Below are 56,612 nucleotides of genomic sequence, written 5' to 3'. Positions count from 1 at the left end.
CAAGGCTTCGTCAATGCACGAGAACGGGCAAGTCGACTGGTTGAAAGTCCGAGAGGTCAGCGAAAGCTTGCTGCGTAGCCAATCCAAAGACCTGCGTGTAGCCGTCTGGCTGACATGGGCGTTGTATCAACGCGAGTCTTTTCAGGGGCTGCTTGCGGGTCTTGGCCTGCTGCGCCACCTGTGTGAACACCATTGGGCCGACGTTCATCCTCTTAAAATGCGCACCCGTGCCGCTGCAGTCAATTGGTTGGTGTCGCGTCTTGAGCGGGTGTTGACTGAAAACATCGCCATCAAAGACCAGCTGCCGATGTTCCGTTGCCTCGTGGAGCAGCTGGAAAGCCTTGATTCTATTTGCTCCATGCACTTGGGTCACGATGCGCCGTTGTTGCTGCCGATCTGTCGCCGCCTGAAAAACCGGGTTCAACGCGTGGCCGATAATCAGTCGGAGCCTGGTGTGCTGGGAGGCGCTGTCGCTCAGGTCAAACAGGTTGCTACGCAATTGTTCACTCCTGGTGCGCCAATCGACAGTGAGAAAGATGCCCAGAAGGCTATGCGCACGCAGCAGGAAAGCGCACGTCCGTTGTGTGCGTGGTGGCGTAAACAGAACGCCACCGATCTGCGCGCGCTGCGCTTGAACCGTACGCTGCTGTGGCTACCCGTCGACATGCTTCCTGAGCGCAACGCCGAACGGATTACCCTCTTGCGCGGCTTGCCTGCGGACGAGCTCAAGAGCTATCAGGCGCGTTTCGACCAAGGCCAGTTTGCAGATCTGTTGGTGGAGTTGGAGGCGAATCTGGCAAGAGCGCCATTCTGGTTCGACGGTCAGCGAATGGTCTGGGAATGCCTCCAGGCACTGAACGCCGACTTGGCGATGCGGGAAGTGGAGATCCATCTCGCATTGTTGGTTCTACGTCATCCGGGGCTTGTCGAATTGCGCTTCCAGGATGGCACGCCGTTCGCCGATCCGCTCACCTGTGCCTGGATCAACGCCAATGTCATGCCCTATCTGCAGACCAGCAATGAGTCTCCCAAGGTCGATGATCAATACGCTAAGCCTGTTTGGGAGAAAGCTCTCGAGGACGCGCTGACAATTTTGCGCAAGGACGGGCTCAAGGCTGCCGTGCAAATGCTCAAACAGGGTCTGCAACAAGCTCGAGGCGGGCGTGCGCAATTCCTATGGCAGTTCACGATCGCGCGACTGTGCTTCATGGCCAGGAAATTCGAACTGGCCAAGACCCAGCTCGAAACCCTCGATCAGATATTGCAGGACTCAGGCCGGAATGCCTGGGAGCCTGACCTTGCTCTGCAGGTGCTGCACTTGCTGCACAGCTGCTGCGAATTGTTGCCGCAGAACCATGCGGTGCGTGAAAGCAAGGACGAGATTTATCGCAGGCTGTGCCACCTCGATCTTGAAGTGGTACTCGAATAGGCCCCAGGGCCGCAACCGCAAGGAGAAACGCCATGGCCAAAGAAGGCTCGGTCGCCCCCAAGGAACGCATCAACGTCACTTTCAAGCCGGCCATTGGTGGTGCCCAGGAAGAGATTGAACTGCCCCTGAAGCTGTTGGCTATCGGTGACTACACCCACCGCAAGGATGAGCGAAAAGTCGAGGACCGCAAGCCGATCAGTATCGACAAAATGACTTTCGATGAGGTGCTGGCCAAGCAGGAACTGCAGTTGGTGATCAGCGTACCGAACCGACTTCAGGAAGGTGATGACGCTGAGGAGCTGGCCGTGAAACTGAACCTCAATTCGATGAAGGACTTCAACCCTGCGAGCCTGGTGGAGCAAGTGCCAGAGTTGAAGAAACTGATGGAGCTGCGTGATGCCTTGGTAGCCCTCAAGGGCCCGCTGGGTAATGCCCCTGCGTTCCGTAAAGCCATCGAAGGTGTTCTCGCTGACGACTCCTCGCGCTCTCGTGTATTGAGCGAGCTGGGATTGAAAGCCGTCGAGCAAAGCGCCTGATTCTCCATCAGTCAAGGAAGCCAACATCATGAGCACGAATGCAGAGCAACAAAACAGTCACGAGAGCGGGCAGTACAGCATCCTCGAAAGCATCATCGCCGAAACCCGCCTGAAGCCGGATGACGAAGCATACGACATCGCGAAACGTGGCGTGTCGGCGTTCATAGAAGAGCTGCTAAAGCCGCAAAACAACGGTGAGCCGGTCAAGAAAGCCATGGTTGATCGGATGATTGCCCATATCAATGCGAAGCTCAGCTGTCAGATGGACGAGATACTTCACCATCCTGACTTCCAATCCCTGGAATCATCCTGGCGTGGCCTGCATCTCTTGGTCGACCGCACCAACTTCCGCGAAAACATCAAGATTGAAATTCTCAACGTCTCCAAGGACGACCTGCTGGAGGATTTCGAAGACTCCCCGGAAGTGATGCAGGCCGGCTTGTACAAGCATGTTTACACCGCAGAATACGGGCAGTTTGGTGGACAGCCGGTGGGGGCGATCATTGCCGACTACTTCATGTCCCCCAGTTCGCCGGACGTGAAGCTGATGCAGTACGTGTCCAGTGTCGCCTGCATGTCTCATGCGCCTTTCATAGCGGCAGCAGGTCCGAATTTCTTCGGTCTGGAAAGCTTCACCGGCCTGCCGGACCTGAAGGATCTGAAGGATCACTTCGACGGCCCTCAATTCGCCAAGTGGCAGAGTTTTCGAACGTCTGAAGATGCTCGTTATGTCGGCCTGACCGTGCCGCGTTTCCTGCTGCGCACGCCATACGACCCGCAAGAAAATCCGGTGAAATCGTTCGTATACAAAGAAAACGTCGCCAAATGCCACGAGCACTACCTATGGGGTAACACTGCCTACGCGTTCGCCACCAGGCTGACCGACAGCTTCGCCAAATTTCGTTGGTGCCCCAACATCATCGGTCCGCAAAGTGGTGGTGCCGTTGAGAATCTGCCGTTGCATCATTTCGAAAGCATGGGCGAAATCGAAACCAAGATCCCGACCGAGGTACTGGTGTCGGACCGTCGCGAGTACGAACTCGCGGAGGAGGGCTTCATCTCCCTGACCATGCGCAAAGGCTCCGACAACGCGGCGTTCTTCTCCGCCAGCTCAGTGCAGAAGGCCAAGTTCTTTGGCATCAGCGCAGAAGGCAAGACAGCTGAGCTCAACTACAAGCTCGGTACTCAGTTGCCTTACATGATGGTTGTCAATCGGCTGGCTCATTACCTGAAGGTATTGCAGCGCGAGCAGTTGGGTTCCTGGAAGGAGCGCACCGACCTTGAGCTGGAACTCAACAAGTGGATTCGCCAGTACGTCGCCGATCAGGAAAACCCGAGCGCCGAAGTTCGTGGCCGCCGCCCGCTGCGCGCAGCCCAGGTCATCGTCAGTGACGTGGAAGGCGAGCCAGGCTGGTACCGCGTCAGTCTCAACGTGCGCCCGCACTTCAAGTACATGGGGGCCGATTTCACCCTGTCACTGGTAGGCAAGCTGGACAAGGAGTAAGGGACGCGAGCCATGACTGGATACGGCAGCCTTTTCGAGCGCTTGTGTGGCGATACGGAAGAACGGGGCGGGTGGAACCATGAGGCCTGCGCCATGGCGTCGGTGGCTGCCCATCTCGCCAGGATGCTCAGCACCCGTGCAGGCAGCGTTCAGACGTTGGCTGATTATGGTCTGCCAGATCTCAATGACATGCGTCTGAGCCTGCACGACTCTTTGAATCAGGCTCGCCTGGCCATCGAACGCTTCATCGAGGCCTACGAACCGCGTTTGAGCAGCGTGAACGTCGTCGCTCTCCCGCATGAGCAGAATCAGCTTCGCCTGTCGTTCGCCATCGAAGGCCTGCTGAGAGTGGAAGACTGCAAGCGTCAGGTCAGTTTCATCGCGTGCCTGGATGGCAGCGGTCAGGTCAAGGTCAGCTAAGGAGCTTCATACGGTGTCCTTCAACCACTACTACCAAAGTGAACTCACAGCACTTCGCCAGCTGGGTCGTCGATTCGCCGAGCGCAGCCCGGCATTGGCACCTTTCCTGGGGCAGGCTGGGAGAGATCCGGACGTGGAGCGCTTGCTGGAGGGGTTTGCATTTTTGACCGGGCGCTTGCGCCAGAAGCTCGATGACGAACTGCCGGAGCTCAGTCATTCGCTGATGCAGCTATTGTGGCCCAACTACATGCGGCCACTGCCCGCATTCAGCATTTTGCAGTTCGAGCCCTTGCAGCGTACGGGTTCCGCGTTGCGGGTCGAGCGAGACACGCCAGTCGAGAGCCTACCTGTCGATGGGGTGAGCTGCTGTTTCCGCACGTGCTATCCGGTTGAACTACTGCCGCTGAATCTCGCCGGGTTGAATTACTCAGTAACGGGCGAGGGTTCGCTGTTGAGTATGCGTCTGGAAATGAGTGTTGAAGGCCACCTTGGCGAGATGGAACTGAAGCGCTTGCGCCTGCACTTTGCCGGTGAACGCTACATCAGCCAGATGTTGTACCTCAGTCTGCTACGCAATCTGGACGGTATCGAACTCGTCCCGCTGGACGCCGTCGGAGGGCCTGTTACAGGGGAAGACGGTACGCCAATGACGCTCAGGATACCGGGTAGCTGCGTGCAGCCGGTGGGGTTTGCCGAAGAGGAGGCGTTAATCCCGTATCCCCTGAATACGTTTCGTGGCTATCGCTATCTGCAGGAATACTTCGCTTTCCAGGACAAGTTTCTGTTCGTCGACATCAGTGGCCTGGATATTCTCGAGGCACTACCGGCCAGTATCCTTAAACAGGTTCGTGGTCTCGAATTACGTTTCGGTATCCGTAGCAGTGGGATCCAGCGCCTGCGTCCGACACTCGACAACGTAAGGCTCCACTGCACGCCGGTCGTCAATTTGTTCAAGCACGACGCCTTGCCAATCCGTTTCGACGGCAAGCAGGACGAGTACCTGTTGCTGCCCGTCAAATACGATCCGCAAAGCTGCGGTGTGTTTTCGGTGGAAAGTGTGACCGGATGGAATGTCGGGGGGCGCGGATATGAAGAGTATGTGCCGTTCGAATCCTTCGAGCACGATCCGAGTTTCGATGTGTCCACCAGTCGTCCCCATTACAGCGTGCGCCAACGGACTTCCTCGCTGCACGATGGGCTCGATACTTATCTGAGCTTTGGTGTTCGCGACACCGAAGTACAGGAAACCCTGTCGATCGAGCTGACATGTACCAATCAGAACCTGCCACGCAAGCTCAAGCTTGGTGACATCTGCATTGCCTGCGAAAAAACGCCCGAGTTTCTCAATTTCCGCAATATCACGCCCGTCACCAGTAGTTTTGCGCCACCAGTCAACCGGGATTTCCTCTGGAAACTGATCAGCAACATGTCGCTCAACTACCTGTCGCTGGCCGACGTCAATGCGTTGAAGGTGATTCTGGAAACCTATGATCTGCCGCGCTACTACGATCAGCACGCAGAAAAAGTCAGCAAGCGCCTGTTAGGCGGCCTCAAGTCGATCAGGCATCAGCACGTTGACCGACTTCATCAGGGGTTGCCGGTACGTGGCTTGCGTACCGAACTGACCATCGACCCCCAGGGGTACATCGGCGAGGGCGACTTGTTCGTTTTCGCCTCGGTGCTCAACGAGTTTTTCGCGCTCTACGCCAGCCTTAATTCATATCACGAGTTGCGGGTCAAAAGCACACAAGGAGAGGTGTACCAATGGACGCCACGTATGGGGCTGCAGCCGCTGCTTTGAGCGGGCTTACCCGTTGCATACGCGAGTACTCGATGTTTCAGGCTGTGCTTCTGGTGCTTGATCGGTTGCGCGATGCGCACCCGCAGCTGAGTGAAGACGACCTGTACGACCAGCTGGAATTCCAGGCCAACCCAAGTCTTGGTTTTCCCGGCAGCGACATTGATCGTGTGGAGTTCTTTCAAGAGCATGGGTTGATGCGCGCACGCCTGCGCTTGAACCTGATTGGCCTGGTCGGCTCTGGCTCTCCACTCCCGGCGTTTTACGGCGAACAAGCATTGGGCGACAGCGAAGATGGCAACACGATCTGTGGCTTCCTCGATCTTTTTCACCACCGCCTGCAACGATTGATGTTGCCGATCTGGAAGAAATACCGCTACCACGCCAGTTTCACGAGTGGTGCCCGCGACCCGTTCTCTGCGCAACTGTTTGCCCTTATCGGTCTCGGCGGTGAAGAGATCCGCCACGCCAGGGAACTGAACTGGAAGCGCCTGCTGCCGTATCTCGGTCTGCTGAGCCTGCGGGCGCATTCGGCGGCGCTGATCGAAGCGGTGCTGCGTTACTACTTCAAGCATGCCGAGCTGATCATTGAGCAGTGCATCGAGCGTCGCGTGGTCATTCTTGACGAGCAGCGCAATCTTTTGGGATGTGCCAACAGCCTGCTGAGCGCAAACCTGGTCCTGGGCGAGCGAGTGCGCGACCGCAGCGGAAAATTCCGTATTCACATCCGTGAACTCGACTGGCGGCGTTTTCACGAATTCCTGCCGATCGGTTTTGGCTACCAGCCGTTATGCGCGCTGGTGCGCTTCACCTTGCGAGATCCGCTCGATTACGACATTCGCCTGGTACTGCGAAGGGAGGAAGTCCGCGAACTGCGTATCGGAGAGCAGAACGCGTGTCGCTTGGGTTGGACCAGTTGGCTGGGCTGCGAAAAAGCGGACGGCGTGGTGACCCTGGGCAGCAAAATTCATTAAGGGAATGATGGACAATGATCAACGTAGATCTGCAACAACTGATTCAGACACTCGATGCCGAGACGCGTCTTGATCTGGAAAGTGCTGCCGAGCGATGCGTCGCCCGTGGTGGCAGCAAGATCCTTGTCGAAGATTTGCTGCTGGGATTGCTGGAGCGACCGCACGGTTTGCTGATACGCGCGTTGCGCGACGCAGAAGTAGATGCCGGCCGACTGAGTGCGGCCTTGCAATCGCGAGTTGAACACAATGCCTCGCGTAATCCGGTGTTTGCCCCGGAACTGGTGCAATGGTTGCAGGATGCGCTGCTGGTGGCGAATCTCGAATTGGGCCAGACAGTCGTCGAGCAGTCTGCGCTTGTCCTGGCATTACTGCGTAACCCTATGCGCTACGCCGGCAGTCGTTACCAGGCATTACTGGCCGGATTGAACATCGAGCGCTTGAAAGCATTCGTTCTGTCGGAGCGAAAGCAGGCGGCGACTGACGGTCCCGTCTCGTCGACAGAGTCATTGCTGGAGCGCTTTACCCACAACCTGACCCAGCAGGCTCGCGACGGCAAGATTGATCCGGTGTTGTGTCGTGATGGTGCGATTCGGCAGATGGTCGACATCCTGGCTCGTCGGCGCAAGAACAACCCGATCGTGGTCGGTGAGGCAGGTGTAGGTAAAACCGCCATTGTCGAGGGGCTCGCTTCGCGCATTGCCGCAGGAGAAGTACCCCCAGTGTTGAAAGGTGTCGAACTGTTGTCCCTGGACATTGGGCTGTTGCAGGCCGGGGCCAGCGTCAAAGGTGAGTTCGAGCGCCGCCTCAAGGGTGTGATCGACGAAGTCAACGCCTCATCGAAGCCCGTCATCCTGTTCATTGACGAAGCGCACACTCTGATTGGCGCGGGTGGCAATGCAGGGGGGAGCGACGCAGCCAATCTGCTCAAGCCGGCGCTGGCACGTGGTGAATTACGCACGATCGCCGCGACCACCTGGACCGAGTACAAGAAGTATTTTGAAAAGGACCCGGCGCTGGCCCGTCGATTTCAGCCGGTGCAATTGCATGAACCGACTGTCAGCGAGGCGGTGACCATCCTTCGCGGGTTGGCGCAGGTTTACGAGAAAAACCACGGTATCTATCTGCGTGACGATGCGGTGGTTGCTGCGGCGCAATTGTCCGCGCGCTACCTCGCAGGTCGTCAGTTGCCGGATAAGGCGGTCGACGTGCTCGACACCGCCTGTGCTCGAGTGCGCATCAGTCTTGCCGCTGCCCCCCAAGACCTCGAGCACCTGCGGGGTGAACTGATCGAGGGCCGTCGTCAGAGTCAGGCGTTACGCCGTGACGCCGAAGCCGGCCTGCTGATCAATCATGCGGTGCTGGAGGTGTTGGAGGTTCGTCTGGCCGCGATTGAAGACGAAAAAGTTGTGCTGGAAACCCTGTGGGACGAACAGAAGTCACTTGCCCAGGATCTACTTGATCTGCGTCGGCAACTTGCCGAGGCGCGTCAATCCGGTGCCGTGGAGTCTGTCACAAACCTGGAAGTTGCCTTGAACGATGCCCATCGCGCCCTGACCGAGGCTCAGGTTGAACAGCGTCTGGTGAGTTTTGAGGTATGCCCCCGGCTGGTGGCCGAAGTTATCAGCGCCTGGACCGGTGTACCAGTGGAGCAAGTAGCACGTGAGCATAACGCCAGGGTCGCGAGTTTTGGCGCAGACCTGCGCGCCCGTATCCGTGGTCAGGAGCAAGCCATTCAGGCGCTCGACCGTTCAATGCGTGCGGTTGCTGCCGGCTTGAACAACCCGGCAGCACCGGTGGGTGTGTTCCTTCTGGTTGGCCCGAGTGGCGTTGGTAAGACCGAAACTGCGCTAGCCCTTGCCGATCTGCTTTACGGCGGTGATCGTTTCATCACTACCCTCAACATGTCGGAGTTTCAGGAGAGGCACACGGTTTCGCGCCTGATTGGTGCTCCGCCCGGTTACGTCGGCTACGGCGAAGGCGGCATGCTCACCGAAGCGGTGCGCCAGAAGCCGTATTCGGTGGTGTTGCTCGATGAAGTTGAAAAAGCCGACCCGGATGTACTCAACCTGTTCTACCAGATCTTCGATAAAGGCGTGGCCAATGATGGCGAAGGGCGCGAGATAGATTTCCGAAACACGTTGATCCTGTTGACCTCGAATCTGGGCAGCGAGCAAATCGACGAGCTCTGCGCCAACAACGTGCGTCCTGCCGTTGAGGTGCTCGAAAAAACCATTCGCCCTGTGCTCAGCAAGCACTTCAAACCTGCTCTGCTGGCGCGCATGCGTGTAGTGCCTTACTACCCGGTCAGCGGGCCGGTGTTGCGCGAGCTCATCGAGATCAAACTCGGGCAATTGTGTGAACGTTTAAGGCGACGTCAGCTGGATTTCACTTACTCCCCAGGTCTGGTCGATCACCTTGTTGCACGTTGTACGCAAAGCGGCAGCGGTGCGCGGTTGATCGATCATCTGTTGGACCTGCACTTGATGCCTCGGATTGCTGACCGCCTCCTCGACGCGATGGCCGGCGGTGTAAGTCTCAAAAGCGTCTACGCGACGCTTGATGGACATGCCGCCGTGACTTGCGAGTTTGCTTGAGGTGGGTGTCATGTTTACGCATGTACCGCAGCCACTGGTGTATGCCGAGTCTCTTTTGGCGCACTTTTCCAGCTTGTCCCTCTCGCCGGACGGAGCGTCGTTGCTGGCGGATTTTGCGCGTGCAGGGGCAGAGTTAAGTGGCTGTGAGTTGACGCAGGTGTATCTGCTGGATGTGACACGTACTCATCTGGGCATGAGCGTCGAGTGCTTGAATGGCATTCTGCAGCCCCGTGATCCAGCCAATCTGCCAGCGAATTACAACGGCGAGCAGTTGCTGCAATTCGCCCTGTGTCAGAACCGCGTAGTCAGCCTCTGCGAGTTGAGCGGGAGTCTGCACGACACAACGTTCCTGCCGACGCAGCCCCGGCCTTGGCAGTCGTTGTTGTGCGTCCCTCTGGTCAATCGTAGCAAGGCTGTCGAAGGCTTGTTGCTGTGTGCCAGCCGTCAGCACATCGACTTGCAGGGTTTCGCCGACTCCCTGGGTCGACTGGGGTCGTTCGTGCTCGGCCAATTGCACTTGTTACAACGGCTACGCAAGCCCGTCGGGGAGACCCAGCTGGTGCGCAGCGTCCCGAACGTCAGCGGGTATGGGTTGATTGGCAAGAGCAAGGCCATGCGCGACACCTATTCGTTGATCAGTAAGGTGCTGCACAGTCCCTACACCGTGTTGTTGCGTGGCGAGACGGGCACTGGCAAAGAGGTGGTCGCCCGAGCAATTCACGATGGTGGTCCGCGCCGCGCCCAGGCGTTCATCGTGCAAAACTGTGCAGCGTTCCCTGAGAGCCTGCTGGAAAGTGAGCTGTTCGGCTACCGCAAGGGGGCTTTTACCGGGGCCGACCGTGATCGGAGCGGCCTGTTCGACGCGGCCAATGGCGGCACCCTTCTACTCGATGAAATCGGTGACATGCCGTTGCCCCTGCAAGCCAAGTTGTTGCGCGTGTTGCAGGAAGGCGAGATCCGTCCTTTGGGCTCAAATGTCACCCACAAGATCGATGTGCGGATCATTGCCGCCACGCACCGGGATTTGCAGTTGCTGGTCAGCGAAGGCAAGTTTCGCGAAGACCTGTACTACCGCCTTTCACAATTTCCGATCGAGCTACCTGCCCTGCGCCATCGCGCAGGAGACATTCTCGACCTCGCTCGATATTTCGCTGACCAGGCGTGCTCTTTTTTGCAGCGTGAAGAGCTGCTGTGGTCGGACGCTGCGTTGGACCATCTTTCCGCCTATGCCTTTCCCGGCAATGTGCGCGAACTCAAGGGCCTGGTCGAACGCGCGGTGCTGTTGTGCGAGGGGGGAGAGCTGCTGGTTGAGCATTTCTCTCTACGCCTTACCGCTGCACGTGACGACACCCGCCTCAACCTGCGCCAACAGTTGGACCAGGTTGAGCGTGGCCTGTTGCTCGATTGCCTGCGCAAGAACGACGGCAACCAGACCGTGGCTGCCCGCGAACTCGGCCTGCCACGCCGCACGCTGCTGTACCGACTCGGTAGGCTCAACATCAATCGGAGTAACCGCGATGTCTAGAACGCAGAGTGTCGTTTTCACTTCATCCATTTCCGGTAACGCCACCCGAGAGGGGTGTCCCGTGGGTTATCCACCTTTGGAGTTGTTCTGATGTCTGTTCGTCACTGCCCGGCCGTCGTGCTGACCCTTGTTGTTCTATTCGGTGTCGTCGGATGCGGCGGCAATTACAAATTCAATGACAGCGCCTATAGACCATTAGGCGATCCACAGGCGGCCAATCGCGGCAAGTGATCACAAGGAGTATCACCATGGAGTTGGTTCTCGAGCTGCAGAACAACAAACAGTTCGTTCCCGCGATGGCGTGGCGCAAGACTTTCAGGCAGGCCGGTGGCGTCATCGGTCGAGAAGAAAGTTGCGATTGGGTCATCCCGGACCGTAAGCGTCAGTTGTCCAAGCAGCACGCGACCATCAGTTACCGCGATGGCGTATTTTTCCTGACGGATACCAGCAGTAATGGAGTCCAGGAGCGCAAGAGTGGTGTGATCTTGCGCAAGGGCGTGGCGACGCCTATCGAGCAGGACAACCTCTATGTGCTGGGTGATTTCGAGATCCGGGCGCAACTGGTGCGCGATCCGGCAACTTTCGATAGGAGCATCGGATGCCTGCGAGCGACGAGCAGCACCATTCCGGACGATGCGTTTCTCAATCTTGAGCTCGACCCGTTGCTGGCGCTCGATGCGCAGGAGAGGACGTACTCGGAGTTTGACGAGCTCATTTCTCCTGGTCCCAGCTTCGCAACCAACTGTCAGCGTGCCGACTATGCGCGTATCGACACGGAGTGCCTGATTGTACCCGAGCTGGTAAGCGCGTCGGATGAGGCCAGGCCCGAAGCCGCACAGTCTCAGACCGAGAGCTTTTGGGAGCAGTTCGGTACTGCGTTGGGCATCAAGCTCGAAGGCCGCGACCAAGGTGCCCGTGAAGCCCTGGCGCTGAACGTTGCTCACTTGCTCAAGCAAAGTATTCGATGGCTTGCAGCAGAGTCTGCGCACTCGCAGCGAGCTGAAAAACGAGCTGCGCCTGGCCATGACCACGGCGCAAGTTGCAAACCGGGACCCTTTGAAACGCGCCGTCGATGCAGATGAGGTGCTGGGCCTTCTGTTACAGCCGAGCAAGCCGGGGCAGTTGACCGCGCAGCAGTCGATCCTCCGCGCGCACCGGGATTTGCAAGCGCATCAGGTGGCCTTGCTCACCGCCACCCGTGCAGCTGTTCGGGGTGTGCTCGAGCATTTTTCCCCAGAGCAACTGACCTTGAGATTGGAGCGAGACAACCCGCCGTTGTTCGCCACGTCCTCGAGCCGATGGAGAGCCTACGGCCGTTATCACCAGTCTTTACGCCAGGACGATGACTGGATCGAGCGTCTGCTGGCTCGCGATTTCGCTCAGGCCTACGAAGAGCAGGTCCGCCTGATTTCCACTCTTCATACCGATCATTAAGGATGATGTGCATGTCTTGTTCTTCGAGTGTTTTTCTCAAGCGTCTGATGGTGATTGCGATCACGGTGCTGCTCGCCGGTTGTTCGGCGCTGTCGCCATTTTCCCAAATGACCAAGGTCAACCTGACGCTCACTGGCAGTGACCGGCTGAATCCAGACCTTAATGGACGCCCATCGCCAATTGTCGTACGCCTGTATGAGCTCAGCCATCCGGTGGTTTTCGAGAATGCCGACTTCTTCAGTGTGTACGAACGCGCCAAGGAGTCATTGGCGCCGGACCTGGTGGCCAGCGAAGAGCTCGAATTGCGCCCAGGTGAAACCGTGGAGCTCATGCTCAGCGTGGAGAAGGGGAGTCGCTACGTCGCAATCCTGGCGGCTTATCGCGATCTTGCGCATACCCAATGGCGCTACACGGCGCCGGTGACTCCGAAAGCAGTCACTGATGTTGCTCTGATCCTCGATGAGATGGGCATTCGCAACAGCGCTCAAACGACTATCAAGGCGGATGACTGATCATGAATGCCGATAAAGTCATCTGGCAGGAAGGCATGCTGCTGAGGCCGCAACATTTCCAGCATCACGATCGCTACTACGCCCACCAGTTGAAGACTCGCACCCAATTGCTGGGCAGTTACACCTGGGGGTTTCTTGGCCTTGATGTTGATGTGCAGTTTCTCAACATGGGAAAACTGGTGATCAGGCAAGCCTCGGGAATTTTGCCGGACGGCAGCCTGTTCGAACTCGGTGGCAGCACTGAGCCGCTGGCTCTGGATGTACCGCCGAACACAGGTAGCACGCCGATCTACCTGGCGCTGCCGCTGGTTACGGGGAATCACATTGAGTCGCGTCGACAGGAACAATCTGACGTACTGGCGCGTTACACCGTTTACCCAACCGACGTGGCCGACTCCAATGCTGGCGAAGGGGGGATCAGCCAGGTCAGCTGTGGTCGGCCGGACTTCAGGCTGCTGCTCGGTGAACAGCAGAGTGATCAGGCCTATGTGAAGCTCAAAGTCTGCGTCGTGCTCGATACCACCCCCGACGGCGTGATCAGCCTCGATCCCGATTTTGTGCCGACCTATCTTCGGACACATTCTTCCAGCTACCTGATTTCGTGTCTGAAAGAAGTGATCAGCATGCTCGGCATTCGTGGTGACACCATCGCCGAACGCATCCGTTCCAACGGCAAGGTGGGCGGTGCGGAAGTCGGTGACTTCATGATGTTGCAACTGATCAACCGCACCGAGCTGACACTTCGCCATTGCCTCGGTCTGGATCAGGTTCATCCGGAGGAGTTGTACCGCACCTTGCTGACAATGCTCGGCGACCTGGCGACATTTTCCAGCGACAACAAACGCCCACGGCTGGACAGTCGATACCTGCACAGTGATCAGGGCACAAGTTTTCGCAAATTGATGGAAGTCATTCGTGAGGCTCTGTCGATGGTGCTCGAACAGCATGCCATCGAGCTGGCTCTGCAGGCCCGGCAGTACGGAATCCTCGTTTCTGCATTGCATGACCATACGCTGCTCGGTTCAGCCTCTTTCGTGCTGGCGGCCAGTGCCCACTGCGACTCGGAGGAGTTGCGCCATCGCTTGCCTGCGCACCTCAAGGTAGGTCCGGTGGAGAGCATTCGCCAACTGGTCAATCTGCATCTGCCGGGCATCAAGGTCAAACCGTTGGCTGTCGCTCCGCGGCAGATCGCATTTCACTCCAATAAAACCTATTTCATGCTCGAACTCAGTACCGAGGACCTGGCCCAGTTGGAGCGCTCAGGCGGCTTCGCGTTCCACGTATCCGGTGAGTTCAACGAGCTTGAACTGAAATTCTGGGCTATCAGGAACTGAGCGACATGACCAGGGACATGGAACACCATCAGGATGACAAAACTGTCTTGCTTGACCACTGGGGACAAACTCCCGAGCACAATCTGCTGACCGATTGCGCCGCACCCCCTCGCTTCGAACACCTCGACCAGAGAATGATTTACGCCGCGCAACGTAGCCCGAAGCAGATGTTCAACATCAGTCTCAATGTGCTGGTGGCCGCCAGCTCCAACCTTCTTTCGGAAGTGGTGCAACTCAAGCATCGCGATACTCCCGAAGATCTTGTCGCGCTCAAACAGCGGCTAGGTAATGAGCTGGGACTCTTTCAAGAGCGCGCATTGCGCGATGGTGCTGAAGAGAGCCTGGTGACAACCGCGCGTTACGTGCTGTGCACCGTGGTCGACGAAGCCATCGTGACCACGACCTGGGGCAGTGTGAGTGACTGGTCACAGATGAGCCTGCTCAGCACTTTCCACAACGAGACGTTCGGTGGTGAAAAGGTTTTCCTGCTACTGGAGCGCTTGTTGAAGAGCCCGGTCAGGCATTTGCCGATGCTGGAGCTGATCTACTTGTGCTTGTCCCTTGGATTTGAGGGCAAGTACCGTGTGCAGGTACGCGGCACGGTTGAACTCGAAGATTTGCGCGACGGGCTGTATCGGCAGATTCGCCAGCTGCGCGCAGATGTGCCCCGTGAATTGTCGCCGCATTGGGAAGGTTTGAGTGATCCGCGTCGCAACCTTGTACGCATCGTGCCGGCGTGGATGGTGGTGTTGTTCACCGTGGTCTGCCTGTTGGTGATGTTCTCGAGTTTCGCCTGGGTATTGGGCGAGCAACGTGACACCGCACTGAAACCCTATCAGCCGCTGGGTATGACCATGGTTCAGCCACGGTCGCAGGCGTAGGCAGGGGGCGTGATGAAGAATTCTCTCAGAAAAGTCGCCGCCTTCCTGGTCAAGCCTTGGGTCTGGACGCTGTTGTTGACGCTGCTTGCCGCGCTGTCCGTGTGGTTTTTCGGCCCTTATCTGGCAGTTAATGACTACAAGTTCTGGAGTGAACGGGGTTCCCGTCTGTTGACCATCAACGGACTGCTCCTCATCTGGGGCCTGACGATGGTCTACATCAGCTGGAGTGCTGGAGCGCGCAAGGCAGATATCGAGAAGACCGAGGACGGTCAGGACCGTATTCGCCGTGAGAAGTTGATCGACGCAGAGCTCAAGGAACTTCGCACGCGTTTCAAGGGGGCAATAGCAACCCTGAAGAGCTCAAGTCTCTACCGGGGTAGCGACAACAATTGGCGTAGCGATTTGCCCTGGTATTTGTTGATCGGACCCCAAGGCTGCGGCAAGACCAGCCTGTTGGACTTTTCCGGGCTCGAATTTCCGATCAACCGAGTTGACCACCATCAGAGCGGCGACACGCTGTGCACTTCCCATTGCGACTGGTATTTCGCTGAGCAGGGTGTGTTGATTGACACTGCCGGACGATACCTGAGTCAACCCGATGCCGACGTAGATGGTCGTGCCTGGAGCACTCTGCTAGACCTGCTGCGCAAGCGCCGCCGTAACCGACCATTGAATGGTGTACTGGTGGTCATCCCGGTGGAAAGATTGCTCGCTGACAGCCACGAGGTTCTCGAAGCGCTGGCTTGCCAGGTACGTGCACGCCTCAATGATGTGCATCAGAAGCTGCATGTCGATGCTCCGGTGTATCTGGTACTGAGCAAGGCTGACAAGCTGCTCGGGTTCGAAGAGTTCTTCGATCAATTGACGCGCGAGGAGCGTGATCAGGTGCTCGGTTCGAGTTTCGGTGAAGAGCAGTCACATGCCGACGTCAAGGTGGTGCGCAGCGAGTTCGAAGCGCTTCTGCGCCACCTTAACAGCCAGGTGATCATGCGCATGCATCAGGAGCGCAATACCGAGCGTCGAGGCCGCATTCTCGACTTTCCTCACCAGATGGCGCAGATCGGCGAGGGCTTGTGCCTGTTTGTCGAAATGGCTTTCTCGGGTAATCGGTACCAGAGTGCCTGCCTGTTACGCGGCTTTTATTTGACCAGCGCACTTTACCTGGCAGGCGTCAGCGAAGACGCAAACCGGGTCGATAAAGCCCACGCCCGCTCGCTTGTGCGCACGGGCCGTTCACGGTTCATTCATCACGTGCTCAGTCGAGTCATATTTCCCGAGGCTGATCTGTCCGGGCTGGACAAGCGTGAGCGCCACCTCATCCAATGGGGCCAACGTGCGTGGTACGTTGCCGCTTTGGCGACCCTGGGTCTGATCGGTCTGCTGTGGGCCGGCAGCTTTTCCACCAACCATGAGCGTTTGCAGAAGCTGCGAGGGCTGACCACTGAGTGGTCGCTGCAGCGCTCAGCTCTGAGCGCGAACGATGATTTCGCAGCGGTGCTCACGACCCTCGATACCAGCTATGCGACGACGCAAGTCTTTCCGGAGAAAGGCGAGGTTTCGTATTACGAGCGCAGCGGTCTGTATCTTGGGGGCGATATCAGCCCTAAGGTCAAGGCGGCATACAACCGAGAGCTTGCTGCCCAGCTGTTACCCAGGGTCGCTGCCGTGCTGGAAGGACAGATTCGCGCCAATTTCAAGGATCGCGAAAGTCTGCTCAACAGCTTGCGAGCCTACTTGATGCTGAATATGAAAGATCGTCGCGAGGCAGCCTGGCTGAAGGACTGGCTTGCCGCTGACTGGTCTTCACGTTATGCCGGCAATCCCGACGTTCAGTACGGTTTGAACAATCATTTCGGACGCTTGCTCACACAGCCATTCGCCTATCCATTGGACGACCAGCTGGTTGCACAAGCGCGTCAGGTACTGCGCAGCGAGTCGCTGGCCAACGTGGTGTACCGGATGCTGCGCGAACAGGCCAGAACACTGCCAGAGTACCGTTTGAGCCAGTATTTGGGGGGCCAGGGAGCGCTGTTTGTCGGCACCGACTACGTAATCCCGGGCTTCTACACCCAGCAGGGGTATCGGCAGTACTTTTCGCTCCAGGGCAACGCATTGGTCAACGATATCCTGCGGGACAACTGGGTTTTGGGTGAAGGCTCGGATATCAGCAGCGGGGACCTGCGACGGCTGATGGGCGAACTGGAGCAGTTGTACTTTCGCGACTACGCCAACTTCTGGAGCGATGCGGTCGGTCAGGTGGCGTTGCTACCTATCAGCAGTGCACGGGAGGGCGCCGAGCAATTGGCAGGTTTGACCGCGGCGAACTCGCCCGCCTTGCTACTGCTGGCGCAAGTGCGCGAGAACACGCTTTTCCCGATGATTACCGTCAGTGCCGATGACGTCACGAATATTGCCGGGAAACTGGGCGAGAAGGGCGGTCAACTTGCTATGGCCGCCATTGGCACAGCATCGGGTGCAGTCAGGAACCTGCCCAGCAATGCGAAGGATTCCCTGCAGCGTCGCTTCGAGCCGCTGCACCGTCTGCTGGATGAGGACAACGGCCCCACCGCCGAGTTGACTCCGGTGTTGGCCGCAATGAACGACCTGCAAATGCAGCTGGCCAGTCTCGCCCGTGCCAGCGCTCCGGATCAGGCGGCTTTTGAGATGGCTATAACCCGCATGGGAGGCCAGCGTGATGCCCTGAGCGACCTGCGCCAAGCATCTAACCGGCTGCCACGCCCGGTCAGCACGTGGTTGAACGTACTGGCCGAAGACAGTTGGCGCCTGGTGCTCAACGATTCCTATCGGTACTTGAACCAGCGGTATCAGAGCGAGGTGTACAGCTTCTACGGCAAGGTGATCAACAAGCGTTACCCGTTCAGCGCTCACAGCAGCAGCGATGTCGCGATCAGCGACTTTCGCGAATTCTTCAAGGCCCAGGGCATTGCCGATCGCTTCTTCGACAATTACCTGCGGCCATTCGTGAGTGGTGATCCGGGTCACTATCGTCTGCGCAGCATCGACGGTCAAAGCCTGCCGATTTCCAGAAACTACCTCGACCAGATGGCGACTGCGCAAGTGATTCGCCAGAGTTTCTTCTCGATCAACCCTGCTGAACCGCAAGTGCAGTTCAAACTGCAGCCCTACACCCTTGACCCTGCTGTCAGCCGTTCCGAGTTCAGGTTTGGTGATGGAGTCATCGAGTATCGCCATGGCCCAATTGTGCCGGTGGCGTTCAAGTGGCCGACGGATACTGACGGCGGCCGCGCCAGTCTGGTCCTTGATAGAGCGGTGGGCCGTCCGATCGGCATTGAGAAAAATACGGGGCCATGGTCGTTGTTCCGAATGCTCGACTTGATGCAAACCGAGTATCTCAGCGGTCGTGATGTACTGGTTCTGAAGGCTGATGTAGGCGGGTTGCGCGCCAATTACCTGCTGAACAGCCAGCGCACACCGAATCCATTCGACCTGGGCCCGCTACGTACCTTCCGCATGCCGGTGCAGCTCTGATGGCAGTGGCTCGCCCCTGGCGCAGTGCCGGCCGGACCGATGCTGGCAAGGTGCGGGTGCGCAACGAAGATGCCTTCCTCGATTGTCCGCAGCAAGGGTTATGGGTTGTCGCGGATGGCATGGGTGGTTATCAAGGTGGTGATATCGCGAGTCAATTGATCGTCGCCAGCCTGGCGCAATTGCCTGCACGGGATGACCTCGACGAGCGACTCGAGGGCGTCCGACAGTGCCTGCACTGGCTGAACCGCCGACTGGGACAGGACCTGACTCTCGCTGCCGGCCGTCACGACAGCGTCATGGGCAGTACCGTAGTCGCTCTACTGGTAGATGGTCGCCGTGCAGCCTGCATCTGGGCTGGCGACAGCCGTTGCTACCTGTGGCGCGGCCAGCGCTTGTACCAGTTGTCCAAAGACCATTCGCTACAGCAGCAACTCATTGATGAGCAGCAATTGAGCCTGGAAGATGCGGGGGCCCATCCTGCGGCCCGCGCCTTGACCCGTGCCATCGGCACTGCCGAACAGCTGAAGTTGGACGTGCTCGAGCTTGGCATTTATCCCGGCGATACCTTTTTGTTATGCAGCGATGGTTTGTACAACGGTCTGGGGCCCGACGCACTGGGCCGTGCCCTGAACCTGGCTGCACCGCAAGTGGCGCTGGAACACCTTTTCGATGGAGCACTGCGTGGCGCCGCCCGGGATAATCTGACAGCCATCGTGATTGGCCAATGAACCTGATCGCTTCGCGAGGTGGCTCATGTGAGGAACGTGCCGATCAACTGACGTACTTCGCGTTCGCTAACGCTTCCGGGACTGAGCGGGCGTCGACACCCAAAAGCACCCGTGTCAAAGAGATGCCTGACGTACTGGCCGGCCGCTACCGTATCGAGCGTCTACTCGGGGCTGGTGGCATGGGGGTGGTTTATCGAGCGCGCGACTTGTTGAGCGAGCAGTTTGGTGATGCTGATCCTTACATAGCGTTGAAAGTGCTCAATGAAGAGGTTTGCGGAGCGCCAGACGCCGGCATTCTGCTCTACAACGAGTTCGCCCTGACCCGACGCCTTCGTCACGACAACGTCCTGCGAGCTTATGCCTTTGACGTGGATGCCGACTGCCAGCGCGCATTCATTATCATGGAACTGGTAAGCGGGCTGACGCTGGACAAACTGCTGTGCGAGCGGCCGTTGGGACTGCGCTGGGCTGAATTACGCGGTATCGCGTTTGCGCTACTGGGAGCATTGGCCTACGCCCACGCTCGTGGCGTATTGCATGGTGACATCAAACCCAGCAACGTGATCCTTGGTGATGATGGGTTGCGTCTGTTCGACTTTGGCCTGGGGCAGGCCGAGGAGGACATCTTGCCTGGGCTGGCACACCTCAATCGCGATCGTTTCAATGCCTGGACGCCAGCCTACGCCGCGCCGGAACTGCTCGAAGGGCAGCGATTGTCAGCCAGCACTGACGTTTATGGCGTGGCCTGTCTGCTCTATGAGCTGGCCAGCGGCAAACACCCATTCCGGCGCTTGCCCTCGACCCAGGCACGTGAACTGCAGCTGGATCGCGAGCTTCAACCGCCTCGAAACCTCCCCGGCCATTGTTGGCCCGCGCTGCAAACAGCGTTGGCCTTCGATTCGACCCAGCGGACCATCACTACCGACCAACTGCGCGACAGCTTCAACGGTAGCTGGAGGCAACACATGACTTGGTAGTCATTGGCGTCAAAAATACAGGTATCTTCTTCAAACATCACTGCATAGTGGTGTTATTGCAGGAAATCGCTAAACTGCGCCAGCCGTTCATATTCTTCCTGAGGCTGTGCGCATGAAATTTCGTTTTCTTTTATGGATGCTGGGTTTATTGATGGGCAAGGCCAGTCGGACCAATCCGGTGTTCCAGCAGCAGTTGGGCGACAAGGCGCTGGTGTTCCAGCTGCAGACCCTGGACGGCAAGGTCGCAAGGCATTTCCGGGTGAAGGATCAGCGCATCACCAGCCACTCGGGCGTGTACGCGGAGCCGGCGTTTGCGATTGCCTTTAAAGATGCGGCCTACGGCTTTGCGACGATGCAGGCCAAGAACAAGCAGTTGGCGTTCATGACCGGGATTCAGGACAAGTCGATCCAGATCAAGGGCAACCCGGCGCTAGTGATGTGGTTCCAGGGTTTGACCAAGTACTTGAAGCCGAGGAAGGCCAAGGCGGTTGCCAAGGTTTGAGGCTGAGTTGGATTGATCGCGAGCAGGCTCGCACCCGGTGAGTTTTACCGGGTGCGAGCCTGGTCGTTATGGTTTATGCCTGGCTGAACTGCGAAGCCAGCTCGCGCAGCAGCACTTCGGCTTCAAGCACTTTGCTGACCACGTCGTTGGCTTTGTCACGCGTCAAGCCCACGCGCTCCAGCAGGGCGTCGGGGATGTCTTCGTCCGGGCCCGAGCCGATGCCGCGTGCGCGCAGCAGGCGCACGGCCAGGCACACCAGGTTCGGGTACTCGCAGTAGGCGCCGTCGTAGTGCGGGTCGTGCTGGAAGCGCAGCGCGGTGGACAGTTCGTCCGGCATGTCCCAGTAGCGCATCAGCCATGAACCGATCTGCTCGCGGCTGATGCCCAGCAGGTGTTGTTCGATGTAGCTGTGGCACAGGTGCGGGTTGACCTCCAGGTGGCGGCAGATCAGCGAGAAGTGCGGCGGGAACACGTGGGCCAGCAGCAGGTAGCCAAAGTTGTGCAGCAGGCCGGCAAGATACGTCAGGCCGGATTCCGGACGCTGGGCGCGCGGCATGGCGCGGGTCAGGCCTTCGATGACGGCGGCGGTGTAGATCGACTGCTGCCAGTACGGCGTGGTGTGTTGCGGGTGGTCCTTGGGCAGGCTCAGGGTCTTGCCCAGTGCCAGGCCCAGCGCGAGGTTGATCACCAGGTCGAAACCCAGCACCCGCACGATCGCATCTTCCACCGAACGGATCTTGCCCGGCGAGGCGTAGTACGGCGACGCGGCCCAGCTCACCACTTGCGCGGCCAGGGCCGGGTCGGTTTCGACGACGCCGGTGATGTCGTCGATGGTGGCGTTGGGGTCGACGCGCAGTTTGATGATTTTCTGCGCGGTCTCGGCCAGCGGCGGAATTTCGATGGTGGATTCCAGGCGTTGCTGGATGCGTCGCGCGGTGAACGCTTGCACGGCCTGGGTGATTTCCTCACGGTCATCGTCCGGGCGGTCAAGGTTGGGGCGGATGCTGCTCACGTTCTCGCCGAAGCTCGCGGCGCTGGCCTTGGTCAGCATCGACTTGAACGCTTCGCTGGTGATTTCCAGCAGCACACCCGGCTCGCCCGAGTTGATCAGCAACGTTGGTTCGCGCAGCAGGCCTTCTTCGTACAGGCACGGCGAACTGGTCAATGCCGGCAGGCCCGGCAGGAAGCTCAGGCTGTGTTTGCCGAGCATCTTTTCCAGGCGCTCGGTGGGCACGGCGGTCAGGCGGCGGCCGGTCAGTTCGGCCAGGCGGTTGAGGTCGAGCAGTTGGCTCTGCGGGAACAGCACCATGAGTGCGCCCACGGCGTCGTCGAGCAGTACGGCCTGCACTTTGCGCGAAGGGTTCAAGCCGTGATGGTCGAGGACTTCTTCGTAGGCGATGCCCAGTTTGTTGAGCAGCAGCCGAATCACAGACGGAGCGTGCGGGGTTTCAGGGACGAGGGCAGCGTCAGTCATGGTGTGTATCCGTATTCAAACAGTTGCAGGAGTATAACCAGCTTGTCCAAAAGCATCGTCCACAAACTGCGACGATGCTCACACTTGGCCGTATTGCTGCCCATGGCGCAGCCAGCGGTCGAGCAGCGGGCTGACATGGGCGGGCCAGCGTTCAAGCAGGGCTTGCGCGGCATCACGCACGGCGGGCAGTAAATCGGCGTCGCGCATCAGGTCCGCGACCTTGAATTGAAGCAGACCGGTCTGCCGCGTGCCGAGCATTTCGCCAGGGCCGCGCAATTCGAGGTCTTTTTCGGCGATGACGAAGCCGTCGTTGGTTTCGCGCATGATCCCCAGGCGCTGCCGGCCGATCTGTGACAGCGGCGGATGGTAGAGCAGCACGCAATGGCTGACGGCGCTGCCCCGACCGACGCGGCCGCGCAGTTGGTGCAGTTGCGCCAGGCCCAGGCGCTCGGGGTTTTCGATGATCATGAGGCTGGCGTTCGGTACGTCCACACCGACCTCGATCACAGTGGTCGCCACCAGCAGTTGCAGGTGACCGGCTTTGAATTCGGCCATGACCGCGGCTTTCTCGGCAGGCTTCATGCGGCCGTGAATCAATCCGACCTTGAGCTCGCCCAGCGCGGCGGTCAGGTCTTCGAAGGTGGTTTCCGCTGCCTGACAGGTCAGCTCTTCGGACTCTTCGATCAGCGTGCACACCCAGTACGCCTGCCGCCCTTCGGCGCAGGCCTGGCGTACTCGCTCGATGACTTCGACGCGTCGGGTGTCGGTGACCAGCACGGTGTTCACCGGGGTGCGGCCGGGCGGCAGTTCGTCGAGGATCGAGGTGTCGAGGTCGGCGTAGGCGCTCATGGCCAGCGTGCGCGGGATCGGTGTGGCGGTCATGATCAACTGGTGCGGGCACATCCGGCCGCCCACGCCTTTCTGGCGCAGCGCCAGGCGTTGTTGCACGCCAAACCGGTGCTGTTCGTCGATGATCACCAGGGCCAGGTTCTTGAACTGCACTTCATCCTGGAACAGCGCGTGGGTGCCGACCACCATCGGCGTGCCGCTGGCGATCTGTTCCAGCGCTGCCGTACGGTTCTTGCCCTTGAGCTTGCCGGCCAGCCACGCCACGTCGATGCCCAGCGGTTCGAGCCAGCGCTTGAAGGTGATGAAGTGCTGTTCGGCGAGGATCTCGGTCGGCGCCATCAAGGCCACCTGATAACCCGCCTCCAGCGCTTGCAGCGCGGCCAGGGCGGCGACTACGGTCTTGCCGGCGCCCACGTCGCCCTGGATCAGGCGCAGCATCGGTTCGTGCTGGCTGAGGTCGTAGGCGATTTCGTTGCCGACCCGCTGTTGGGCGCCGGTCGGGTTGAAGCCCAGGTTGGCCAGGTATTTTGCCGGCAACCGGGTGGCTTTGGGCATCGCCGGTGCACGCAGCGAGCGCATGCTCTCACGCAGGCGCTGTTGGGACAGTTGATGGGTCAGCAGTTCTTCGAAAGCCAGCCGATGCTGCGCCCAGTGATGACCCAGGGCCAGTTCGTCGACATCGGCGTCGGCGGGCGGGTTGTGCAGGTAGCGGATCGCGTCGGCCAGCGGTGCCAGTTGGTAGTCCCGGGCGAGTTCGATCGGCAGCCAATCGGGCAGGCTGGTCGGACCGAGCATGGTCAGGGTCTGCATGCACAACTGACGCAGGCGTTGCTGTGTCAGGCCTTCGGTCAGCGGGTAAACCGGTGTCAGGGTTTCATCCACGGGCGGCGGTTCGTCGCCGGTGATGGCGCGGTATTCCGGGTGGTAGATCTCCAGCCCCGACGCACCGGGCCGCACCTCGCCGTAGCAGCGAATCCGCGTGCCACGCTTGAGGCCTTCCTTCTGCGCATTGCTGAAGTGGTAGAAACGCAGGCTGAGCCCGCCGGTGCCGTCTTGCATGCGCACGACCAGGCTGCGCCGCCGGCCCATGACCACGTCGGCGCCGCTGACGGTGCCTTCGACGACCGCGTCCTGTCCGGGGCGCAAGTGGCCGATCGGGACCACACGGGTGCGGTCCTGATAACGCAGCGGCAGGTGGAACAGCACGTCCTGGAGGTTTTCAAGGCCGACCTTGGTCAGCTTTTCGGCCATGGCTTCGCCAACACCCTTGAGTGCTGTCACCGATACTTGCGACAACTCGGTCATGGGTGCGACTTAAGCTGCCACCACCGGCACTGGCGGCTTGGCCACCGAGCACAGGCGAATGGAGTCAGCGAGGATTTCAATCGCCTTCGGCCGTGGGAAGCTGGCGCGCCAGGCGATGGCCACGGTGCGGAACGGTACGGGCGGCGTCAGTGGGCGCACTTCGATCACGCCAGGGGCGTAATGGTGGCTGTCCACGGCCGACAGCGGCAGAACCGAGATGCCCAGGCCCGAGGCGACCATGTGACGGATGGTTTCCAGCGAGCTGGACTCCACCGTGGTGTGCTTGGCGCCTTCGCTGCCCTTGGTCAGGGTCGGGCAGGCTTCGAGCACCTGGTCGCGGAAGCAGTGGCCTTCGCCGAGCAGCAACAGGCTCTTGTCGTTGAGCAGGCCGGCATCAATGGTTTCTTTCTGCGTCCATGGATGCTGGGCTGGCATCAGCACGTAGAAAGGTTCGTCGTAGAGCTGCAGGGTCAGCACGTCGGCTTCGGCGAAGGGCAGGGCGATGATGATCGCGTCCAGTTCGCCGTTGCGCAGTTTGTCGCGCAGCACGTGGGTGAAGTTTTCTTCGATGTACAACGGCATCTGCGGGGCAACCCGGTGCAGTTGTGGAATCAGGTGAGGGAACAGGTACGGGCCGACGGTGTAGATCGCGCCGACTTTCAGCGGGGCGGTCAGTTGATTCTTGCCCGCCTGGGCCAGTTCGCGGATGCCCTGGGCTTGCTCCAGGACCTTCTGGGCCTGGGCCACGATGCCTTCGCCCACCGGCGTCAGGCGCACGGCGCTCTTGCTGCGCTCGAAAATCAGCACACCGAGTTCGTCTTCAAGCTTTTTCACGCCCACCGAAAGGGTCGGCTGGCTGACGTGGCAACGCTCGGCCGCGTGGCCGAAGTGCTGCTCTTGGGCGAGGGTAACGATGTAGCGTAATTCTGTAAGAGTCATAGCGAGCGTCCATGAAGTTGCGGGCCAAGCATACCGGCTGCAATTGATAGACGCACGTTATCAGACTGAGAGTGTCGAGTGACACCGTGTAATGCATGTTTGCAAACTGTAGATGCGCCAAAGGCACCTTGCGGTGCCTTTGGTGTGTTCCGTCGAACCCAACCCTGTAGGAGCGAGCTTGCTCGCGATGGACTTGAGAGCGCCGCGGGGTGCCAGGTATCCAGCGTTAGCGTTGACGACCATCGCGAGCAAGCTCGCTCCTACACTACAGCTGCGTGTTTAGCGCCGGCGTTCCAGCGAGTAAACAAACGGTGCAACGATTTCAATGGAGCCATTGGTCAGCATGTCGGCCGGTGGCTTGGGCAGCGGCTGGGCGCGGCGGATCATTTCCAGGGTAGCCCGGTCCAGATCGGCGTTGCCGGAGCGGCCCACCAGTTCGAACGACAACACGTTACCTTCGGCATCCACCACGAAGCGCAGGCGGTTCAAGCCCTCCTTGCCCCGTGCCTGAGCGCTGGCCGGGTACTTTTTGTACTTGGCCAGGTGAGCGAGCAGGGTGCCTTGCCAACTGGCCTTGGCCGCTACCTGCGCGGGCGATGGGCCCGGTGCCGGTTGCGCGGATTTCTCCGTGGGTGCCTGAGTCGGTTGGGTGTCGGCCGGTTTCTCCTCGGAAGGTTTTTCCTTCGGCGGTTCCGGTTTTTTCTCAACAGGCTTGGGCGGCTGAGGCTTGGGCTTGGGTTTGACCGGCTTGGGCACGGCAATTTCAGCCTTGGGCGCTTCAGCCAGCTTCGGAATCGGCAGTTCTTCCACCGGTGCCGGTGGTTGCGGTGGCGTTATCACCTTCGGCGGTGCGGGCGGAGGCGGTGCCGGAACCGGCGCCAACTCGACCATCATCGCCTGCGGCGGCAGCTCGATAGGTGGGCGCGATGTCCAGTTCAGCGCCAGCGCAATGGCCAGCGCATGGACACCGAGCACCACGGCCAGGCTACCGCTGTAACGCGTCAGCTTTTGGCGCGTCGTGATCATTTTTTCACTGCCGTCTCAAGACCTACCAGGCCCACCTTCAGGTAACCGGCCGAGCGCAGGTTATCCATCACGCTCATGAGGTCGCCGTAATCCACGCCCTTGTCGGCCTGGAAGAAGATGGTCGTGTCTTTCTTGCCCTGGGTCTTGGCGTCGAGGGTGGCGCCCAGTGCTTCAGGCTTCACTTCGTCTTCACCCAGGAACAGGCGCTGGTCAGCCTTGACGCTGAGGAACACCGGTTTCTCCGGCCGCGGCGCCGGTTTGGCGGTCGAGGCAGGCAGGTCAACCTTGATGTCCACGGTGGCCAATGGAGCGGCCACCATGAAGATGATCAACAGCACCAGCATCACGTCGATGAACGGGGTGACGTTGATTTCGTGGTTCTCGGCCAGATCGTCGTCTGCGCCTTCTTTCAAATGCAGGCCCATGGCCGATTACCCCACTTTCACCATGTGCGGTTGCGAGCTGCGCTCAGGCTGGTGGTCGAGGTCGCGGCTGACCAGCAGCAGGACTTCCGCCGAGGCGTCGGACACTTGCGCCTTGTAACCGGCGATGGAGCGGGCAAACACGTTGTAGATCACTACGGCCGGGATCGCGGCAACCAGGCCCAGTGCGGTGGCCAGCAGGGCCTCGGCGATGCCGGGGGCGACTACTGCCAGGTTGGTGGTCTGGGTTTTGGCGATGCCGATGAAGCTGTTCATGATGCCCCACACGGTACCGAACAGACCGACGAACGGCGCGGTGGAACCGATGGTGGCGAGTACGCCGGTGCCGCTGCTCATGTTGCGGCCAGCGGCTGCAACCAGGCGCTCCAGACGGAAGGCCACACGCTCCTTGATGCCTTCTTTCTCGCGGGCGTTGGCCGACAGGTGCATTTCTTCCAGGGCGTCGTGCACCAGCAGGTTGGCCAGGGTGCCGGGCTTGGTGGCCGTGGCGCCTGCATCCTTGAGGGTGGTGGCCTTCTTCAGGTGGACGATTTCAGCGCGCAGACGACGCTTGGCACCCATCAGCTCGAAGCCTTTGGCGATCCAGATGGTCCAGGTGATGATCGAAGCGATGGCCAGGCCGATCATCACGATTTTCACGATGATGTCAGCGTTCTGGTACATGCCCCATGGCGACAGGTCGTGGGCCATGCCCAGGGTGTTGTCGGCTTCGAGGACTTCAGGAAGGTCTTCGACTGGAGCGTCTGCGGCGATGGCCGGATCGGTAGCGGCAGGTGCCGCTTGATCGGTGCCATGCTGCGCAGCGTGTTCCGCGGGGGCGGAGGCTGGCGCCGTGGCGGCGGCTGGCGTAGCGGGAGCCTGTGCGTCAGCGAATGCGGCGGTTGGTGCCAGCATCAGGCTGAGCAGCATGGCGGCCACTGCGCTCCAGGCGCGAGGTCGTTTGGTTGGCGAGGCGGAGAGTTGATTGCGTGTCATGCTGGCCGGACCTAAGGGAGAAAACGGTAAATGTTCTTCCAGGCCTCGAAGGCCGAGAACAAAAGTGGCGGGCATTATTGCAAGTAATTCTTGTTAACAAAAGTAATAGAGTATCTTTTTTTGCTTCACTGATATCCTTTCGTCCGTTGCCGGCGCTGGTCCGTGCCTTTGCGAGAGGAGTTTTCTGATGTCCGCACCCTCTGTTTTGATTGCCGGTTGCGGCGATGTCGGCAGCCGTCTGGCTACCCAATTACTGAATTTCGGCTGGGAGGTTCACGGCTTGCGGCGTAACGTCGCACGCCTGCCCGAAGGGGTGATTGGCGTTGCCGGAGACCTGTTCAACAAGGAATGCCCGGCCACCTGGCCCATCGGTGCCGTGGACTACCTGGTGTACTGCGCCGCCGCCACCGATCACGACGAAGCCGGCTACCGCGCCGCCTACATCCAGGGTTTGCAGCATGTGCTGGAGTGGTTGAACGACTACGGCCAGGCGCCGAAACGGCTGGTGTTCGTGTCCAGCAGCAGTGTCTACGGGCAGCAGGAAGGCGAGTGGGTCGACGAAACCTCGTCAGCAGTAGCCAGCGGCTACTCCGGGCAGGTCATGCTCGAAGCCGAGCAGTTGGCGCTCAAGAGTGGTTTCCCGGCCAGTGTCGTGCGCTTGACCGGCATTTACGGCCCTGGCCGCGAATGGCTGCTGACCCAGGTACGCCGCGGCTATCGCGTGGTGACCGAGCCGCCGTTGTACGCCAACCGGATTCACGTCGATGACGCGGCTGGATTGATTGCGTACCTGCTGGAAGCGGACCATCGCGGTGTGGTGCTCGATGACGTCTACATCGGCGTGGACGACGCGCCGGCGCCACTGGCGGACGTGGTGGGCTGGCTGCGCGAGTATCTGGGCGTCACCGAATGGGCAGACGATGCGAGCGTGCGTCGCACCGGCAGCAAGCGTTGCAGCAATGCTCGGGCCAAGGCTCTGGGCTGGACGCCGAAGTACCCGAGTTTCCGCGAGGGGTATGCGGCGATTCTGGAAGGGCGGTGCTGAGTCGCTAGAAGCACCGCAGGCCAAATGTGGGAGCGGGCTTGCTCGCGAATGCGGTGTGTCAGGCAACATCTTAATTGACTGACACACCGCATTCGCGAGCAAGCCCGCTCCCACAGTGGTTCTGCGTTGTTACTTGAATCGGCTTACTGCTTCTCCAGCAGCCACTTGCGGTTCCCCGGCATGAACTGCGGCATTTCATCCGCCTGCGCGGTGTTCACGGCCTGGAAGATTTCCAGCTCCTTGCCCTTGCGGGTAAAGATCCAGGTGTTGCCCTGGCCGTTGAGTTGCAGCCACATGTTGTCATTGCCGCCGCTCATTGACGCGCAATCGCCGGCCAGACACAGCGCGTAGCGATCGGCGCTCGGCAGGCCGGTCACCTGGCCGTCGGCCTGGAACTGTACCGAATTGCCTTCGCCCGGACCGCTGACGATGGTCCAGTCGCCGCCCATGTAGGCCGAATACAGTGCGCGCTCGAAGCTTGCACCCATCGGTGCGCCATCCGGCACCGCAATCACGGCGCGATCAAAGACCTGCGCGGCTTCGTTCTCGGTCGCGGTCTGGTTCAACTGCTTGCCGTCACGTTTCAGCTCGCTGCCGGAGCTGCCATAGAAGTCGACTTTCCACGCGCCGGACTCTTCGCCCTGCAGCTTGCCGTCGACATTCTCGAAACCATTGGTGTAGCGGGCCTGACCGGCCTTGGTGTTGACGTCCCATTCCAGGTTCGGGCCATAAGCCTGGAGCGCTTCGCGCAGGGGGCCGCCTTTGGAGGCAGCATCAATCGCCACCTGGTTGATCCAGGTGCCGCTGATGTCACGGTCGGCGGGGTTGCTGGCACAACCGCCCAGGATCAGGGCGACCAGCGAGAGGGCTAGCGCTGTGCGCATGGTGGAATCCTTTCAAAACGCTTTATACAGATAACGGCGGCGCAGCCTCGAAGGCTGCGCCACAGGTATTACTCGATGACCAGGATGGCATCCATTTCAACCTGCGAACCCTTTGGCAGGGCTGCTACGCCGATGGCGGCGCGGGCTGGGTAAGGCTGGTCGAAGTACTTGCCCATGATCTCGTTGACCTTGGCGAAGTGGCTCAGGTCAGTGAGGAAGATGTTCAGCTTGACGATGTCCTTGAACGAACCGCCAGCCGCTTCGGCCACGGCCTTCAGGTTTTCGAACACTTGGACGGTCTGGGCTTCGAAGCCTTCGACCAGTTCCATGGTTTTCGGGTCCAGCGGGATCTGGCCCGACATGTACACGGTGTTGCCAGCCTTGATCGCCTGGGAGTAGGTACCGATGGCGGCCGGGGCCTTGTCGCTGGTGATTACAGTCTTGGTCATGAATGACTCCTTGTAATAGTTGGGCTCAGGCGCGCATGCGGGTAATGCGGATCACCCCGGTCAACGCACGCAGTTTCTTGATCACGCGGGCCAGGTGCACGCGGTCGTGCACGCTGACCACCAGTTGAACCACGCTGATGCGACCATCGCGTTCGTCCATGCTGATTTTTTCGATGTTGCCGTCGGCCGCGTTGACGCTGCTGGCCAGCAGGGCGATGAGCCCGCGCTGGTGCTCCAGCTCGACGCGCAGTTCGACATTGAATTCGCCGGTGACATCCTTGGCCCACGAGAGCTGGATGCACTTTTCCGGGTTGTGGCGGATTTCGCTGATGTTGCGGCAGTTGTCCAAGTGCACGACCATGCCTTTGCCCGCCGACAGGTGACCGACAATCGGGTCGCCCGGGATCGGCGTGCAGCACTTGGCGTAGCTGAGTACCAGGCCCTCGGTGCCGCGGATCGCCAGCGGGCCTTCGGGGCTTGGCAATTGTTCGCCTTCGCCCAGCAGGCGGCGCGCCACCACGTAGGCCATGCGATTGCCCAGGCCGATGTCTTCGAGCAGGTCTTCGATCAGCTCCAGGCGGTACTCGCTGAGCATCGCCTTGATGCGCTCGGCCGAGATCTGGTCCAGGGCGCTGTCGAAACCGTTGAGCACTTTGTTCAGCAGGCGCTCGCCCAGGGCGATGGACTCGGAGCGGCGTTGCAGCTTGAGGGCGTGGCGGATGTGCGTACGCGCCTTGCCGGTGACCACGAAGTTGAGCCAGGCCGGGTTGGGCCGCGCGCCTGGGGCGCTGACGATCTCGACCGTGGAGCCGCTTTGCAGCGGTTCGGACAGCGGTGCGAGACGACGGTTGATCCGGCAGGCGATGCAGCTGTTACCCACGTCGGTGTGTACCGCGTAGGCGAAGTCGACCGCCGTGGAGCCTTTGGGCAGCTCCATGATCCGGCCCTTGGGCGTGAACACGTAGACCTCGTCCGGGAACAGGTCGATCTTCACGCTCTCGATGAATTCCAGCGAGTTGCCGGCGCGTTGCTGCATTTCCAGCACGCCCTTGACCCACTGGCGGGCGCGGGCATGGGTGCCTTTGGGCTGTTCGTCGCCGCTGGACTTGTACAGCCAGTGGGCGGCGATGCCGTTGTTGGCCATCTCTTCCATTTCACGGGTGCGGATCTGGATCTCGATCGGTACACCGTGCATGCCGAACAGCGTGGTATGCAGCGACTGATAGCCGTTGGCCTTGGGGATCGCGATGTAGTCCTTGAAGCGCCCCGGCAACGGTTTGTACAAATTATGCACAGCACCCAGCACGCGGTAGCAGGTGTCGACCTTGTCGACGATGATCCGGAACGCATAGACGTCCATGATCTCGTTGAAGGCCCGACGCTTGCCGCGCATTTTCTTGTAGATGCCGTAGAGGTGTTTCTGACGACCGCTGACCTCGCCCTGGATGCCGTCGATGGCCAGGCAGTGGCTCAAGGACTCTTCGATCTTGTTGACGATTTCCTTGCGGTTGCCCCGGGCGCGCTTGACCGCCTGGTGGATCCGCGCGGAGCGCATCGGGTGCATGGCCTTGAAGCCGAGGTCTTCGAACTCGATGCGGATGGCGTGCATGCCCAGCCGGTTGGCGATGGGGGCATAGATTTCCAGGGTTTCCTTGGCGATGCGCCGGCGTTTTTCGCCGGACAGCACTTCCAGGGTGCGCATGTTGTGCAGGCGGTCGGCCAGTTTGACCAGGATCACGCGAATGTCGCGCGCCATGGCCATGGCCATCTTCTGGAAGTTTTCCGCTTGTGCCTCGGCCTTGGTCTCGAAGTTCATCTGGGTCAGTTTGCTGACCCCGTCGACCAGTTCGGCCACGGTTTCGCCGAACTGCGCTTGCAGCGCTTCCTTGGCAATACCGGTGTCTTCGATCACGTCATGCAGCATCGCGGCCATCAGGCTCTGATGGTCCATGTGCATGTCGGCAAGAATGTTCGCCACCGCAAGAGGATGCGTGACGTACGCCTCGCCGCTGCGGCGGCGTTGGCCGTCGTGGGCTTGTTCGGCGTAGAAGTACGCTCGGCGGACCAGGTTGACCTGGTCCGTGCCGAGGTAGGTCGATAAGCGATCGGCGAGGGCGTCTATGCTCGGCATGATGACTCCTGCCACAAGCTGTGTTCCCGCGCCGTGCTACGTCGACCAGGCATAGGCTTAGACGGCCTCGTTGGACTCGTCCTCGAATGCAGCAAAGAGCGGTTCATCTTCAACGATTTCGGCTTCGGCGATGGCGGCGTAGTCGATCAGGCCTTCCGCAATTTCACGCAGGGCGACGACGGTAGGCTTGTCGTTTTCCCATGCCACTTTCGGCTCTTTGCCGCCGGTGGCCAGTTGACGGGCACGCTTGGTAGAGAGCATGACCAGCTCAAAGCGGTTATCCACGTGTTCTAGGCAGTCTTCAACGGTTACGCGGGCCATGGTATTCCTCGGAGCGAATGCAATATGCGCGCTGCCCGGTTGGGCGAGCGGACTGAACAGTTTAAAAAATCACCAGCGATTAGGGAAGCGCTGATTTTTTGACCAAGCCCTTCAACGCGCTGCAAGTACCAATGTAAAGCGCTTGCAGCGGTTTTGGGAAGAGCTGTTTAGTCGAGCAATTGGGCCAAAAGTTTGCCGTGGCGCTGCTGCTGGCGCTTCTGGTTGAGCTGATTGGCGCGGAAGATCGCCTGCAAATCGCGCAGTGCGTGGGCGAAATCGTCGTTGATGATCAGGTAGTCGTAGTCAACGTAATGGCTCATTTCGCTGACGGCTTCGCGCATGCGTCCGTCGATGATCTCGTCGCTGTCCTGGCCGCGATTGGTCAAACGCTGGTGCAGGGCCTCGAGGGATGGCGGCAGAATGAAGATCGAACGGGCCTGGGGCATCAACTTGCGCACTTGTTCGGCACCCTGCCAGTCGATTTCCAGGATCAGGTCGTGGCCTTCGTCCAGGGTCTGCTGCAGGTGGCTTTGCGAGGTGCCGTAGAGGTTGCCGAACACTTCGGCGCGCTCGAGGAAGTCGCCGTGTTCGATCATCTTGACGAACTCGCCGCGCTCGACGAAGTGGTAGTTCACGCCGTTCACTTCACCCGGACGCATGGCGCGGGTGGTGTGGGAGACCGATACGCGGATCTCCTGGTCGGCGTCGGTCAGGGCCTTGACCAGGCTGCTCTTGCCTGCGCCCGAAGGGGCGGAAATGATGTACAGGGTGCCGGTGCTGTGGGTCATGTCGGGGTTGCCTTACTCAATATTCTGCACTTGTTCGCGCATCTGCTCGATCAACACCTTGAGGTTGACCGCCGCCTGGGTGCTGCGCGGGTCGAAGGCCTTGGAGCCCAGTGTGTTGGCTTCGCGGTTGAGCTCCTGCATCAGGAAGTCCAGGCGTCGCCCGGCAGCGCCGCCGGACTTGAGCACCCGGCGAACTTCGATGATGTGAGTGCTCAGACGATCCAGTTCTTCGGCGACGTCGCTCTTCTGAGCGAGCATGACCATTTCCTGTTCCAGGCGCTGCGGGTCCATTTCGGCTTTCATGTCGGCGAAACGGTCGAGGACTTTCTGGCGCTGGGTGGCGAGCATCTGAGGGACCAGTTCACGCAGGGTCACCACGTCGGCTTCGATCGAGGTCAGGCGCTCGTTGATCAGCCGTGCCAGCTCCGCGCCTTCGCGCTCGCGGCCGGCCTTGAGTTCCTTGAGGCCTTCATTGAACAGCGCCAGGGCCTCGGCGTTCAGCGCCTGCGGGTCGGTGGCGTCGCCCACCAGCACGCCGGGCCAGGCCAGCACTTCCAGGGGGTTTAAGGCCGCTGGATTTTTGATCAGGCCGGCGATGGTCTCGGCGGCAGCCACCAGTTGCGCGGCGCGCTCGCGGTCTACCTGCAAAGGCTTGCCGGTGCTCTCCTCGGTGAAACGCAGGGTGCATTCCAGCTTGCCGCGGGAAATGGCCTGGCGCAGCGCTTCGCGAGCGGCGCCTTCGAGGTCGCGAAAGGTTTCGGGCAGGCGCAGGTGTGGTTCCAGGTAGCGGCTGTTGACCGAGCGCAGTTCCCAGCTCAGGGTGCCTTGGGCGCCGGCTTTTTCGACGCGGGCGAAGGCGGTCATGCTGTGCACCATGGAGGTACCTCGCAATTCGGTTTTGCGTTACCGGAGGTTTCGCGCAATCCGATATCTGTGAATTAAAGCCGACAGGCAGCAAAGGCGCAGGATTGTAGCGCAGTGGGGCGAATGCGCCCAATCGCAGGGCGCGACAAACGGCTGCAGGCCGTCGGTAAAGCGTCGTTCCAGGCTCAAGACCGGGGCTTCAATCGTCGGGCGGACGTTTTAGAAGTGCCCAGGCCCGGTGCACGGCTCTATAATGCCCGCAGTTTTCCGTCCCCCGTACAGGTATTCCCTATGAAACGTCCAAGTGGTCGCGCCGCCGATCAGCTCCGCTCGATCCGCATCACCCGCAACTACACCAAACACGCCGAGGGTTCTGTACTGGTCGAGTTCGGTGATACCAAGGTCATCTGCACCGTCAGCGTCGAAAACGGCGTGCCACGTTTCCTCAAGGGCCAGGGCCAGGGCTGGTTGACCGCAGAGTACGGCATGCTGCCGCGCGCCACCGGCGAGCGTAACCAGCGTGAAGCGAGCCGTGGCAAGCAGGGTGGTCGTACCCTCGAGATCCAGCGTCTGATCGGCCGCTCCCTGCGCGCCTCCCTGGACATGTCCAAGCTCGGTGACGTCACCCTGTACGTCGATTGCGATGTGATCCAGGCCGATGGCGGCACCCGCACCGCGTCCATCACCGGCGCCATGGTCGCGCTGGTCGATGCCCTGAAAGTGATCAAGAAGCGTGGCGGCCTGAAAGGCGGCGACCCGCTCAAGCAGATGATCGGCGCTGTGTCGGTGGGCATGTACCAGGGCGAAGCCGTGCTCGACCTGGACTATCTTGAAGATTCGGCAGCCGAGACCGACCTCAACGTGGTGATGACCAGCACCGGTGGTTTCATCGAGGTGCAGGGCACTGCTGAAGGCGCGCCGTTCCAGCCGGAAGAGCTGAACGCGATGCTCGAGCTGGCGAAAAAAGGCATGAGCGAAATCTTCGAACTGCAAAAGGCCGCACTGGCCGACTGATCGGACCGTACCAGGCAAGGAGGACACCATGAGTGACGAGCAGGAGCTGCTTCCAACCCCGAGCAAGGAAGCCCGGCAATGGGCGATGTTCTGTCACCTGTCCGCCTTGCTGGGCATCTGGGTGCCCTTCGGCACGCTGATCGGCCCGCTGATCCTGTGGCAGATGAAGCGCGACATGGACCCCTTCGTCGATGCGCAGGGCAAGGAGGCGCTGAATTTCCAGATCACCGTCGCCATCGCTTCCGCCATCTGCTTCCTGCTGATGGTGGTGATCATCGGCTTCTTCCTGTTCGGCCTGATCGCCATCGGCGCGCTGGTGCTGACGATCATCGCCGGGGTGAAGGCCAATGACGGCTTGCCTTACCGGTATCCGTTTACCTGGCGGTTGGTCAAATAATGATCGGCCGCCTGCACCTGTAGGAGCGAGCTTGCTCGCGATGGCGGCGTGTCAGTGACATGGATATTGCCTGACACACCGCCATCGCGAGCAAGCTCGCTCCTACAGGAGGGCAAAAATCAGGCACAAAAAAGCCGACAGTCATGTCGGCTTTTTTGCGTCCAGCAAACGCTTAGATGGTCAGCGTCCAGTCATAGTCCACGATCAGTGGCGCGTGCTGCGAGAACCGTGGCTGGCGTGGCAGGCGTGCGCTGCGTACGAAGCGGCGCAGGCCCGGCGTCAGGATCTGGTAATCGAAACGCCAGCCGAGGTTGAGCATCTCGGCCTGTTCGTTGTCCGGCCACCAGCTGTACTGGTCGCCTTCGCGGCTGACTTCACGCAGGGCATCGACATAGCCCATGTTGCCGACAATCTCGTCCATCCAGGCACGCTCAGGCGCCAGGAAACCCGGGGATTGCTGGCTGTCACGCCAGTTCTTGATATCCAGCTTCTGTTGCGCCACGTACAGCGAGCCACAATAAATGTACTCGCGACGTTTGCGCCGCTGTTTATCCAGATAACGGCCGAAGTCGTCCATTAGCTTGAACTTCTGGTTCAAGTCTTCATCGCCGTTCTGCCCCGAAGGGAGCAGCAAGGTCGCGATGCTGACCTTGTCGAAATCGGCTTGCAGGTAGCGCCCGTAGCGGTCGGCTGTCTCGAAGCCGAGACCGCTGATGACTGCCTTCGGTTGCAACCGCGAATACAAAGCCACGCCACCCTGGGCAGGAACTTCGGCTTCGCAGGCATAAAGGAAGTAGCCATCCAGTTGGAAGGCTGGATCGTCCAGTTCAAAGGCGGAGGCGCGGGTATCCTGCAAGCAGATGACGTCGGCATTCTGTGCTTGCAGCCAACTGAGCAAACCTCGCTCGACTGCAGCCTGAATACCATTGACGTTCACACTGATGATCCGCATAAATGGCCCCAAAAATCGCGTGCGTGTATGATACACGGCGTCAAGCTAATTAGCTAAATCCGTGGTATTTGGGGTTTTTTCATGCAGGCGTATCAGCGCGATTTCATTCGTTTTGCCATCGATCGCGGCGTTTTGCGCTTCGGTGAGTTCACCCTGAAGTCCGGGCGTACCAGTCCGTATTTCTTCAATGCCGGCCTGTTCAACTCAGGTTCCGCCCTGGCCCAGTTGGGTCGTTTCTATGCAGCGGCCATCGTCGACAGCGGTATTTCGTTCGACGTCCTGTTTGGCCCGGCGTACAAGGGCATCCCGTTGGCAGCCGCTACCGCAGTGGCCCTGGCCGAACACCATGAGCGCGATCTGCCCTGGTGCTTCAACCGCAAGGAAGCCAAGGCCCACGGTGAAGGCGGCAGCCTGGTCGGCGCGCCATTGACCGGCGACGTGCTGATCATCGACGACGTGATCACCGCCGGCACCGCCATTCGCGAGGTGATGCAGATCATCGCCTCCCAGGACGGCGCCAAGGCCAAGGGCGTACTGATCGCCCTGAACCGCCAGGAGCGCGGCAACGGCGAGCTGTCGGCGATCCAGGAAGTCGAGCGTGACTTCGGCATCCCGGTGGTCAGCATCGTTTCGCTGAACCAGGTGCTGGAATTCCTGGCTGACGATCCGCAGCTCAAGCAGCACCTGCCAGCCGTCGAGGCGTATCGCGCGCAGTTTGGCGTGTAACCACCGATCCCTGTAGGAGCGAGCTTGCTCGCGATTGCGGTGGATCAGGTACTTGGATAGTGGCTGACACACCGCAATCGCGAGCAAGCTCGCTCCTACAGGTAATGTGTGGCAAAAAAAGACCCCGCCCGGCCAGGCCGAGCGGGGTCTTTTTGTATCTGCCAGCCCTTACGGACGCTTGCGATTGCTGATCAGGGTGCCCACGCCGGTATCGGTGAAGATCTCCAGCAGGATCGCGTTCGGTACGCGACCGTCGATGATCAGCGAGCTGCCTACGCCCCCCTGGACCGCTTCCAGCGCGCAACGGATCTTGGGCAGCATGCCGCCGTAGATGGTGCCGTCGGCGATCAGGGCGTCGACCTGCTGGGTGCTCAGACCAGTCAGCACTTTGCCTTCCTTGTCCATCAGGCCGGCGATGTTGGTCAGCAGCATCAGCTTCTCGGCTTTCAGCGCCTCGGCAACCTTGCCGGCCACCAGGTCAGCGTTGATGTTGTACGACTCGCCGTTGGCGCCCACGCCGATTGGCGCGATCACCGGGATGAAATCACCCTTGACCAGCAGGTTCAGCAGGTCGGTGTTGATCCCGACCACTTCGCCGACGTGGCCGATGTCGATGATTTCCGGCTGGGTCATCTCCGGGGTCTGGCGGGTGACGGTGAGCTTCTTCGCACGAATCAGCTCGGCGTCCTTGCCGGTCAGGCCGATGGCGCTGCCACCGTGACGGTTGATCAGGTTGACGATGTCCTTGTTGACCTGGCCACCCAGGACCATCTCCACCACGTCCATGGTCGCAGCGTCGGTGACGCGCATGCCATCGACGAAGTGGCTCTCGATCGACAGGCGCTTGAGCAGGTCACCGATTTGCGGGCCGCCGCCGTGAACCACCACCGGGTTGATGCCCACGGCTTTCATCAGCACGATGTCGCGGGCGAAGCCTTTCTTCAGCTCCTCGCTTTCCATCGCGTTGCCGCCGTATTTGATCACCAGGGTCTTGCCGACATAGCGGCGAATGTAAGGCAGCGCTTCGGACAGGACCTTGGCGGTGTTGGCGGCGGCTTCGCGTTCGAGGGTCATTCAGGGCTCCGGGTGAATCAGAACGGTAGTTGGAGATCAGGTGCAACGCGCTTCAACTGGACGCGGAAAACGTCCTTGATGCGCGCAAGTTCTGCCTCGTCATCGGCCTCGAAGCGCAGTACCAGCACCGGCGTGGTGTTGGAGGCGCGAACCAGGCCCCAGCCTTTGGCATAGTCGACTCGCACGCCGTCGATGGTGGTCAGGTCGGCGCCTGCGCCCCACTGCGCGTCGTGCAATGCATCAATGATGCTGAATTTGCTCTCTTCGGTCACATGGATATTGATTTCCGGCGTAGAAATATCGTTCGGGAAGGTCGCGAACAGCTCCTCCGCGGTGGATTTTTCCTTGCTCAGGATCTCCAGCAACCGGGCGGCGCTGTAAATGCCGTCGTCGAAACCGAACCAGCGCTCCTTAAAGAAGATGTGCCCGCTCATTTCGCCGGCCAACAGGGCGCCGGATTGTTTCATTTTCTTTTTGATCAACGAGTGACCGGTCTTCCACATTAGCGGCCGGCCACCGTATTCCTTGATCAGCGGCGTCAGGCGGCGGGTGCATTTGACGTCGAAGATGATTTCCGCGTCCGGATTGCGCGCCACAACGTCGCGGGCGAAGAGCATGAGCAAACGGTCGGGATAGACGATACTGCCGGTGTTGGTCACCACGCCGACACGGTCGCCGTCACCGTCGAAGGCCAGGCCGATGTCGGCCTTGGTTTCCTTGACCTTGGCGATCAGGTCCACGAGGTTTTCCGGCTTGCCCGGGTCCGGGTGGTGGTTGGGGAAGTTGCCATCCACTTCGCAGAACAGCGGGATGACTTCGCAGTTCAGCGCTTCGATCAGTTGTGGGGCGATCACGCCGGCGGCGCCGTTGCCGCAATCGACCACGACTTTCAGGCGGCGGGCCAGCTTGATGTCCTGGACGATTTGGGTGTTGTAGCGATCGAGGATCTCGACCTGGGTGACGCTGCCGTTGCCGCTGGTCAGATTGTTGGTCTTGAGGCGTTCGTGCAGTGCCTGGATCTGTTCGTTGGCCAGGGTGTCGCCGGCGATGACGATCTTGAAGCCGTTGTAGTTCGACGGGTTGTGGCTGCCGGTGAGCATCACCCCGGATTTGCCGGCCAGTACGTTGGCGGCGTAATACAGGGCAGGGGTTGGCACCAGGCCGACGTCGCTGACGTGGCAACCGGCTTCGGCCAGGCCCTTGATCAATTGCGCCACCAGTTCCGGGCCGGAGAGACGGCCGTCACGCCCTACGGAGACGTTCGGTTCGCCCGCGGCCAGGCTCTGGGCGCCAATGGCGCGGCCAAGCCAGTAGGCAGTTTCAGCATTGAGGAACTCCGGGACGGTGCCACGGATGTCATAGGCGCGGAAAATGCTGTCGGGGAACGTGGGTACGACGGTGGCTGGGGTGTTCATCTGAGGCATTGCTCCATCTCGAAAGTGACTTGACCTGTGCGCGAACAACTCGCCGGCGGGCTCAAACTGAAGGGTAAGACGGCGTTTTGCACAGAGAGTTCGTGGTGCGAAAAGGCCATGCCACCTGCGTCGGCCCGCTTCCGGGCGGCCAATGCCTTGATTTTCAGTACTAAACCTTGCAGATCACGTCGGTGGAATTTTCATCCTGAAAATGCCGGAAGCGGATCAGGCCGGGCAGGGCGCCCGACCTGGAACAGGTCGATCATTGGCGGCCGGAATGCCCGAAGCCACCGGTACCGCGTTCGGTCTCGACGAACTCTTCGACCATTTCGAAGTGCGCTTGAACGACAGGCACCAGCACCAGTTGGGCGAGGCGCTCGCCGACCACGATGTTGAAGTCGCTCTGGCCACGGTTCCAGCACGACACCATCAGCGGGCCCTGGTAGTCGGAGTCGATCAGGCCGACCAGGTTGCCCAGCACGATGCCGTGCTTATGCCCCATGCCGGAGCGCGGCAGGATCAGGGCGGCCAGGCCAGGGTCGCCGATGTACACGGACAGGCCGGTCGGGATCAGCAGGGTTTCACCCGGCTTGATCACGGTGTCTTTGTCCAGCATGGCGCGCAGGTCGAGGCCCGCGGAGCCTGGCGTAGCGTACTGGGGCAGCGGGAATTCGCTGCCGATGCGTGGGTCGAGGATCTTGGCTTGCAAAGCGTGCATTGAGTTAAACCTGGTTCAGACGTTCGGCGATAAAGGTGATCAGCTGGCGAGCGATTTTGCTCTTGCTGGTCTGGGCGAAAAGTGTGGCGTGCAGCTCACGGTCGATCACGCTGCAGGCGTTTTCCTCGCTGTTGAAGCCAATACTCGGGTTGGCGACGTCGTTGGCGACGATCAGGTCGAGGTTCTTGTCTTTCAACTTGCGTGCAGCGTAGTCGAGCAGGTGTTCGGTTTCGGCGGCGAAACCGACACTGAACGGACGGTCAGGGCGGGTGGCGATGGTGGCCAGGATGTCCGGGTTACGCACCATCTGTAGCAACAAGCCGTCGCCGTTCGTAGGGTCTTTCTTGAGTTTCTGTGGGGCGACCACTTCCGGGCGGTAGTCCGCGACCGCTGCCGAAGCGATGAACAGGTCGCAAGGGATTGCGGCTTCGCAGGCGGCGAGCATGTCGCGGGCGCTGACCACGTCGATGCGGGTCACACGATCCGGGGTCGGCAGGTGTACCGGGCCGGTGATCAGGGTCACGCGGGCGCCGGCTTCAACGGCGGCTTCGGCCAGGGCAAAACCCATTTTCCCGGAACTGTGGTTGGTGATGTAGCGCACCGGGTCGATGTTTTCCTGGGTCGGGCCGGCGGTGATCAGCACGTGTTTGCCGGTCAATGCCTGGCGCTTGAAGCAGTCCGCCGCGCACTGGGCCAGTTCCACGGCTTCAAGCATTCGGCCCAGGCCGACGTCGCCGCAGGCCTGGCTCCCGGAGGCCGGGCCAAAGGCCTTGATGTCTCGGCTTTCCAGGGTTTGCAGGTTGGCCTGGGTCGCCGGGTCGCGCCACATGGCCTGGTTCATGGCCGGGGCGATGGCGACCACCGCGTCGGTGGCCAGCACCAGGGTGGTCAGCAGGTCGTCGGCAACGCCTTGGGCCAGGCGGGCGATGAGGTCGGCGGTGGCGGGGGCGATCAGCACCATGTCGGCCCACTTGGCCAGCTCGATGTGACCCATGGCGGCTTCGGCCGCCGGGTCCAGCAGGTCCAGGTGAACCGGGTGCCCGGATAGGGCCTGCATGGTCAGCGGGGTAATGAACTCGCTGCCGCCACGGGTCATGACCACGCGCACTTCGGCACCCTGGTCGATCAGGCGGCGAACCAGGTCGGCACTCTTATAGGCAGCGATGCCGCCGCCGACGCCCAGAACGATGCGTTTCCGATACAGCCGCTGCATAGGTCTGCCTTTCATTTCGTTGATGACTGCGTGGCGTTACCCCCTCCCCAGGAGTGAAATCGCCCGCAAAAAAGATGGGCTAAGATATCACAGCGACCGTAACGGAACAGCGGCGCCCACAGTCCAGGGAGGTGTTATGAGTATTCGCAATTGGCCGGCGGCGGAGCGGCCGCGGGAGAAACTGTTGGAGCAGGGTTCGACGAGCCTGTCGGACGCCGAGCTGCTGGCGATCTTCCTTCGCACCGGAGTGTCCGGTAAAAGCGCCGTGGATCTGGCGCGCCATCTCTTGAGTCAATTCGGCAGCCTTCGCCGGCTGTTGGAGGCGGATCTGCGCACGTTCAGTGGCCAGCTCGGCCTCGGCCCGGCGAAATTCGCGCAGTTGCAGGCGGTGCTGGAGATGGGGCGGCGGCACCTGGCCGAGCGTTTGCGGCAGGAGTCGGTGCTGGAAAATCCCCTGGCGGTGCGTGAATACCTCAAGTCGATGTTGCGGCATGAGCCGCATGAGGTGTTCGGTTGTCTGTTTCTCGATTCCAAACACCGGGTGCTGGCGTTTGAGTCACTGTTTCGCGGCTCCATCGACAGCACCAGCGTCTATCCGCGCCAGGTGGTCAAGCGCGCCCTGGCGCACAACGCGGCAGCGCTGATCCTCTGCCATAACCATCCATCGGGCAATTCCGACCCCAGCCAGGCCGACCGCAAGCTGACCCAGCGACTGCGACAGGCGTTGGACCTGATCGACGTACGGGTGCTCGATCACTTCATCATTGGTGATGGTGACCCGCTGTCGATGGCGGAGTATGGGTGGATGTAGGGCGCGTGCCTGACTGTCCCCGCCCCTGTGGGAGCGGGCTTGCTCGCGAAGGCGGCAGGTCAGTCGACATCATCTCAATCTGACCTGCCGCATCGCGAGCAAGCTCGCTCCTACAGGGTTATCTGGGCGTTATTTCAGGCTGACCTTGGAATAGTCCTGCCGCCCGAACGGGCTCACCGCATACCCGGTGACGTCCTTGCGCGTGAGGGCGAAAGCCGTCGGGTGGGCCAGGGGCAGCCAGAGCGCCTGCTGCTGGATCTGCGCCTGGGCCTGTTCATACAGCTTGGTGCGCACGCCTTGTTCCGAGGTGGTCTTGCCGGCGCTGATCAACTTGTCCAGGTCCTGGTTGCAGTACCGGGCGAAGTTGGTCCCGGACTTGACCGCGGCGCAGGAAAACTGCGGCGTGAGGAAGTTGTCCGGATCGCCGTTGTCGCCGGCCCAGCCCATGAACAGCAGATCGTGCTCACCGGCCTTGGCCCGGCGAATCAGCTCGCCCCATTCGATCACGCGAATTTCCGCCTGGATGCCGATTTCCGCGAGGTCCGATTGCAGCATCTGTGCACCCAGGCTCGGGTTGGGGTTCAGCAGGCTGCCGGATGGACGAGTCCAGATGGTGGTCTGGAAACCTTCCTTGAGCCCGGCCTTGGCCATCAGGGCCTTGGCCTTGTCGACATCATGGGCATAGCCCGGCAGGTTTTTCGCGTAGCTCCAGGTGTTGGGCGGGTAGGGGCCGTTGGCCGCTTCGGCGGTGTCTTCGAACACGGCCTTGAGGTAATTGGCCTTGTCGAACGCCAGGTTGATGGCCTGGCGCACTTCAGGCTTGTCCAGCGGTGGGTGCTGGCTGTTGATGCCGACGAACGCGGTCATGAAGGCGTCGGTCTTTTCCACCTTCAGGGTCGGTTCTTGCAAGGCAGCCTGCACGTCCAGCGGTTTGGGCGACAGGGCGATCTGGCATTCGTTGCGCCGCAACTTTTGCAGGCGAACGTTGGCGTCCGGGGTGATGGCGAAGACCAGCGGGTCTACCGACGGTTTGCCGCCGAAGTAGTCCGGGTTGGCCTTGTAGCGAACCGCAGCGTCTTTCTGGAAGCGCGTGAACACGAATGGCCCGGTGCCGATCGGCTGGCTGTTGAGCTTCTCAGGCGTGCCGGCTTTCATCAGTTTGTCGGCGTACTCGGCGGAGTAGATCGAAGCGAAGCCCATGCTGAGGGTGGCCAGGAACGTCGAGTCCGCGTGGTCCAGGGAAAAGCGCACGGTCAGTGGGTCCAGCGCGTCGATCTTCTTGATCAGCGTCGGCAACTGCATCGACTGCGCGTGCGGGAAGCCGCTCTGGGCGATTTTGTGCCAGGGGTTGGCCGGGTCGAGCATGCGATCGAAGCTGAATTTCACGTCTTCGGCGGTCAGTTCGCGGGTCGGGCTGAAGTAGTCGGTGCGATGGAACTTCACTTTCGGGCGCAGCTTGAACACGTAGGTCAGGCCGTCGGGGGTGACTTCCCAGCTTTCGGCCAGCCCCGCGACCACCTTGCCGCTGGTGGTGTCGAAGTCCACCAGGCGATTCATCAGCACATCGGCCGAAGCGTTGGTGGTCGTCAGCGAATTGTATTGCACCACGTCGAACCCTTCCGGGCTGGCCTCGGTGCACACACTCAGGGCGGCGGCATGGGCCAGTGGGCTCATCAGGAGCGGGGCGAGCAACAGCGGTAGGGCAGCAAGGCGCATGGTCGGATTCCTTTACAGATCGAAGGCCCATCTGCAAGTGCAGTCTGGAAAAGGCTTACCCTAGTGGGCTGCTTGGCAAATGACTATCCCCTTTTTCATTTTAGGGCGACTATAGCCACCTGATTCCACTGGCGCCGAGAGTCAGAAGCTTCGGGTTCATGGGTGGGGCGATTCTCTGCGACGAGCGGTCGAAAGCGCCGACAGCCTTTGTCCAAGGCTTCTTGCGCCCGAAAATTGGGCTTTTTATTGATTCAGCGCACACCGAATGTTGTTGCACCCCGGTCTTTCTGGTATAAAGCAGCGCTCTTTTCTAGGGGCCCGGTTCCTTCACTGTAGGTGTAGCCGGTAAGACCTCTAAAGAATCGCGGCGCCTGGCGCCACAATGACTAGAGATTAAGCGGCCAACCCATGCCGGGTTGGGCATGTGGTTTTAGAGGGCTGAGGCATGTCTAGAGTATGTCAAGTTACCGGTAAGGGTCCGGTGACTGGGAACAACATTTCCCACGCAAACAACAAAACCCGTCGTCGTTTCCTGCCAAACCTGCAGCATCACCGCTTCTGGGTTGAAGAAGAGAAACGTTTCGTGCGTCTGCGCGTATCTGCCAAAGGCATGCGTATCATCGACAAGCGCGGCATCACTGTCGTGCTGGCCGAACTGCGCAAAGCTGGCAAGGTTTAAGGGAGCTAATCATGCGTGAATTGATTCGTTTGATCTCGAGCGCCGGTACTGGTCACTTCTACACTACCGACAAGAACAAGCGCACTACTCCGGACAAAATCGAGATCAAGAAATTTGATCCGGTTGTTCGCAAGCACGTGATCTACAAAGAAGGCAAAATCAAGTAATTGATTTTCCCCTCTTGTGAAAAAGGCCCGTATCGCGAGATACGGGCCTTTTTTGTGCCTGGTGGTTTTGTGTTGTCTGTTCCGGCCTCATCGCTGTAGGAGCGGGCTTGCCCGCGATGAGGCCAGTGGCATCTACAAAAAACTCATGCCTTCTGCTCAAACGCCACATAAATCTTGCGGCACGGCTCCAGCACTTCCCAGGTGCCGCGGAATCCGGCCGGAATGACGAAGCGATCACCGGCGCGCACGGTCTTGGCGTTGCCATCGTTGTCGCGCAGCACCGAAACGCCCTGGACGATTTCGCAGTACTCGTGCTCGGTGAAATTGACCTGCCACTGGCCGACCGCGCCTTCCCACACGCCGGCATTCAGCTGACCGCACGGGCTGTTGTAGTGGTTGAACACGGCCTGCTCGGGGTCGCCCTTGAGGATCTTCGCCGGGTCCGGGCGGTAGCGTTCAGGCTCGGTGATGGCCTGGCTGAAGTCGACGATGTTCTGGATGCTCATTGTTGTAATCCCCCGTGATTGCGGCGCGAGTGGCTGGAAGGTCCAAAGTCTATGTTTATTAAATTGAACACCGCAAGTCCGTTTGCCGACCTTATGTCAAATATATTGAAACAACCCCGCTCACTGGTTTAGGGTGGCGGTTGCTCTGGGCCGAATAGCAGGCTGGCCAGGCAGAATTGCCGGGGGCGTCGGCGAAAACCGCGCGGCGCTCGTATTCAATAAGAGGAGGACACTCGAATGACCACCCTGACTCGTGCCGATTGGGAGCAACGTGCTCGCGATCTGAAGATCGAAGGCCGTGCGTACATCAATGGCGAATACACCGATGCCGTCTCCGGCGAGACCTTCGAGTGCATCAGCCCGGTCGATGGCCGTCTGCTGGGCAAGATTGCCGCCTGCGACGTCGCCGACGCCCAGCGCGCCGTCGAAAATGCCCGCGCCACCTTCAATTCCGGCGTCTGGTCGCGCCTGGCGCCGACCAAACGCAAAGCCACCATGATTCGTTTTGCCGGCCTGCTCAAGCAGCATGCCGAAGAGCTGGCCTTGCTGGAAACCCTGGACATGGGCAAGCCGATCAGCGACTCCCTGTACATCGACGTTCCCGGCGCAGCGCAAGCCCTGAGCTGGAGCGGCGAGGCCATCGACAAGATCTACGACGAAGTCGCCGCGACCCCGCACGACCAGTTGGGCCTGGTCACCCGCGAACCTGTGGGTGTGGTCGGTGCCATCGTGCCGTGGAACTTCCCGCTGATGATGGCCTGCTGGAAACTGGGTCCGGCGCTGTCGACCGGTAACTCGGTGGTGCTCAAGCCGTCGGAAAAATCCCCGCTGACCGCCATCCGCATCGCTGCGCTGGCCGTTGAAGCCGGTATCCCCAAAGGCGTGCTGAACGTGCTGCCGGGTTACGGCCACACCGTCGGCAAGGCGTTGGGCCTGCATAACGACGTCGATACCCTGGTGTTCACCGGTTCCACCAAGATCGCCAAGCAACTGCTGGTCTACTCCGGCGAGTCGAACATGAAACGCGTCTGGCTCGAAGCCGGCGGCAAGAGCCCGAACATCGTGTTCGCCGATGCCCCGGATCTGCAAGCCGCCGCCGAAGCAGCAGCCGGGGCCATCGCCTTCAACCAGGGTGAGGTCTGCACGGCGGGTTCGCGTCTGCTGGTCGAGCGTTCGATCAAGGACAAATTCCTGCCACTGGTGATCGAGGCCCTGAAAACCTGGAAGCCGGGCAATCCGCTGGACCCGGCGACCAACGTCGGTGCGCTGGTCGATACCCAGCAGATGAACACCGTGCTGTCCTACATCGAGTCCGGCCACAACGACGGCGCCAAGCTGGTGGCCGGTGGCAAGCGTACGCTTCAGGAAACCGGTGGCACCTATGTTGAGCCGACGATTTTCGACGGCGTCAGCAACGCAATGAAGATCGCCCAGGAAGAAATCTTTGGTCCGGTGCTGTCGGTTATCGCTTTCGACACCGCCGAGGAAGCCGTCGCGATTGCCAACGACACGCCGTATGGTCTGGCAGCCGCCGTGTGGACCCAGGACATCTCCAAGGCGCACCTGACCGCCCGTGCACTGCGTGCCGGCAGCGTGTGGGTCAACCAGTACGATGGCGGCGACATGACCGCGCCGTTCGGTGGCTTCAAGCAGTCGGGCAACGGCCGCGACAAGTCGCTGCATGCGTTCGACAAGTACACCGAGCTGAAGGCGACCTGGATCAAGTTGTAACGTGTAGCGGGCCCCGATCATGTCGGGGCTCAACACAAATCCCCTGTGGGAGCGAGCCTGCTCGCGATAGCGGTATGACAGTCGACGTCAATGTTGAATGTTGCTCCGTCATCGCGAGCAGGCTCGCTCCCACAGTGTTTTTTTGTCGTGCAGAATAATTATCCACAGGAGCGTGGAACATGCGTTGGGCGACTTATTTCGCCGTGTTGGCCTCTGTCTTGAGCGTTGGCCTGGCCCTGGGGGTCAGCATGCCGCTGGTGTCCTTTCGCCTGGAAGGCTGGGGTTACGGCTCGTTCGCCATTGGTGTCATGGCGGCGATGCCGGCGATCGGCGTGTTGCTGGGGGCGAAGATCTCCAGTCACCTGGCCGCGCGCCTGGGCACCGCCAACCTGATGCGCCTGTGCCTGTGGGCCGGGGCCGCTTCCATCGGTTTGCTGGCGCTGCTGCCCAGCTATCCGGTGTGGCTGGTGCTGCGCCTGATGATCGGGGTGATCCTGACCCTGGTGTTCATCCTTGGCGAAAGCTGGATCAACCAGTTGGTGGTCGAACAATGGCGCGGGCGCCTGGTGGCGCTGTATGGCAGCAGCTACGCGCTGAGCCAGCTGGCCGGCCCGGTGCTGCTGGGCCTGCTGGGCACCGAACACGATTACGGCTTCTGGGTCGGCGTTGGCCTGCTCACGGCAGCGCCGTTCCTGTTGCTGGGCCGCAGCGGCGCACCGAGCAGCGATGCGTGCAGCGTGACCTTCGGCGACCTGTGGGGCTTTTGTCGCGGGTTGCCGGCCATTGCCTGGGGCGTGTCACTGTTCGCCGCGTTCGAAGCGATGATTCTGACCCTGCTGCCGGTCTATTGCCTGCAACAGGGCTTCACCACGGAAATCGCCCTGGCGATGGTCAGTACCGTGGTCGTCGGGGATGCCTTGTTGCAACTGCCGATTGGTGCGCTGGCCGATCGCCTGTCGCGTCGGACCCTGTTCACCGGTTGCGCGGTGGTGCTGCTGATTTCCAGCCTGGCCATTCCGATGCTGCTCGATACCCTGCTGATCTGGCCGTTGTGGGTGCTGTTCGGCGCCAGTGCCGGCGGGTTGTTCACCTTGTCGCTGATCCTGATCGGCGAGCGTTATCGCGACGATGCGCTGGTGCGGGCCAACGCGCACATCGCGCAACTGTGGGGTGTGGGTTGCCTGGTCGGGCCGTTGGTGGCCGGAGCGGGTAGCCAGTGGATCAGCGGCCACGCCTTGCCATTGTTCATGGCGGCGGGAGCGTTGGGGCTGGTGATCCTGCTGACGCGCCAGGGGGCGTTCGGCACGGTGGCCGAGCCGGCCTGAATTTGACCTGTTCCCCCCCCCTGTAGGAGCGAGCTTGCTCGCGAAGCGGTGGATCAGATTGAGATGATGCCGCCTGACACACCGCATCGCGAGCAAGCTCGCTCCTACAGGGAGAGTTCCGCGAGCAGGCGTGGTCCCCCAGGGGAAGTTGATCGTGAGGGCTACAACATCTTCTCCAACCCCACCGCCTTGCTGATCCACGCATTGAAGCGGCGCCAGTAGCTGCCCGGCTCGCGGGTCAGGGTGTGCATCTGGCCGTTATCTTCGGTGACCCAGACGATCTTGCCGTCTTGCAGTTTCACTTCGTAGCTCAGCGGCGGCGCCATACCTTCCAGTGCTGCCTTGCGTACATGGGCCGCCAGCTCGGGGCTGTCTACCAGCACGCCGACCTCGGTGTTCCACAGCACTGACCGCGGGTCGAAATTGAACGAGCCGATGAAGGATTTCTGCTGATCGAAGATCATCGCCTTGCTGTGCAGGCTGGAGTCGGAGCCGCGGAACGACTTGCTGTAGAAGATATGCGGCCCGCTGCCGCCGCCTTCGCCGGGCTGGCGGCGCAGTTCGTAGAGCTTCACGCCATGTTCCAGCAGCGCCCGGCGATAGGGTGCGTAACCGCCGTGCACCGCCGGTACGTCGGTGGCCTCCAGGGAGTTGGTCAGCAGGCTGACGGAAACCCCGGCATCGGCTCGCCCTGTGAGGTAAACCAGGCCTGGCTGGCCGGGCACGAAGTACGCCGAGATCATGATCAGCTCTTTGCTGACTCCGGTGAGTTCGGGGGCCAGTTGGGTGGTCAGCAGCAGGTGCGGGTCAGGTTCGCCGTCTGCCAGGACCTTGCTCGGTGCGTCCCACAAGGCCTGGTTCCAGGCCCAGATCAGTTCGCGGCGCCAGATGTCCAGGCGCGGCTGGGTGGTGTAGGTCATCAGTTGTTGATACAGCAGGTGATTCTGTTTGCGCGTCTCCTCCAATGATTCTTCCAGGCGCGTACGGGTATTTTGCAGGTCCTTTTGTGTGGGCTTGCTCGACAGGAATTCGTCGATCGGCTTGCTCAGCGCGCTGTTCCAGTACTGGTCGAAGCTGTGCCCCAACTGCTCGGCGACCGGGCCGACGCTCAGCATGTCGATGTCCGTGAAATTCAGGTTCGGTTCGGCATCGAAATACTCGTCGCCCAGGTTGCGACCGCCGACGATGGCGGCGCTGTTGTCCGCCAGCCACAACTTGTTGTGCATGCGCCGGTGTTGCTGCGAAAGGTTGAACAGCCGGCCCATGGCCCGCGTCACGCCGGTGGAGCGGCCCAGGTGCAAGGGGTTGAACAGGCGGATCTGGATCTGCGGATGCGCGGCCAGCGTGGCGATGATCCAGTCCAGGCCATCGCTGGTGGTGTCGTCGAGCAGGATTCTGACGCGAACCCCGCGGTCGGCGGCCTTGAGCAATTCATCCACCAGCATGCGCGTGCTGATGCCGTCGTGGACGATGTAGTACTGCAAATCGAGGCTGCTTTGCGCGTTGCGGATCAGTTCGGCCCGGGCCATGAAGGCTTCGCCGCTGTTGGACAGCAGGCGAAAGCCCGACTTGCCGGCGTAGGGCGCCGCCTGCGCCTGGATCGAGCGGCCGAAGGCCGAGTCACTGGCCGGCAGCGCCTGGCTGGGCTGGCGTTGCACATCGAGGCTGGCACAACCGCCCAGAAGCGAGGCGAGTAACAGAAGAGCGAGCAGGGGCTGTCTGACTCTCACGTAGGATCGTTCCGAATGGCGGCAGGTGTCGGCATATGGACGCTGAATTACGCGGAAAAGTCAGTCAGTGAAACTGTCATTTTCCGCGAGCAGTTTGATGGCTGCAGCGCCCACCTTGCGCACCGCTTCTTCGATCTGCGGTGTTGGCTTGGCAGCGTAGTTCATCCGCAGGCAATTGCGATACTTGCCCGAGGCGGAAAAGATGCTGCCCACGGCAATCTGTACGCCCTGGTCGTGCAGCGCGCGGTTGAGTTTCAAGGTGTCGAAGCCGTCGGGCAGTTCCACCCAGAGCATGAAGCTGCCTTGTGGGCGGCTGGCGCGGGTGCCCGCGGGGAAATAACGACTGACCCAGTCGATCATCATGTCGCGATTGCGCTGGTATTGCGTGCGCATCCGCCGCAAATGCGGTTCGAAATGCCCGGCCTTGAGGAATTCGGCGATGGCGATCTGCGGTTGCGGCGCGGTGGAGCCGGTGCAGATGTATTTCATGTGCAGCACCCGCTCCAGGTAGCGGCCCGGCGCGACCCAGCCGATACGCAGACCGGGCGCCAGGGTCTTGGAAAATGAACTGCACAGCAGGACGCGGCCGTCTTCGTCGAAGGATTTGATGGTGCGCGGACGAGGGTAGTTGTAGGCGAGTTCGCCATACACATCATCCTCGATGATCGCCACGTCGAAACGCTGCGCCAGGCTCAACAACGCGCGTTTGCGCGACTCCGGCATGATGTAGCCCAGCGGGTTGTTGCAGTTGGGGGTCAACTGTATGACCTTGATCGGCCATTGTTCCAGTGCCAGCTCCAGCGCATCGAGGCTGATGCCGGTGAGCGGGTCGGTGGGAATTTCCAGGGCCTTCATGTTCAGGCCCTTGAGTGTCTGCATGGCGCCATGAAAGCTCGGGGAATCCACGGCGACGATATCGCCGGGCTCGCAGATGGCGCGAATGCTGGTCGACAGCGCCTCGTGGCAACCGGTGGTGACCACCAGGTCGTTGGCGGTCAACTGGCTGCCGGAGGCGAGCATCAGGCGGGCGATCTGCTCGCGCAGTTCGAGGGTGCCATGGATGTTGTCGTAATACAGGCCCGGCATGTCCTGCCGCCGGCTGATACGCGCGAGGTTGCGCAGCAAGGGTTTCATGGTCGGTGAAGTGATGTCGGGCATGCCCCGGCCCAGTTGCACCACGTCCTTGCGCGGCACCGCGCGGATCAGCTCCAGCACCTGATCCCACTGGGAAATGTCCACCGGACGCTGGGCCGGGCGACCGATTGCCGGCAACTCCGGCAGTTCACGACCGACCGGCACGAAGTAGCCGGACTTGGGCTTGGGCATCGCCAGGCCGCTGTCCTCCAGCATCCGGTACGCCTGTTGCACCGTGCTCAGGCTGACCCCGTGTTCCACACTCAAGGCCCGCACCGAGGGCAGCCGGTCGCCGGGGCGATAGAAGCCTTGTTCGATACGCGTGCCGAGCAATTCGGCGAGGTTGACGTAAAGGGTCATGGCGCAGTCTCGGTGTGGGTGATTCGGGCGACCAGTACAGATCGCGTCAAAAAGGCTGATTCAGTGGAAGAATCGGCAAATCTGTATGGAATTAATACCTGTGCTTTGAATCTGTAATGCTTTTCGTCGTCCACGCATCATAAAGCCCTGGCTACCCAAGTAAACAGGAGCAATCAAAATGAACGGCTTGAGCGATTTGCGGCTGACGTTACGCAGTCAGGAACTAGAGGCAGGGCAGAACAACGAAGCGCGTGAGGCGCCGATGCGCAACGTCGCGACCGGCCTGAGCCGCTGGGCCCTGTTCCGGCATCGTCTGCATACGCGCAAGGCGTTGCTCGACCTGACGCCGGCGCAGCTCAAGGACATTGGCTTGACCCGGGAGCAGGCGTTGGAGGAGGGGTTGAAGCCGTTTTGGCGGATCTGATTTTTGCGGTGCCTGTGCCCGCCCCATCGCGAGCAAGCTCGCTCCTACAGGAATCTGTATGCACCGGATCCCTGTAGGAGCGAGCTTGCTCGCGATGGGGCCGGTACCGACGCTACAAATCTGTCAGACCAACTCCTTGAACCGATGCCACAACATCCCCAACGCCAGCAACGGCGAACGCAGATGCCGCCCCCCCGGGAACGTCATGTGTGGCACCTTGGCAAACAGGTCGAACCCGCCACTGTGCTGGCCGCTGATGGCCTCGGCCAGCAACTTGCCCGCCAGGTGTGTGGCGTTCACGCCATGGCCGGAATAGGCCTGGGCGTAATACACATTCGGATGATCCTTGAGCCGGCCGATCTGTGGCAGGCGATTGGCGCCGATGCCGATCATCCCGCCCCATTGATAGTCGATCTTCACCGCGTCCAGTTGCGGGAACACTTCGAGCATCTTCGGGCGCATGTAGGCGGCGATGTCCTTGGGGTCGCGCCCTGAATAATGGCAGGCACCACCGAACAGCAGGCGCCGGTCGGCCGAGAGCCGGTAGTAATCCAGCGCCACGCGCTGGTCGCACACCGCCATGTTCTGCGGCAGCAGCGCGTGGGCCAGCCCTTCGCTCAAGGGCTCGGTGGCGATGATGTAGCTGCCGGCGGGCAGCACTTTGCCGCTCAGTTCTGCGTTGAGCTGGTTGAGATAGGCATTGCAACCCAGCACCAGGGTCTTGACGCGCACCGAGCCCTGGGCGGTGCGCACTTTCACTTCGGGGCCGTAGTCGATGCCGGTCACCGCCGATTGTTCGAACAACTGCACGCCCAGTTGCTGCGCGGCGGCGGCTTCGCCCAGGGCCAGATTCAGCGGGTGCAGATGCCCCGAGCCCATGTCGATCAAGCCACCGACGTAGCGCTTGGAACCCACCACCGTGTGCATTTCATCGGCCGCCAACAAACGTGTCTCGTAGCGATAACCCAGACTGCGCAGTTCCTCGGCGTCTTCGGCAAAGCCTTCCAGGTCGCGGGGCTTGTTGGCGAGGTCGCAGTAGCCCCACGTCAGGTCGCAGGAAATCTGAAAACGCTCGACGCGCTGGCGAACGATTTCCACTGCTTCCAGGCCCATGAGTTTCATCTGACGCACGCCGTCGGTGCCGATCACGTTGGCGAATTGATCAAGGCCGTGACCGACCCCGCGAATCAGTTGCCCGCCATTGCGCCCGCTGGCGCCCCAGCCGATCTTGCGGGCTTCGAGCAACACCACCTTGAGGCCGCGTTCGGCCAGCTCCAGTGCGGTGTTCAGCCCGGAAAAACCGCCACCGACCACGCAGACATCGGCCACCACTTCGCCGCTCAGGACCGGATGATCGGGCTGTGGCAGGCTGCTGGCGGCGTAGTACGAGGCGGTGTGCTGGGCACGGGCATTCATGCGCATCATCCTGATTGGTGTGTCTATAAAATTTGACGGAGCATAAGCCGGGCCTTCCTGCGCAGGCAACATCGGTCGGTTATGGCTGTCTGGAAGGGGGCTTATGCGGCAGAATCGCGCTGTATTCCGCTTGTGGGTCCGCCTGGATGAGTTGCAACAGTCAGAAAATTCGCACGCTGCGCCAGCAGATTCCCTCGTTCGAGTGCGTCCCCGGCTGCCATGACTGTTGCGGGCCGGTGACCACCTCGCCCGAAGAGATGTCCCGCCTGCCGCGCAAGACCCGCGCGGAGCAGGATGCGGCCATGGAAGAGCTCAACTGTGTGCACCTGGGGCCGGATGGCTGCACGGTGTATGCAGAGCGGCCGCTGATCTGCCGGCTGTTCGGCACCACCAAAACACTGCCATGCCCGAATGGGCGGGGGCCGGTGGAGCTGATTCACCCGCGGGTGGAGAAGCAGGTGTTCGAGTACATGGCGGGGAATCGGCAGGTGTTGGTCTGACGGGAGACCGAGTCGAGCCCATCGCGGGCAAGCCCGCTCCCACAGGGGCTTGTGGTGAACACAAACCTTGTGAGCGACACAAAACTCTGTAGGAGCGGGCTTGCCCGCGATGAGGCCCTAACAGGCCCCACACACCTCAATCCGGAATCGGCAAACTCAAACTCTCCTTCACCTCTTCCATCACGATATAGCTCTTGGACTCGCGCACATGCGGCAGCTTGAGCAGGATGTCGCCCAGCAGCTTGCGGTACGAGGCCATCTCGGAGATCCGCGCCTTCACCAGATAGTCGAAGTCCCCCGACACCAGGTGGCATTCCAGCACATGGGGCAGTTTCAGCACGGCGCGTCGGAATTCTTCGAAAGTGTCGCCGGATTTGTAATCGAGGCTGATCTCGACAAACACCAGCAGGCTGCCCTTGAGGTGTTGCGGGTTGAGCCGGGCGTTGTAGCCCATGATGATCCCCTCGCGCTCCAGCCGTCGGACCCGCTCGGTGCAGGGGGTGGTCGACAGCCCGACTTTTTCCCCCAGCTCGGTGAAGGAGATACGCCCGTCCGCTTGCAGAATGCGCAGGATGTTGCGGTCGATCTTGTCCAGCTCGCGTTTGGTCTGAGTGTTGGTACGCATAGGGGATGCGCCTCCGTGAAAAGCGTTTTTGCCGAGAATTCTCGCCAAATATAGGCGTTTATATAGTGAAATGCACTGGCTGTTCTTTTTTACACTGCCCACATCTATGGTCTGCACAACAAACGTCAGCGGCGTGCCGCGATGAGGGATATGAAAATGCGCGTTATGGTCTTGGGTAGCGGCGTCATCGGCACCACCAGTGCTTATTATCTGGCGCGTGCCGGGTTTGAAGTGGTGGTGGTGGACCGTCAGCCGGCTGCTGCCATGGAGACCAGTTTCGCCAACGCCGGGCAGGTATCGCCTGGTTATGCCTCGCCGTGGGCCGCCCCGGGTGTGCCGCTCAAGGCCATCAAGTGGCTGTTGCAGCGCCACGCTCCGCTGGCGATCAAGGCCACCGCCGACGTCGACCAATACCTGTGGATGGCGCAGATGCTGCGCAACTGCACCGCCAGCCGTTATGCGGTGAACAAGGAGCGCATGGTGCGCCTGTCCGAGTACAGCCGCGACTGCCTCGACGAGCTGCGCGCCGAAACCGGTATCGCCTACGAAGGCCGCAGCCTGGGCACGACCCAGCTGTTCCGCACCCAGGCTCAGCTCGATGGCGCCGCGAAAGACATCGCTGTGCTGAAAGAGTCGGGCGTGCCGTTCGAACTGCTCGACCGCGAAGGCATTGCCCGCGTTGAACCGGCCCTGGCCAACGTTACCGACATTCTGGCCGGTGCCCTGCGCCTGCCGAACGACCAGACCGGCGACTGCCAGATGTTCACCACGCGCCTGGCCGAAATGGCGGTCAAGCTCGGTGTGGAATTCCGCTTTGGCCAGGACATCCAGCGCCTGGACTACGCCGGTGATCGCATCAACGGCGTGTGGATCGACGGCAAGCTGGAAACCGCCGATCGCTACGTGCTGGCGCTCGGCAGCTACTCGCCGCAACTGCTCAAGCCGCTGGGCATCCGCGCGCCGGTGTACCCACTCAAGGGTTACTCGCTGACCGTGCCGATCACCAACCCGGCGATGGCCCCGACGTCGACCATTCTCGACGAGACCTACAAGGTCGCGATCACCCGTTTCGACAACCGCATCCGCGTGGGCGGCATGGCGGAGATTGCCGGTTTTGACCTGTCGCTCAACCCGCGTCGACGCGAAACCCTGGAGATGATCGTCAACGACCTTTATCCTCAGGGCGGCAATCTGGCCGAGGCCAGCTTCTGGACCGGCCTGCGTCCGACCACGCCGGATGGCACGCCAATCGTGGGCGCGACCCCGTTCGGCAACCTGTTCCTGAACACCGGTCACGGCACCCTCGGCTGGACCATGGCGTGCGGCTCCGGTCGCTTGCTGGCAGACCTGATGGCGAAGAAAACCCCGCAGATCAGCGCCGAAGGCCTCGATATTTCCCGTTATGGCAGCAAAATCCAGGAGTCCGCAAAGCATGTCAATCCAGCGCCAGCTCACCAATGAGCGCATGAGCCAGATCGTTGTCCACGGCGGCACCGTTTATCTGGCAGGGCAAGTCGGCGACGACATGAATGCCGGGATTGAACAACAAACCCGTGAAACCCTGGCCAACATCGAGCGCATGCTGGATCTGGCCGGGACCGACAAGAGTCGTTTGCTCTCGGTGACGATTTACCTGAAGGACATCGACGCGCACTTCGCCGGCATGAACGCCGTGTGGGACGCCTGGCTGCCCAAAGGCGTCGCCCCGGCCCGCGCCACTGTGGAGGCGAAGCTGTGCGAACCGCAAATCCTGGTCGAGCTGTCCGTGGTCGCTGCGCTGCCATAACCGCTCGCCACCTGCATAAAGATCCCTCTCCCGGCGCTGTTG

The 56,612-nt window shown here is 60.7% G+C and carries 51 protein-coding genes and 2 pseudogenes (1 of these 53 cut by a window edge); 30 read left to right on the top strand and 23 right to left on the bottom strand.

Annotated elements, in window-relative coordinates; translation table 11 throughout:
- The 17 genes and pseudogenes from tssA to ABVN20_RS13395 all read left to right on the top strand — a co-directional run.
- Positions 1-1,429, top strand: partial view of a type VI secretion system protein TssA gene (gene tssA, locus ABVN20_RS13475; RefSeq protein WP_368556187.1) — the 3' portion only. It extends 128 nt beyond the left edge of the window; the window shows 1,429 of its 1,557 coding nt (coding positions 129-1,557); its start codon lies off the left edge, out of view; it ends in the stop codon at positions 1,427-1,429.
- A gap of 32 nt (positions 1,430-1,461) precedes the next feature.
- Positions 1,462-1,965: a type VI secretion system contractile sheath small subunit gene (tssB, locus tag ABVN20_RS13470; protein ID WP_368556186.1), complete on the top strand. Its 504-nt coding sequence runs from the start codon at positions 1,462-1,464 to the stop codon at positions 1,963-1,965.
- A 28-nt stretch (positions 1,966-1,993) separates the two neighbouring features.
- Positions 1,994-3,469 (top strand): type VI secretion system contractile sheath large subunit, encoded by a 1,476-nt coding sequence (gene tssC / locus ABVN20_RS13465; protein WP_368556185.1) that lies wholly within the window; start codon positions 1,994-1,996, stop codon positions 3,467-3,469.
- 12 nt (positions 3,470-3,481) lie between these two features.
- Positions 3,482-3,889 carry a type VI secretion system baseplate subunit TssE gene (tssE, locus tag ABVN20_RS13460; protein WP_368556183.1) on the top strand — a complete coding sequence of 136 codons (408 nt, stop codon included), beginning with the start codon at positions 3,482-3,484 and terminating at the stop codon, positions 3,887-3,889.
- Positions 3,890-3,902: 13 nt separating this feature from the next.
- The gene (gene tssF / locus ABVN20_RS13455; RefSeq protein ID WP_368556181.1) at positions 3,903-5,690 is read left to right on the top strand and encodes a type VI secretion system baseplate subunit TssF; all 1,788 of its coding nucleotides are present in this window, start codon (positions 3,903-3,905) and stop codon (positions 5,688-5,690) included.
- Positions 5,654-6,661 (top strand): type VI secretion system baseplate subunit TssG, encoded by a 1,008-nt coding sequence (gene tssG, locus ABVN20_RS13450; protein WP_368556180.1) that lies wholly within the window; start codon positions 5,654-5,656, stop codon positions 6,659-6,661. Before tssF ends, tssG begins: the two co-directional genes overlap by 37 nt.
- A gap of 14 nt (positions 6,662-6,675) precedes the next feature.
- Complete coding sequence (gene tssH, locus ABVN20_RS13445) at positions 6,676-9,255, top strand: type VI secretion system ATPase TssH (protein WP_368556178.1); 2,580 nt, start codon at positions 6,676-6,678, stop codon at positions 9,253-9,255.
- A 10-nt stretch (positions 9,256-9,265) separates the two neighbouring features.
- Positions 9,266-10,780, top strand: coding sequence for a sigma-54 interaction domain-containing protein (locus tag ABVN20_RS13440; RefSeq protein WP_368556177.1), 1,515 nt, complete (start codon positions 9,266-9,268; stop codon positions 10,778-10,780).
- Positions 10,781-10,870: 90 nt separating this feature from the next.
- On the top strand, positions 10,871-11,011 hold the full coding sequence (locus ABVN20_RS13435; protein WP_368556175.1) for a type VI secretion protein: 141 nt from the start codon (positions 10,871-10,873) through the stop codon (positions 11,009-11,011).
- 17 nt (positions 11,012-11,028) lie between these two features.
- A pseudogene (gene tagH / locus ABVN20_RS13430) lies at positions 11,029-12,214 on the top strand (type VI secretion system-associated FHA domain protein TagH).
- 11 nt (positions 12,215-12,225) lie between these two features.
- Positions 12,226-12,726 (top strand): type VI secretion system lipoprotein TssJ, encoded by a 501-nt coding sequence (gene tssJ / locus ABVN20_RS13425; protein WP_368556174.1) that lies wholly within the window; start codon positions 12,226-12,228, stop codon positions 12,724-12,726.
- Positions 12,727-12,728: 2 nt separating this feature from the next.
- Complete coding sequence (gene tssK / locus ABVN20_RS13420; RefSeq protein ID WP_368556172.1) at positions 12,729-14,060, top strand: type VI secretion system baseplate subunit TssK; 1,332 nt, start codon at positions 12,729-12,731, stop codon at positions 14,058-14,060.
- A gap of 5 nt (positions 14,061-14,065) precedes the next feature.
- Positions 14,066-14,941, top strand: a complete 876-nt coding sequence (icmH, locus tag ABVN20_RS13415) for a type IVB secretion system protein IcmH/DotU (protein ID WP_368556170.1) — start codon at positions 14,066-14,068, stop codon at positions 14,939-14,941.
- Between the two features lie 12 nt (positions 14,942-14,953).
- Positions 14,954-18,451 carry a type VI secretion system membrane subunit TssM gene (gene tssM / locus ABVN20_RS13410; RefSeq protein WP_368556168.1) on the top strand — a complete coding sequence of 1,166 codons (3,498 nt, stop codon included), beginning with the start codon at positions 14,954-14,956 and terminating at the stop codon, positions 18,449-18,451.
- Positions 18,451-19,179 (top strand): PP2C family serine/threonine-protein phosphatase, encoded by a 729-nt coding sequence (locus tag ABVN20_RS13405; protein ID WP_368556166.1) that lies wholly within the window; start codon positions 18,451-18,453, stop codon positions 19,177-19,179. Before tssM ends, ABVN20_RS13405 begins: the two co-directional genes overlap by 1 nt.
- The gene (locus ABVN20_RS13400; RefSeq protein ID WP_368556164.1) at positions 19,176-20,156 is read left to right on the top strand and encodes a serine/threonine-protein kinase; all 981 of its coding nucleotides are present in this window, start codon (positions 19,176-19,178) and stop codon (positions 20,154-20,156) included. The genes ABVN20_RS13405 and ABVN20_RS13400 overlap by 4 nt, the downstream gene beginning before the upstream one ends.
- Positions 20,157-20,268: 112 nt before the next feature.
- Complete coding sequence (locus ABVN20_RS13395; RefSeq protein ID WP_368556162.1) at positions 20,269-20,658, top strand: helicase; 390 nt, start codon at positions 20,269-20,271, stop codon at positions 20,656-20,658.
- Between the two features lie 73 nt (positions 20,659-20,731).
- On the opposite strand, the gene ABVN20_RS13390 is transcribed toward ABVN20_RS13395, so the two are convergent.
- The 6 genes from ABVN20_RS13390 to exbB all read right to left on the bottom strand — a co-directional run bounded on the left by ABVN20_RS13390 (position 20,732) and on the right by exbB (position 27,669).
- Positions 20,732-22,132, bottom strand: a complete 1,401-nt coding sequence (locus ABVN20_RS13390; protein ID WP_368556160.1) for an aminoacyl-tRNA deacylase and HDOD domain-containing protein — start codon at positions 22,130-22,132, stop codon at positions 20,732-20,734.
- Positions 22,133-22,210: 78 nt separating this feature from the next.
- Positions 22,211-24,286, bottom strand: a complete 2,076-nt coding sequence (gene recG, locus ABVN20_RS13385) for an ATP-dependent DNA helicase RecG (protein WP_368556159.1) — start codon at positions 24,284-24,286, stop codon at positions 22,211-22,213.
- 9 nt (positions 24,287-24,295) lie between these two features.
- Positions 24,296-25,225, bottom strand: coding sequence for a LysR substrate-binding domain-containing protein (locus tag ABVN20_RS13380; RefSeq protein WP_368556157.1), 930 nt, complete (start codon positions 25,223-25,225; stop codon positions 24,296-24,298).
- A gap of 279 nt (positions 25,226-25,504) precedes the next feature.
- Positions 25,505-26,251, bottom strand: a complete 747-nt coding sequence (locus ABVN20_RS13375; protein WP_368556155.1) for an energy transducer TonB — start codon at positions 26,249-26,251, stop codon at positions 25,505-25,507.
- Positions 26,248-26,676, bottom strand: a complete 429-nt coding sequence (exbD, locus tag ABVN20_RS13370; RefSeq protein ID WP_368556154.1) for a TonB system transport protein ExbD — start codon at positions 26,674-26,676, stop codon at positions 26,248-26,250. Before exbD ends, ABVN20_RS13375 begins: the two co-directional genes overlap by 4 nt.
- A gap of 6 nt (positions 26,677-26,682) precedes the next feature.
- The gene (gene exbB, locus ABVN20_RS13365) at positions 26,683-27,669 is read right to left on the bottom strand and encodes a tonB-system energizer ExbB (protein WP_368556152.1); all 987 of its coding nucleotides are present in this window, start codon (positions 27,667-27,669) and stop codon (positions 26,683-26,685) included.
- A gap of 187 nt (positions 27,670-27,856) precedes the next feature.
- On the opposite strand from exbB, the gene ABVN20_RS13360 reads away from it, so the two are divergent.
- Positions 27,857-28,714 (top strand): SDR family oxidoreductase, encoded by an 858-nt coding sequence (locus ABVN20_RS13360; RefSeq protein WP_368556150.1) that lies wholly within the window; start codon positions 27,857-27,859, stop codon positions 28,712-28,714.
- A gap of 143 nt (positions 28,715-28,857) precedes the next feature.
- On the opposite strand, the gene ABVN20_RS13355 is transcribed toward ABVN20_RS13360, so the two are convergent.
- From ABVN20_RS13355 to ABVN20_RS13330, 6 genes are all read right to left on the bottom strand, one after another.
- A complete protein-coding gene (locus ABVN20_RS13355; protein ID WP_368556148.1) occupies positions 28,858-29,598 on the bottom strand; it encodes a hypothetical protein in 741 nt (246 codons plus the stop codon).
- Between the two features lie 68 nt (positions 29,599-29,666).
- Positions 29,667-30,047 (bottom strand): RidA family protein, encoded by a 381-nt coding sequence (locus ABVN20_RS13350; protein WP_003229509.1) that lies wholly within the window; start codon positions 30,045-30,047, stop codon positions 29,667-29,669.
- Positions 30,048-30,072: 25 nt separating this feature from the next.
- The gene (gene spoT, locus ABVN20_RS13345) at positions 30,073-32,178 is read right to left on the bottom strand and encodes a bifunctional GTP diphosphokinase/guanosine-3',5'-bis pyrophosphate 3'-pyrophosphohydrolase (protein WP_368556145.1); all 2,106 of its coding nucleotides are present in this window, start codon (positions 32,176-32,178) and stop codon (positions 30,073-30,075) included.
- A gap of 57 nt (positions 32,179-32,235) precedes the next feature.
- A complete protein-coding gene (gene rpoZ, locus ABVN20_RS13340; RefSeq protein WP_007921129.1) occupies positions 32,236-32,499 on the bottom strand; it encodes a DNA-directed RNA polymerase subunit omega in 264 nt (87 codons plus the stop codon).
- Positions 32,500-32,666: 167 nt separating this feature from the next.
- Positions 32,667-33,287: a guanylate kinase gene (gene gmk, locus ABVN20_RS13335; RefSeq protein WP_368556143.1), complete on the bottom strand. Its 621-nt coding sequence runs from the start codon at positions 33,285-33,287 to the stop codon at positions 32,667-32,669.
- Positions 33,288-33,299: 12 nt separating this feature from the next.
- Positions 33,300-34,163 (bottom strand): YicC/YloC family endoribonuclease, encoded by an 864-nt coding sequence (locus ABVN20_RS13330; protein WP_368556141.1) that lies wholly within the window; start codon positions 34,161-34,163, stop codon positions 33,300-33,302.
- Between the two features lie 279 nt (positions 34,164-34,442).
- Between ABVN20_RS13330 and rph the strand changes: the two genes are divergently transcribed.
- Together rph and ABVN20_RS13320 are read left to right on the top strand one after the other, a co-directional pair.
- Entirely contained in the window at positions 34,443-35,165 is a 723-nt protein-coding gene (rph, locus tag ABVN20_RS13325) for a ribonuclease PH (RefSeq protein ID WP_368556139.1), read from the top strand.
- A 28-nt stretch (positions 35,166-35,193) separates the two neighbouring features.
- Positions 35,194-35,562, top strand: a complete 369-nt coding sequence (locus tag ABVN20_RS13320) for a DUF4870 domain-containing protein (protein ID WP_368556137.1) — start codon at positions 35,194-35,196, stop codon at positions 35,560-35,562.
- Between the two features lie 172 nt (positions 35,563-35,734).
- Here ABVN20_RS13320 and ABVN20_RS13315 read toward each other — a convergent pair whose 3' ends face one another.
- A complete protein-coding gene (locus tag ABVN20_RS13315) occupies positions 35,735-36,514 on the bottom strand; it encodes an exodeoxyribonuclease III (protein WP_192307121.1) in 780 nt (259 codons plus the stop codon).
- 81 nt (positions 36,515-36,595) lie between these two features.
- On the opposite strand from ABVN20_RS13315, the gene pyrE reads away from it, so the two are divergent.
- Positions 36,596-37,240: an orotate phosphoribosyltransferase gene (gene pyrE / locus ABVN20_RS13310; RefSeq protein WP_368556135.1), complete on the top strand. Its 645-nt coding sequence runs from the start codon at positions 36,596-36,598 to the stop codon at positions 37,238-37,240.
- A 168-nt stretch (positions 37,241-37,408) separates the two neighbouring features.
- On the opposite strand, the gene argB is transcribed toward pyrE, so the two are convergent.
- The 4 genes and pseudogenes from argB to coaBC form a co-directional block, all read right to left on the bottom strand.
- On the bottom strand, positions 37,409-38,314 hold the full coding sequence (argB, locus tag ABVN20_RS13305) for an acetylglutamate kinase (protein ID WP_368556133.1): 906 nt from the start codon (positions 38,312-38,314) through the stop codon (positions 37,409-37,411).
- Between the two features lie 17 nt (positions 38,315-38,331).
- Positions 38,332-39,705: pseudogene (locus ABVN20_RS13300) on the bottom strand (phosphomannomutase/phosphoglucomutase); the annotation flags it as partial.
- A 286-nt stretch (positions 39,706-39,991) separates the two neighbouring features.
- Positions 39,992-40,447 (bottom strand): dUTP diphosphatase, encoded by a 456-nt coding sequence (gene dut, locus ABVN20_RS13295; protein WP_368556131.1) that lies wholly within the window; start codon positions 40,445-40,447, stop codon positions 39,992-39,994.
- Positions 40,448-40,451: 4 nt separating this feature from the next.
- Positions 40,452-41,660, bottom strand: coding sequence for a bifunctional phosphopantothenoylcysteine decarboxylase/phosphopantothenate--cysteine ligase CoaBC (coaBC, locus tag ABVN20_RS13290; protein WP_368557705.1), 1,209 nt, complete (start codon positions 41,658-41,660; stop codon positions 40,452-40,454).
- Positions 41,661-41,796: 136 nt separating this feature from the next.
- Between coaBC and radC the strand changes: the two genes are divergently transcribed.
- Entirely contained in the window at positions 41,797-42,471 is a 675-nt protein-coding gene (radC, locus tag ABVN20_RS13285; RefSeq protein WP_368556130.1) for a DNA repair protein RadC, read from the top strand.
- Between the two features lie 129 nt (positions 42,472-42,600).
- On the opposite strand, the gene ABVN20_RS13280 is transcribed toward radC, so the two are convergent.
- Entirely contained in the window at positions 42,601-44,187 is a 1,587-nt protein-coding gene (locus tag ABVN20_RS13280; protein ID WP_368556128.1) for an ABC transporter substrate-binding protein, read from the bottom strand.
- Positions 44,188-44,632: 445 nt separating this feature from the next.
- On the opposite strand from ABVN20_RS13280, the gene rpmB reads away from it, so the two are divergent.
- On the top strand, positions 44,633-44,866 hold the full coding sequence (rpmB, locus tag ABVN20_RS13275; protein ID WP_224541973.1) for a 50S ribosomal protein L28: 234 nt from the start codon (positions 44,633-44,635) through the stop codon (positions 44,864-44,866).
- 11 nt (positions 44,867-44,877) lie between these two features.
- Positions 44,878-45,033, top strand: a complete 156-nt coding sequence (rpmG, locus tag ABVN20_RS13270) for a 50S ribosomal protein L33 (protein ID WP_007894709.1) — start codon at positions 44,878-44,880, stop codon at positions 45,031-45,033.
- 143 nt (positions 45,034-45,176) lie between these two features.
- Here rpmG and ABVN20_RS13265 read toward each other — a convergent pair whose 3' ends face one another.
- Complete coding sequence (locus ABVN20_RS13265; protein ID WP_368556126.1) at positions 45,177-45,539, bottom strand: cupin domain-containing protein; 363 nt, start codon at positions 45,537-45,539, stop codon at positions 45,177-45,179.
- Between the two features lie 237 nt (positions 45,540-45,776).
- Here ABVN20_RS13265 and ABVN20_RS13260 point away from each other — a divergent pair, with 237 nt between their 5' ends.
- Together ABVN20_RS13260 and ABVN20_RS13255 are read left to right on the top strand one after the other, a co-directional pair.
- A complete protein-coding gene (locus ABVN20_RS13260; protein ID WP_368556124.1) occupies positions 45,777-47,270 on the top strand; it encodes an aldehyde dehydrogenase in 1,494 nt (497 codons plus the stop codon).
- A gap of 179 nt (positions 47,271-47,449) precedes the next feature.
- Positions 47,450-48,595 carry an MFS transporter gene (locus ABVN20_RS13255; protein ID WP_368556122.1) on the top strand — a complete coding sequence of 382 codons (1,146 nt, stop codon included), beginning with the start codon at positions 47,450-47,452 and terminating at the stop codon, positions 48,593-48,595.
- 161 nt (positions 48,596-48,756) lie between these two features.
- Here the strand turns inward: ABVN20_RS13255 and ABVN20_RS13250 are convergent, their stop codons facing one another.
- Positions 48,757-50,325 carry a phospholipase D family protein gene (locus ABVN20_RS13250; protein WP_368556121.1) on the bottom strand — a complete coding sequence of 523 codons (1,569 nt, stop codon included), beginning with the start codon at positions 50,323-50,325 and terminating at the stop codon, positions 48,757-48,759.
- A 60-nt stretch (positions 50,326-50,385) separates the two neighbouring features.
- Positions 50,386-51,819: a PLP-dependent aminotransferase family protein gene (locus ABVN20_RS13245; RefSeq protein ID WP_368556120.1), complete on the bottom strand. Its 1,434-nt coding sequence runs from the start codon at positions 51,817-51,819 to the stop codon at positions 50,386-50,388.
- A gap of 178 nt (positions 51,820-51,997) precedes the next feature.
- On the opposite strand from ABVN20_RS13245, the gene ABVN20_RS13240 reads away from it, so the two are divergent.
- Positions 51,998-52,243 carry a DUF1127 domain-containing protein gene (locus tag ABVN20_RS13240; RefSeq protein WP_368556118.1) on the top strand — a complete coding sequence of 82 codons (246 nt, stop codon included), beginning with the start codon at positions 51,998-52,000 and terminating at the stop codon, positions 52,241-52,243.
- Positions 52,244-52,366: 123 nt separating this feature from the next.
- Here the strand turns inward: ABVN20_RS13240 and ABVN20_RS13235 are convergent, their stop codons facing one another.
- Positions 52,367-53,659 carry an NAD(P)/FAD-dependent oxidoreductase gene (locus tag ABVN20_RS13235; protein WP_368556116.1) on the bottom strand — a complete coding sequence of 431 codons (1,293 nt, stop codon included), beginning with the start codon at positions 53,657-53,659 and terminating at the stop codon, positions 52,367-52,369.
- A gap of 146 nt (positions 53,660-53,805) precedes the next feature.
- On the opposite strand from ABVN20_RS13235, the gene ABVN20_RS13230 reads away from it, so the two are divergent.
- Complete coding sequence (locus ABVN20_RS13230; protein ID WP_368556115.1) at positions 53,806-54,159, top strand: YkgJ family cysteine cluster protein; 354 nt, start codon at positions 53,806-53,808, stop codon at positions 54,157-54,159.
- Positions 54,160-54,295: 136 nt separating this feature from the next.
- Here the strand turns inward: ABVN20_RS13230 and ABVN20_RS13225 are convergent, their stop codons facing one another.
- Positions 54,296-54,784, bottom strand: coding sequence for an Lrp/AsnC ligand binding domain-containing protein (locus ABVN20_RS13225; protein WP_003177284.1), 489 nt, complete (start codon positions 54,782-54,784; stop codon positions 54,296-54,298).
- A gap of 156 nt (positions 54,785-54,940) precedes the next feature.
- On the opposite strand from ABVN20_RS13225, the gene dadA reads away from it, so the two are divergent.
- Both dadA and ABVN20_RS13215 read left to right on the top strand, forming a co-directional pair.
- On the top strand, positions 54,941-56,245 hold the full coding sequence (dadA, locus tag ABVN20_RS13220) for a D-amino acid dehydrogenase (protein ID WP_368556114.1): 1,305 nt from the start codon (positions 54,941-54,943) through the stop codon (positions 56,243-56,245).
- Positions 56,217-56,570, top strand: coding sequence for a RidA family protein (locus tag ABVN20_RS13215; protein ID WP_368556113.1), 354 nt, complete (start codon positions 56,217-56,219; stop codon positions 56,568-56,570). The genes dadA and ABVN20_RS13215 overlap by 29 nt, the downstream gene beginning before the upstream one ends.
- Positions 56,571-56,612: the final 42 nt, after the last annotated feature.

It is taken from the genome of Pseudomonas sp. MYb118, from assembly GCF_040947875.1.
In the GTDB taxonomy this organism is placed as follows: domain Bacteria; phylum Pseudomonadota; class Gammaproteobacteria; order Pseudomonadales; family Pseudomonadaceae; genus Aquipseudomonas.
This window is presented reverse-complemented; position numbering and strand designations above follow the sequence as displayed.

Coding starts and splice junctions, on each gene's coding strand:
- tssB (WP_368556186.1), top strand. CDS start 1,462: ATGGCCAAAGAAGGCTCGGTCGCCCCCAAGGAACGCATCAACGTCACT.
- tssC (WP_368556185.1), top strand. CDS start 1,994: ATGAGCACGAATGCAGAGCAACAAAACAGTCACGAGAGCGGGCAGTAC.
- tssE (WP_368556183.1), top strand. CDS start 3,482: ATGACTGGATACGGCAGCCTTTTCGAGCGCTTGTGTGGCGATACGGAA.
- tssG (WP_368556180.1), top strand. CDS start 5,654: ATGGACGCCACGTATGGGGCTGCAGCCGCTGCTTTGAGCGGGCTTACC.
- tssH (WP_368556178.1), top strand. CDS start 6,676: ATGATCAACGTAGATCTGCAACAACTGATTCAGACACTCGATGCCGAG.
- ABVN20_RS13440 (WP_368556177.1), top strand. CDS start 9,266: ATGTTTACGCATGTACCGCAGCCACTGGTGTATGCCGAGTCTCTTTTG.
- ABVN20_RS13435 (WP_368556175.1), top strand. CDS start 10,871: ATGTCTGTTCGTCACTGCCCGGCCGTCGTGCTGACCCTTGTTGTTCTA.
- tssJ (WP_368556174.1), top strand. CDS start 12,226: ATGTCTTGTTCTTCGAGTGTTTTTCTCAAGCGTCTGATGGTGATTGCG.
- tssK (WP_368556172.1), top strand. CDS start 12,729: ATGAATGCCGATAAAGTCATCTGGCAGGAAGGCATGCTGCTGAGGCCG.
- icmH (WP_368556170.1), top strand. CDS start 14,066: ATGACCAGGGACATGGAACACCATCAGGATGACAAAACTGTCTTGCTT.
- tssM (WP_368556168.1), top strand. CDS start 14,954: ATGAAGAATTCTCTCAGAAAAGTCGCCGCCTTCCTGGTCAAGCCTTGG.
- ABVN20_RS13405 (WP_368556166.1), top strand. CDS start 18,451: ATGGCAGTGGCTCGCCCCTGGCGCAGTGCCGGCCGGACCGATGCTGGC.
- ABVN20_RS13400 (WP_368556164.1), top strand. CDS start 19,176: ATGAACCTGATCGCTTCGCGAGGTGGCTCATGTGAGGAACGTGCCGAT.
- ABVN20_RS13395 (WP_368556162.1), top strand. CDS start 20,269: ATGAAATTTCGTTTTCTTTTATGGATGCTGGGTTTATTGATGGGCAAG.
- ABVN20_RS13390 (WP_368556160.1), bottom strand. CDS start 22,132: ATGACTGACGCTGCCCTCGTCCCTGAAACCCCGCACGCTCCGTCTGTG.
- recG (WP_368556159.1), bottom strand. CDS start 24,286: ATGACCGAGTTGTCGCAAGTATCGGTGACAGCACTCAAGGGTGTTGGC.
- ABVN20_RS13380 (WP_368556157.1), bottom strand. CDS start 25,225: ATGACTCTTACAGAATTACGCTACATCGTTACCCTCGCCCAAGAGCAG.
- ABVN20_RS13375 (WP_368556155.1), bottom strand. CDS start 26,251: ATGATCACGACGCGCCAAAAGCTGACGCGTTACAGCGGTAGCCTGGCC.
- exbD (WP_368556154.1), bottom strand. CDS start 26,676: ATGGGCCTGCATTTGAAAGAAGGCGCAGACGACGATCTGGCCGAGAAC.
- exbB (WP_368556152.1), bottom strand. CDS start 27,669: ATGACACGCAATCAACTCTCCGCCTCGCCAACCAAACGACCTCGCGCC.
- ABVN20_RS13360 (WP_368556150.1), top strand. CDS start 27,857: ATGTCCGCACCCTCTGTTTTGATTGCCGGTTGCGGCGATGTCGGCAGC.
- ABVN20_RS13355 (WP_368556148.1), bottom strand. CDS start 29,598: ATGCGCACAGCGCTAGCCCTCTCGCTGGTCGCCCTGATCCTGGGCGGT.
- ABVN20_RS13350 (WP_003229509.1), bottom strand. CDS start 30,047: ATGACCAAGACTGTAATCACCAGCGACAAGGCCCCGGCCGCCATCGGT.
- spoT (WP_368556145.1), bottom strand. CDS start 32,178: ATGCCGAGCATAGACGCCCTCGCCGATCGCTTATCGACCTACCTCGGC.
- rpoZ (WP_007921129.1), bottom strand. CDS start 32,499: ATGGCCCGCGTAACCGTTGAAGACTGCCTAGAACACGTGGATAACCGC.
- gmk (WP_368556143.1), bottom strand. CDS start 33,287: ATGACCCACAGCACCGGCACCCTGTACATCATTTCCGCCCCTTCGGGC.
- ABVN20_RS13330 (WP_368556141.1), bottom strand. CDS start 34,163: ATGGTGCACAGCATGACCGCCTTCGCCCGCGTCGAAAAAGCCGGCGCC.
- rph (WP_368556139.1), top strand. CDS start 34,443: ATGAAACGTCCAAGTGGTCGCGCCGCCGATCAGCTCCGCTCGATCCGC.
- ABVN20_RS13320 (WP_368556137.1), top strand. CDS start 35,194: ATGAGTGACGAGCAGGAGCTGCTTCCAACCCCGAGCAAGGAAGCCCGG.
- ABVN20_RS13315 (WP_192307121.1), bottom strand. CDS start 36,514: ATGCGGATCATCAGTGTGAACGTCAATGGTATTCAGGCTGCAGTCGAG.
- pyrE (WP_368556135.1), top strand. CDS start 36,596: ATGCAGGCGTATCAGCGCGATTTCATTCGTTTTGCCATCGATCGCGGC.
- argB (WP_368556133.1), bottom strand. CDS start 38,314: ATGACCCTCGAACGCGAAGCCGCCGCCAACACCGCCAAGGTCCTGTCC.
- dut (WP_368556131.1), bottom strand. CDS start 40,447: ATGCACGCTTTGCAAGCCAAGATCCTCGACCCACGCATCGGCAGCGAA.
- coaBC (WP_368557705.1), bottom strand. CDS start 41,660: ATGCAGCGGCTGTATCGGAAACGCATCGTTCTGGGCGTCGGCGGCGGC.
- radC (WP_368556130.1), top strand. CDS start 41,797: ATGAGTATTCGCAATTGGCCGGCGGCGGAGCGGCCGCGGGAGAAACTG.
- ABVN20_RS13280 (WP_368556128.1), bottom strand. CDS start 44,187: ATGCGCCTTGCTGCCCTACCGCTGTTGCTCGCCCCGCTCCTGATGAGC.
- rpmB (WP_224541973.1), top strand. CDS start 44,633: ATGTCTAGAGTATGTCAAGTTACCGGTAAGGGTCCGGTGACTGGGAAC.
- rpmG (WP_007894709.1), top strand. CDS start 44,878: ATGCGTGAATTGATTCGTTTGATCTCGAGCGCCGGTACTGGTCACTTC.
- ABVN20_RS13265 (WP_368556126.1), bottom strand. CDS start 45,539: ATGAGCATCCAGAACATCGTCGACTTCAGCCAGGCCATCACCGAGCCT.
- ABVN20_RS13260 (WP_368556124.1), top strand. CDS start 45,777: ATGACCACCCTGACTCGTGCCGATTGGGAGCAACGTGCTCGCGATCTG.
- ABVN20_RS13255 (WP_368556122.1), top strand. CDS start 47,450: ATGCGTTGGGCGACTTATTTCGCCGTGTTGGCCTCTGTCTTGAGCGTT.
- ABVN20_RS13245 (WP_368556120.1), bottom strand. CDS start 51,819: ATGACCCTTTACGTCAACCTCGCCGAATTGCTCGGCACGCGTATCGAA.
- ABVN20_RS13240 (WP_368556118.1), top strand. CDS start 51,998: ATGAACGGCTTGAGCGATTTGCGGCTGACGTTACGCAGTCAGGAACTA.
- ABVN20_RS13235 (WP_368556116.1), bottom strand. CDS start 53,659: ATGAATGCCCGTGCCCAGCACACCGCCTCGTACTACGCCGCCAGCAGC.
- ABVN20_RS13230 (WP_368556115.1), top strand. CDS start 53,806: ATGAGTTGCAACAGTCAGAAAATTCGCACGCTGCGCCAGCAGATTCCC.
- ABVN20_RS13225 (WP_003177284.1), bottom strand. CDS start 54,784: ATGCGTACCAACACTCAGACCAAACGCGAGCTGGACAAGATCGACCGC.
- dadA (WP_368556114.1), top strand. CDS start 54,941: ATGCGCGTTATGGTCTTGGGTAGCGGCGTCATCGGCACCACCAGTGCT.
- ABVN20_RS13215 (WP_368556113.1), top strand. CDS start 56,217: ATGTCAATCCAGCGCCAGCTCACCAATGAGCGCATGAGCCAGATCGTT.